We start from the raw sequence: 57,671 nt of genomic DNA on the forward strand, positions 1-57,671 counted from the left end.
ATCTGGAAAATAGCAGGAGTAATGCCACAACAAGCCACGCAATCTGAATATCACACGTTACACGATATACATCGTGATATATTATAATTGAGAGTATATAGCGTAACGTTAAACAACAAAACTGGTATGATAGCCTTCACATTAAGGTAATAGCGCAACATCCAACAACCATGCCCCAACGAAAACGCAACAATTGAAATGGAAATATCCTTTCCGTTCCAGATTATCAAGTGTGATTGCCATTCATTTTTACCCCCTGCTCAATTAGTATTATGCTGACCACAAACCACTTTTAATGACCGTTAGCGAATCCATATTGAATGAATAAAAATGACCGACAACGCCTGATCAAAACGCGCCTGATAATTGATAAAGAAGTCAGTGTAAAATCGTTGGCCGGTACTTTTTCTGTAACCGAAAGAACGATCCGCAATGATTTACAAGCGCTAGCTGACAAGCATCTTTGCGAAATGTTCTATGGCGGTGCCAGATTGATCAAACATGATGAAGACATCTATTTTGAATCAACATCCATCAACAATATATCGACTCTGCTTGAGGCTCCCTCCACCACCAAGGCCTGGAGTTACCCTGCGGTAAGCAGGGCCAATGAAACCTCTCCAGAGATTTATATATTGGGATCATTCAATATTGACATTGTATTAGAAGTAAATGAATTTCCAAAAGTTGGGGAAAGTGTGCTGGCACACTCTACTAAATATTATGGTGGTGGCAAGGGAGCAAACCAGGCAATTGCGGCTGCAAAAATAAATGATCAGGTTCACCTGACAATCAAGGTAGGTCAGGACCTGTTTGCCGATAGAGCCAAAAACTACCTGGCGAATGCCAATATTGCCTCATTGAATATTCTTGAGGATGCAGAGCACCCAACGGGTAATGCCATCATTCTGGTATCACAACCCTCTGGCGAAAATAAAATTGCAATTAACTTGGGTGCCAACAGCCACATCACAGTGGATGATATCATTCATGATCTCGATTATATTCGTGACTGTCGCGTTTTTTTGACCCAACTGGAAAACAACTTCGACATCATGTCACTTGCGATAACTTATGCAAAGAAAAGTGGTGCGACTACCATTCTCAACCCGACTCCATATAATGATAGCGTGAAGAAAATATTGCCTTTTGTCGATATCATCACCCCCAATGAGATTGAGGCGTCCGATTTGTCTGGCATTGTTATCAATGATCATGAATCAGCCAGACTGGCGGCAGAGAAAATATATAAGCTGGGGGTTAAACATGTCATCATCACGCTGGGTGATAAAGGGTGCCACTATTTTAACGGGAACCGTCACTTTCATTTGGCTGGCCACAAAGCAGCCGTAATTGATAGCAGCGGGGCTGGCGACTCATTTAATGGTTCGCTTGCTGCCTCTATTGCCAATGGTAAATCGATTGAAGATGCACTGATTTTTGCCAATGCGTTCGCTTCATTGAAAGTCGAACGTCGTGGAGCATCAAATATGCCAGACACATCTCTGGTTGAAGCAAGGTTATCCACAAATAATTTGTAACAACACACTGCAAACAAATTAACTGCCAATCTATTTACACTATTACTGACAGAGGTATTTATGTTAGTCATCCACTCGTACTCCATTGCGATTATCATGTGTATTATTACCATGATATGTTGGGGCTCTTGGGCCAACACCACCAAGCTGGTTGATGAAAAAAAATGGCCTTTCCAGTTATATTATTGGGACTATTCAATCGGCATCCTGTTGTTTACCTTGCTGCTGGCGTTCACGTTAGGCTAGTCCGGTGATGAAGGCCGCCACTTTATAGCCGATTTACAGCAAGCTGATTGGCAAAACTTTGGCCTGGCTATCCTCGGTGGCATCATTTTCAACCTGGGTAATATCTTGCTGGTAGCCGCTATTGCGCTGGCGGGGATGGCTGTTGCATTCCCGGTTGGCGTCGGGATTGCACTGGTACTTGGCGTTATCGTCAATTATCTGGCCGTACCGGTTGGCGAACCTTATGTGCTCTTTATCGGCGTTGCCTGTGTCACCGTTGCGATTATCTTGACTGCTATTGCTTACGGCCGTCTCAAGCAGCAACAGAGTGCAAAAATGCGTGGTTTGATCACTGCCATCATTGCCGGTGTGGTCATGGGCTGGTTCTATCGCTTTGTCGCAGCCTCTATGGCCGCTGATTTTTCTGCACCGGCAGCCGGCTTGCTCACTCCTTATTCCGCGCTGGTCTTCTTTGCCATTGGTGTACTCCTCTCCAGCTTTGTCTGGAATACCATCATGATGAAGAAGCCCATCTCTGGCCCGGTCATTAATGGTAGCGCTTACTTCAAAGGGACCGTCAAAGAGCATGCGGTCGGTATTCTCGGTGGCATTATCTGGAGTATTGGCATGAGCTTCAGCATTTTGGCCTCAGGCCCGGCTGGCTACGCTATTTCCTATGGCCTCGGTCAGGGTGCCACCATGATTGCCGTTATTTGGGGTGTCTTTGTCTGGCGTGAATTTGCCAGCGCACCTGCCGGAACCAACAAGCTCATCAACGCTATGTTTGCTTTCTATATTCTTGGCATTGCTCTGATCATCGCCGCGAATAGCATTTAATACAGGATATCTATCATGTTGAATAATAAAATTGTCGTTCTGGGTAGTACCAATCAGGATCTGGTTAACAAATCCAGCCATCTGCCAAAAAAAGGCGAGACCATCATCGGCTATGAGTTTTTCAGCGCTCGCGGTGGCAAAGGTGCCAACCAGGCAGTAGCTGTCAGCAACATGGGCGGTAAACTCAGTTTTATCTCCTGCCTGGGTAAAGATGATTTTGCCAACCAGTTGATCGCGGATTATCAGCAATCCGGTATGGATACCAGCAAAATGGTCCAACTGGACGGTATTGCAACAGGCTTGGCCCTTATCATGGTCGATGAGCAGGGCTGCAACTGCATCAGTGTTGCCCCCAACGCCAATGCCATGCTGACCAAAGAATTTGTAACCGAGCAACTCGATAGCCTGCGCCAGGCAGACTACCTGCTGATGCAGCTGGAAACGCCGATTGATGGGGTGGAGCTGGCAGCCAAAGAGGCCCACCAGGCCAATACCTATGTGATTATCAACCCGGCACCCGCCAAACCCTTGAGTGATGATGTCTATCCCTATATCGACCTTATCACCCCCAACGAGACAGAAACCGAGATCCTGACCGGCATCAAGGTGACTGATCACGCCAGCGCAGAAGCGGCCGCCACCCTGTTGCAGCAAAAAGGGGTCAAGAATGTGATCATCACGCTGGGTGAGAAGGGGGCGTATCTGCAAAGTGCCGATGGCATCAAGGAGATCATTGCGGGCTTCCGGGTCGATGCCAAAGATACCACCGCTGCTGGCGATACCTTCAATGGCGCATTAACCGTTGCGCTGAGTGAAGGGAAATCCTTGCGTGATGCCGTGCTCTTTGCCCACCGTGCCAGTGCCATCTCGGTCAGCCGCATGGGGGCGCAAAGCTCCATTCCGAGCAGGGAAGAGGTCGAACAGTTCAACCATTAATGCCACAAACAAAAGCCCCGGAGTCATGCTCCGGGGCTTTTTATTTCTTCCTGACCCGCTCTGATTTAACAGAACTGCGGTTTGGAAATCACCTCTTCAAACTCCCCATCACCTGCATTTCGCAGCGGTTGCAGTCAAAACGCAGGCGGAAGGTGTCTTTACCCATCTTGAGCTCCAGCGGCTCGGCCTTGAGACCGGGCACCTCTTTCGGGCAGAGGTTCTGGCTGTAGCGGATGCAGTGCTTGGTGATCATCAACACCACTTCACCCTCCTCCTTGTTCGCCTCGTAGGCGGGAGCAATGCGCTCCACGCCGTGTTCGCGGAAGAACTGCTCGGCGGCGCTGTTCAGCACGTTGCCAAGGTAGGAGAGACGGTGCTGGGGATAGCTGATATCCCGCAGGGCGATGCGTCGCTCGGGGCGCTGATAACTGGCCACCCGCGCGGCCTCCAGCGTGGCGATGCCATCCCGGCGCAAGCCGTTGAGCTGTGATGCGGCGATGAATAGCGGGTGAGTGAATGCCAACTCAATCTTGCGCGCCACAAACAGGGTATTGCCGAGTTTACCAAGCTGATCCCGCGCCTGTTGCAGCGCCCGCTCCGGATTGTCGGCGGGCTGCTTGTCACAAGGCAGCATCACCGCAGCGCTGATGCCCTGCTCGTCGGTGAGCGTGAGGCGCAATCCCTCATCGCACTCTGCAAGCACCATATCGACCCAGATGCGGCGATCCGCGCTCGCCTTTTCCAGCATCTTGCTGAACGCCTGATCGTGGTTACGGTAGATTTCGGTCCCCACCTTCAGCCCCGGCATGCGTTCAGACAGGAGTAACTGCTTACCTTCGATCTTGTTGAGGCGCATCCCCACCAGCTCGTTGTTCGGCTTGAAGAAGCCCAGACCATCGCCGTTGTTGAGGCTGACCTGCTTGCCGTCGATCTCGATACCGTCACGAGTCACCTTGGTGACGCGCCCCAGCGGCTCGCCCACATATTTCGGGCTCTTGGTGGAGTCGATTCCCTGCTGGCGGCCATTCAGGAAGTAGTCGGTGCTACCGCGGTTGAAGCTCTTCTTGGGGTCAGGCGTGAAGCTGTAGCTGCAACGACCCGCCGAAGCGGCAACCAGATCGGAGCGGCTGTCGAGAATGGCGTCGAGCTTCTGGCGATACCAGGCAGTGACGTTCTTGACGTAATCGAGCCCCTTGAGGCGCCCTTCGATCTTGAAGGAGCGGATGCCCGCTTCGATCAGCGCCTCCAGGTTGTCGGTCTGATCCATATCCTTGAGCGACAGCAGGTGGCTGTCGGCCACCAGCACTTCGCCATCCGGCTTTTGCAGCGAGCAGGGCAGACGGCAGAGCTGGGCACATTCACCGCGGTTGGCGCTGCGCCCGGTACGGGCATGGCTGATATTGCACTGGCCGCTGTAGGAGACGCAGAGCGCACCGTGGATAAAGAACTCCAGCTGCACATTGGTCGCAGCACTGATCTCGCGGATCTGCGCCAGCGACAGTTCGCGCGCCAGCACCACCTGAGAGAAGCCCACATCCTGCAGAAACTTCACCTTCTCCGGTGTGCGGTTGTCGGTTTGGGTACTGGCATGGAGCGCGATGGGAGGGAGGTCCAGCGCCAGCAGCCCCATGTCCTGCACGATCAGCGCATCGGCCCCGGCTTCATAAATCTGGTGGGTCAGGCGACGCGCCTGCTCCAGCTCGTGATCGTGCAGCAGGGTGTTGAAAGCGACAAAGACCTGGGCACCGAAACGGTGGGCGTGACGCGCCAGCGCTTCGATATCTTCGAGGGAGTTGCCCGCCGCACTGCGGGCGCCAAAGGCGGGGCCACCCATGTAGACGGCATCCGCACCATGATTGATGGCTTCGATGCCGTAGGCGAGGTTCTTGGCCGGAGCCAGCAGCTCCAACCGGTTGTTGTGGCTTAACGGGTGCTTGTTCTGGTGCATGGTCTCGGGATCAGGGCGGACAGCAAATGGCCGCTACTCTAGCCCATTCACCGCCTGCGTGCCTTGATCCCGCTTAAGGTATCCGCGAAATGCAGGATTAGATAACCACCTTGAGTGCCAGCAACAGATCGCCCACGAGAGGACTAAAGCACCACCTTCAAGGCCAATCCCAGCAGCACCAGGCCGCTCACCTTGTCGATCACGAAGGATTTGGCTTTGAGCCACGCCAGTACAGGCCCGCGCGAGAGCACCAGCGCCACCAGCACGTACCAGACCGCATCGATCCCGCCAGCGGTGAGCATCATGATGCCCCCCTCGCGCCAGCCGGTATCGGCCCGCACAAACTGGCTGAACAGGGCGATAAAGAACACCGCCAGCTGGGGATTAAGGAAGGCCACCATAAAGCCTTCAAATGCCCCCTGCCGACCACGCAACTGATGCACCTCATCACTCGCTTCGCCACTGGCAGGTTTGGCAAGCAGGGCTTTCACCCCGAGCCAGGCAAGAAATGCGGCGCCGCCGTAGCGGATCAGATCAAACAGGATCGGGGTCTGGGTGATCAGAATGGAGAGGCCAAGCGCGGTCACCAGCGCATAGATACCAACCCCGAAGCCGTGACCGAGCGCAGTGGCGACGCCGTGACCCTGCCCGCCCTGCACTGTGTTGCGGATGATCAGCGCCAGACTCGGGCCGGGGCTGATGGCGCCCATCACGCAGATTGCGGCCAGTGCCAGCCAACTCGTCAGTTCCATGCTTTTCCTCTTTTGTGCTCGATATGATGACCTGCACTCAGAGTACGGGCTGAGCCATTATGCCAGTAGTGAAAGTTATGAATAGAACCCATAACTGATGGCTATAGCGCCACACAACTGACTGGGGCTAATCACCGAGTTCGAGCAGCTTGCGACTCTCGCCGACGGTGCGTTGCAGGTGATCCCGCAGGAAGGGGTAAGCCAGCTCGCGAAACCAGCGGTGGGCCGGATCCTGATGGTGACGCTGGTGCCACAGCAGATGATACTGCTGGTCACGGGTAGCAAACGGCAAATCGACAAAGGTGAGCTCATGGCCGCAGGAGAGCTGCCAGGCGATATGAGCCGGGGTGGTCATCAGGCAATCGGTGCGCAGCAACACCTCCACCGCCGCCTGAAAGAAGGGAACTCTGGCAAACCAGCGCCGACTCAGTCCCTGCGGCGCCAACACCTGCTCCACCGGACTGTCCTTGTCGCCACCGCCGCTCACCTGCAGGTGAGGCCAGGCTAGATAGTCATCGAGACTCAGCGCCTTGCCTGCCAGCGGATGGTGACGTCCCATCAGCACCGCCAGCCGATCTTCCCCCTGATGCAGACCACGGATCTGATCCGGTACCTGCTCGGTGATGGTGGAGACCAGATCGAGCTCGGACTGCCACAGCTGCGGCAGCTGCCGCTTGTCCCACAGGCTGTACTCCAGCGCCGCCAACGGCGCCTCGTTGGCGAGCGCGGCGCAGATATCGGGCAGGATATGCTGGGCTACATAATCAGAAGAGGCGAGCCGAAATACCCGCTCGCAGCGGCTCGGGTCAAACCCGGGAGCCTCGTAGAGCCGCTCCAACGCACCGAGAGAATCCGCCAGCTGAGCGGCCAGCGCTTCGGCCCGAGGCGTCAGCAGCCAGCGCTGCCCCTCCCGCACCAGCAACTCGTCGTCAAACTCGCTGCGTAACTGGGCAAGCTGCTTGCTGATGGAGGGCTGACTCAGGTGCAGCTGCTCGGCGGCGCGGCTGATATTACGGGTATCCAGCAGCACCTTGAGGGTGGGCAGCAAGTTGAGATTGGCTCTGAGCAAGGGATACCCTCATCGGTGGCGAAACGCCTATCTTAGGGCAGACGAGCCCCGCGTTTTAAGCAAAATTTCCTGCCATGTTCAGCACTTTGTCGCCCTTTGTGGTCAGATGGCGCAGCCGCTCGCCCAGCACATAACCATGACCACAAGATGACAGTGGTTGTCTCGTACGGCATAATTGCACGATTTTCCGCCCGCGGGCGATCCACTTTGAGAAGCGGTAACAAGATGAAATACGCCAATATCACCGGCTGGGGCAAATGCCTGCCTCCCTCCGTGCTGACCAACGATGACCTCAGCACCATCATGGATACGTCAGACGAGTGGATCTATCCGCGCACCGGCATCAAGGCCCGCCGGATCTCCCACGTCAGCACCTCGGATCTCGCCACCCTGGCCGGTCGCCGCGCGCTGGCCTGCGCCGGTCTGGAAGCGAGCGATCTCGATGGCATCATCCTGGCGACCGCCACCCCGGACAACCTGCTGCCAAGCGCCGCCTCTGCGGTGCAGAAGAAGCTCGGGGCCGTCAACGCCGCCGTGTTTGACCTCAACGCGGCCTGTACCGGTTTTGTCTACTCCCTCTCCGTCGCCACCTCGCTGGTGCAGACCGGCATGATGAAGAAGGTGCTGGTGATTGGCGCCGAACGCCTCACCTACCTGCTGGACTGGGCACGCCGCGATACCGCCGTACTGTTTGGCGATGGCGCCGGTGCCGTGGTGATCGAGGCAAGCGAGCAGGAGTGTGGCCTGATCGCCAACAAGCTGGGCTGTGACAGCGAAGCGCGGGAGATCCTGCACGTACCGAACTTCGGTACCGATCGGGTGCGTTTTGCCGATGTCGACGGCCTGTTCACCTTCAACTTCGAAGGGCCGGAGATCTTCAAACGCGCCGTGCGCGGCATGGGTGAAGCCACCAGCACTGTATTGGCGCAGGCCGGTATTGCGCCGGAGCAGGTCGACCTGATCGTCCCCCATCAGGCCAACATCCGCATCATCGAGACCCTCGCCAAGCGGATGAGCGCGCCGATGGAGAAGGTAATGGTCAACATCGAAAACTACGGCAACACCTCCGCCGCCACCGTGCCCATCGCCCTGTGCGAAGCGCTGGAGCAGGGCCGCGTCAAGCCGAACTCCTATCTGCTGACCGCCGCCTTCGGTGCCGGTCTGACCTGGGGTGCCGCCATCATCAAGTGGGGCGAGCGCGTCACCCCCATCAAGGCGTGCGATGCCGAACTGCCCCCGTGCGACAAGAGCGCGCTGGAGCTGATTGCCCACGCCGTCGAAGGGTGCCAGAAGGCCCACGCCAACGAGGCCTGATCCTCATCAGGAGCCTGAATCGTCAGGCTCCTGTTCTTCTTTTTTCCCCCCACCTCTCTCTGCTCCCCCTTCGCAATTCTCTCGATACAGCAATCGCTGATACAAACAAATCCGATTTGCAGCCAATTTATTTTTTTCCGCTAACCTTATTGTGCCAACTATAAATAAAGAAAAGAGCTTCAAGGGGCACCATGACTATTGCAGTCCCGCTCCTTTACCTCTTACCAAATAATTGCACAGGGATAAGCTACGTATGGCACAACACAAAAGTGGCGTGAACACACCGCTTTGGGAACCGGTTTGCTGGATTTGCTGCATCGGGCTCGGTCTGCTGAGCTGCCTGTTGCTGCAACTCGCCGATGCGCTGTCACCTCTCTACCTGCTGCTCAATGTGCTGGTTGCCATTGCCGCCGCCCTCTGGACATCGAGTCACTTCCATCAGCACATACACCGCAATCGTACCGAACAGATAGAACCCGCCGCCACGAATGCCATCGCCCACTCCATCGTCGGGCTGGAACAGGTGTGCGAGAAGGCGCTGCCCATCTGGTCCCAACAGATTGAAAACTCTCGTCAACAAACCGAAGCGGCGATGATTGACCTGACCCAGCGCTTCAGCGGGCTTGCCAACAAGCTGGAAGAGGCGGTCAATGCCTCCCATCTGGCAGCCGGTGAACTGGATGATGCCAATTCCCGTGGCATGGCCGGAGTCTTGAGCGAGAGCCAGCAGCAGCTCAATGAGGTAGTGGCCATTCTGCACTCCGCCCAGGCCAATCGGGACGCCATGCTGGGTGAGATAAAAAGCCTGACCACCTACACCATAGAGCTCAACACCATGGCCATGGATGTGGCCAAGATCGCCTCCCAGACCAACCTGCTGGCCCTCAACGCTGCCATTGAAGCGGCTCGCGCTGGGGAAGCAGGTCGTGGCTTTGCTGTGGTTGCTGATGAAGTGCGCAACCTCTCCCGCCTCTCCAGCGAAACCGCCCAGAAGATGACCGACAAGGTCGACACCATCAATACCGCTATCGGTCGCGCCTTCCAGATTGCCGAAAATGCTGCCGCACGGGATCACGCCTCGGCACTCAATTCGGAGCAGACTATCGAACAGGTGCTGGCCCGTTTCCGCCATGCCACCGACAGCCTGGCTGAATCCGCCTCCCTGCTGCAAAACGAGAGCACCGATATCCATCGCGAAATCTCCAGCGTCATTGTCTCGCTGCAATTTCAAGACAGGGTCAGCCAGATCCTCAGCCACGTCAGGCAAAACATGGAGAGCCTCTCCAGCCATCTGGTTGCTTCGGAGCAGAGCAGCAATGCAACAGGGCCAATCCAGATCGATGCCCATCGCTGGCTGGCAGAGATGGAGCTCTCATACGCCACCGACGAGCAGCGCAATATTCACCATGGTCGCACCACCCGTTCTACCAAAGCGCAACCAAGCAGCGCCGACATCACATTTTTCTAGGAGAGAGATATGGGCAAAACGATCCTGATCGTGGATGACTCGGCAACTATTCGCCAAGTCGTGGGCATGACCCTCAAGGGAGCCGGTTATGAGGTCATGGAAGCCTCTGACGGCAAAGACGCGCTCAAGAAGCTTGATGGCAAGAAGATCAACCTGATCATCAGTGACGTCAACATGCCGAACATGGATGGCATTACCTTCGTCAAAGAGGCCAAAAAGCTGGCCAGCTATAAATTCACCCCCATCATCATGCTGACCACCGAATCGCAAGACAGCAAGAAGCAGGAAGGACAAGCCGCAGGAGCCAAAGCCTGGGTGGTCAAGCCCTTCCAGCCCGAGCAGATGCTGGCCGCTGTCGCCAAGCTCATCATGCCGTGATCCGGAGCGCATCATGCAACTACAGAGCGAGCGGCTCGACAACAAGGTGGTGGTGACCCTGCCGGACGAAATCACCATCTATACAGTCAGCGAGCTGAAAGAGGCCCTTTCACCCTTATTGCATCAGGGGCGCGAACTGGAACTGAATCTGGCGGCGGTATCCGAGATAGACAGCGCCGGGCTGCAACTGCTGCTGGCGACAAAGAAAACCGCGCTGCAGCAAGGTTCCTCCCTGGCGCTGGTCTGGCATAGCCATGTTGTGCTTGAACTGCTGGAGCTGTGCCAGCTCTCGGCCTTTTTTGGCGACCCCACCCTCATCACCCATGGCGAACGGCCCTGAGCCAGCATGACAAGGAGTCACCGTGAGCATCGATCTTGATCAGGCTTTACAAACCTATATCGCCGAGGCACGCGAGTTGCTCGAAGAGATGGAGTCAGCGCTGCTCTCACTGGAGGCTGACCCTGACAATAGCGAGCTGATTGCCGCTATCTTCCGTGCAGCTCACACCATCAAAGGATCGGCTGGCCTGTTTGGTCTGCAGCCCATCGTCGGGTTTACCCATATCGTCGAGGATCTGCTCGACCAGATCCGCAATCAGCAGCTCACCGTCACCTCTTCTCTGATCAAGGATCTGCTGGAGAGCTGTGACCACATCCAGACGCTCATCAGTGTCGTTGCGGAACAGGGCAGCACGTTGAGTGATGACGATGCCAAACAGGATGAACGGCTGAGGCTCGCCCTCACCCGTCATCAGTGCGCCCCCCATGCCACGCTGCCAGATACGGTGCATACACCTGAACCAAAAATCGAAAAAGAGGGAGGGATTACCAGCGCAGCCTCCTTGTGGCATATCTCCCTGCGTTTTGGTCCCGATGTACTGCGCAACGGCATGGATCCCGCCGCATTTCTGCGCTATCTCGGCACACTCGGAACCCTCTGCTCGGTGGAGACCATCCATCAAGGACTACCAGATTGGGAGCAGTTCGATCCTGAGAATTGCTACCTCGGCTACGAGATCGATTTCGACACCCAAGCAGACAAGGCAGCCATCAGCGATGTCTTTGAATTTGTTAGAGATGACTGCCAGATCACCATCTTGCCGCCCCACAGCAAGATCGCCGAGTTCATCAACCTGATCGAGTCGCTGCCGGAAGACAACGCCATGCTGGGTCAGTTGCTGGTCAACACCGGCGCGTTGACCGCAGAGGAGTTGGCAAACGGTCTGCAGGCACAGCAAGCGACCCCGGCAGATCAAGCGCCCAAACTCGGGGAGATCCTGATTGCACAGGGAGCCGTCAACGAAGCCGTGGTCGATGCCGCCCTGAAAAAACAGAACCAGACCAAGGAGAGCAAGGCTAAAGAGGGTCGTTACGTCAGGGTGCATGCCGACAAGCTGGACGACCTGATCAATCTAGTCGGGGAGCTGGTAGTCGCCAGTTCAGGAGCCAATCTGCTGGCCCAGCGCACCCGCGAAAGCCAGCTACAGGAAGCCACCTCGGTCATTGCCATGCTGGTGGAAGAGATCCGTGACAGTGCGCTGCGCCTGCGCATGGTGCCTATCGGCGATACCTTCAATCGCTTCCAGCGGGTGGTGCGCGATGTCAGCCAAGAGCTGAACAAGGATATCACTCTGGTGATCTCCGGAGCCGAGACCGAACTGGACAAGTCGGTGGTAGAGAAGATCGGCGATCCGCTGATGCATCTGGTCAGAAACTCGATGGATCACGGCATCGAATCGGCAGAACAACGGCTGCTGGCAGGCAAATCCCCCCGCGGCACCCTGAATCTCAACGCCTATCACGACTCCAATAGTATCGTCATCGAAATTCGGGATGACGGCGCCGGTCTCAACAAAGCCAGGATCCAGCAAAAAGCCATCGAGCGCGGTCTGATCAGCGCAACTACTACGCTGACGGATCAGGAGATATACAACCTGATCTTCGAGCCGGGGTTCTCCACCGCCGAGGCGATCACCAACCTCTCCGGTCGAGGGGTGGGCATGGATGTCGTCAAACGCAACATAACTGCCCTGCGCGGCACGGTCGATCTCGACAGCATCCAGGGAAAAGGCACCCGTGTGCAGATACGCCTGCCGCTGACCCTCGCCATCATCGACGGCTTCCTGGTGCGAGTCTGCGACACCCACTACGTCATTCCGCTCGATATGGTGATCGAGTGCGTTGAATTGACCCAGAGTTCACTGGCCGACACCCAGGGGCGCAATTACATCAATTTGCGTGGCGAGGTGCTGCCCTTTATCCGCCTGCAACACTACTTCGATACCAATGGCAGCAAGGGGCGGCGCGAGAACATTGTCGTGGTCAGCCACGCAGGCAAAAAATCCGGACTGGTAGTGGATGAACTGCTGGGAGAATTCCAGACCGTCATCAAACCGTTGGGGAAATTGTTCCAGCGCCTGCAGGGCATCAGTGGCTCAACCATTCTGGGGGGAGGAGAGGTCGCCCTGATCCTCGACATTCCCTCGCTCATCCAGCACGCGATCACCCTGGAATCCTGTCAGCTCAACAACTTGACGGTGTCGCGCAACCAACCTCAATCCAGCCTCAACTGAGGGGGCCATCATGTTTAAAAACTCCACCATCAAATTGCGCCTCATCGTGCTGCTCTGCCTGCTCTGCCTGCTGCTGCTGGCCGTTGGCGGCCTCGGGTTATACAACATGCAGAGCAGCAATACCGGGCTACAGCGCGTGTACAACGACAGGGTGGTTCCCCTCAAGCAGCTGAAGACCATCTCCGACAGCTATGCCGTCTCGATCATCGACAACCTCAACAAGGCTAATGCGGGGCTGATCCCGGCAGAAGAGGCGTTGAATCAGATAAAACAGGCCCAGCAGACCATCAAGAGCGAGTGGCAGCACTACCAATCCACTACTCTCACCCCGGAGGAGCAACGCTTGTCAGCCGAGGCGAGCACCCTGTTCAACGCGGCCGATTCCGATATTGGCAAGCTGGAAAAATTCCTCGCCACCCAGCACGGCATGATTGCCGGCATGCTGAACGATTTTGACGGCACCCTCTATGGCTCCATCGACCCGATAGGCAACAAGATCACCGAGCTGGTCAACCTGCAGCTCAATGTGGCCAAGTCGGAATATACCGCGGCGCAATCCTGGTATGACGTGATGCTGATAACCATGGCGGTGGTTATCGCGGTCGGCATCGTGTTCGCAGCCTGGTTTGGCACCCTGCTGATCAAAAGCATCATTACTCCCATTGAGCAGGCCCTGCGTGTGGCCAATAGTCTGGCCGATGGCAATCTGGATGTATCGATCAAGATAGAGTCCAACGATGAAGCGGGTCAGCTCTTGATGGCGATGGACAACATGGTCAAGAAGCTGGGGGCCTTGATCACGGATATCGAGACCCTGGTCACCGCCGCCGTCGAGCAGGGAGACTTCAGCCACAAGATTGCACTGGAGGATCGCCAGGGCTATATCAAACGGGTATCCGAGCTGCTGAATCGCCTCTCCCATGTCACGGATACCAGCCTGGAAGATGTAATGCGCATCGCCACCGCGCTCTCCAAAGGGGATCTGACTCAACGGATCGATGAACCCTACCCCGGTATTTTTGGCCAGACCAAAGACGGCCTAAACCAGACCATCACTGCGCTGACCAATATCATCGAAGAGGTTCGCAACGCCGCCGACAACCTGACCAATGCATCCAATCAGGTGAGCAATACCGCACAGGCATTGAGTCAGGCCACCAGCGAGCAGGCGGCCAGTGTGGAGGAGACCAGCGCCTCTATCGAACAGATGAGCGCCAGCATCAACCAGAACACCGAGAACGCCAGGATCACCGACAGCATGGCCAGTAACTCGGTGCTGGAGGCCACCGAAGGGGGTAAATCCGTGCAACAGACGGTGACGGCCATGCAGCAAATCGCCAGGAAAGTCAGCATCATCGATGACATCGCCTATCAAACCAACCTGCTGGCCCTCAATGCGGCCATCGAGGCGGCTCGCGCCGGAGAACATGGCAAAGGCTTCGCGGTAGTTGCCGCCGAGGTGAGGAAACTGGCGGAACGCAGCCAGATTGCGGCGCAAGAGATTGGCGAACTCTCCTCCGACAGCGTCAGCAAGGCAGAGCGGGCCGGCAATCTGCTGGAGAAGATCGTCCCCTCCATTCGCAAGACCTCTGATCTGGTACAAGAGATCAATGCGGCTTCCGGGGAACAGGCCAGCGCGGCCAACCAGATCAGCCTGGCCATGAGCCAGCTCAATCAGGTCACGCAGCAAAACGCCGCCAGTAGCGAGGAGCTCGCTGCCACGGCGGAAGAGATGAGCTCGCAAGCCAGCGAACTGCAGCAAACCATGGCCTTTTTTGCGCTGGAAAAGCGCCCCCAGGTTAATGCCAGAGTTCATGAGGCCAACCACAAGGGCGTGCCTCCCAGAGGCAGTTTCATCGCACCGCCACAACGGGCCAGCCAGCCCAATCAACCATCATCCCATGCCATTGATGAAGCGGATTTTGTCCGTTTCTAACCGGAGGCGACCATGCATACATCCACCGACATCACGGTGCCATCAGCGGCCGCTGACGAGAGCAGTGGCGATGCTCAGTACCTGACATTTCTGATCAACAACGAGATGTTCGCCATCAATATTCTGGGGGTCAAAGAGATCATCGAATACGGCAATATCACTCCGATCCCGATGATGCCCGGGTTTATTCGCGGCGTAATCAATCTCAGAGGAGCGGTCGTGTCGGTCGTCGACTTGAACGCCCGCTTTGGCAATGCCCCGTCGCTCATCACTCGCCGAAGTTGCATCGTCATCATTGAGGGGATGGCCCCACAGGGCGATGAACCTGTGGGTCAGGATATAGGCGTTGTGGTGGATTCCGTATCGGAAGTGCTGGGTATCCCACAAGCAGATATCGAGCCCCCGCCCAGTTTTGGTGCCCGCATCCGGGCCGACTTTATCAGCGGCATGGGTAAGGTCAACGGCAAATTCGTCATCCTCATCGATACCGAAAAAGTGTTGTCACTCGATGAGATGGCTCAACTCAGTGAACTGGCCCAGCCACAGGCAAGGTTGCCACAAAGCAATCTGCAACCCTCCTGAACAGGCCCATATACACCACGACATGCAGCATAAGGAAACGCTCATGACCCACTCACTCTTTGGCAAACTCTTCGGAAACAGCGCGGCCGAAGCAAGACAGCAGGCCCAACTACTCAATGCTATCGGGCAAGTACAGCGCACCATTGAAGACGATCAGGCTCCGGCTGCAATCGAACTTTCCGGACTGGATAGCCCGCTGCGTGAAGTGGCCGTCGCGGTCAACGACGTGATTGCCCTGTTGAGCGGCAAGCTGGAGCAAAGCCGGCACGAGATCAGGAATAGCCAGGTGCTGCTTCATGAAAACCGGCTGGTTCGCAAGGCACTCGACTGCGCCAGCACCAACGTGATGATCGCCGATACCGACCTCGACATTATCTACATGAACGAGGCGGTGACCGGCATGCTCAATCAGGCTGAAAGCGACATCAAAAAAGAGCTCTACAGCTTCAATGCCAATCAGCTGATGGGCGCCAATATCGACAGCTTTCATAAAAATCCCGGCCATCAGCGCGCCATGCTGGCCAAACTCAACAGCACCTACCGCACCCAGATCCAGCTGGGGGGACGCACCTTCTCCCTGATTGCCAATCCGGTCTTCAACGATAGCGGCGAGCGACTAGGCTCCGTGGTCGAGTGGGCAGACCGTACCAAGGAGGTGATGATAGAGAAAGAGATGTCCGACATCGTGCAGGCCGTGATCAATGGCGAGCTGCACCGCCGGATGGAGCTGACGGGTAAAAGCGGCTTCTTTCAGGCAATGGGGGAAGGGATAAACCAGATTGCCGAAGTGATCGACAGTACCCTCAACGATGTTATCCGGGTCGTACAGTGTCTGGCGAAAGGGGATCTGACCCAACAGATAGAGGCTGATTATCCCGGTATTTTTGGCACCACCAAAGATTCGCTAAACACCACTATCGCCTCGCTGACCAAGATTGTCACCGAAGTGCGTGGCGCCTCTGACAATCTCTCCAGTGCCGCCGAGCAAGTCAGCGCGACTGCCCAGTCGATCAGCCAATCCAGCAGTGAACAGGCCTCCAGCATGGAAGAGACCAGCGCCTCCATCGAGCAGATGAGCGCCAGCATCAACCAGAATACCGACAACGCCCAGGTCACCGATGGCATGGCCAGCAAGGCAGCCAAAGAAGCCGTCGAGGGAGGGGAAGCGGTCAAACTGACCGTCGATGCCATGAAACAGATCGCCAGACGGATTGGCATCATCGACGATATTGCCTACCAGACCAATCTGCTGGCGCTCAACGCCGCCATCGAAGCGGCGCGCGCCGGCGATCACGGCAAGGGCTTTGCCGTAGTGGCGGCGGAGGTGCGCAAACTGGCCGAACGCAGCCAGGTTGCAGCACAGGAGATTGGCGAACTGGCGTCAAGCAGCGTCGAGATGGCGGAAAAAGCCGGTCGTCTGCTCGATCAGATGGTGCCCTCCATCAACAAGACCTCGGACCTGGTGCAGGAGATCAGCGCCGCCTCCAATGAACAGTCCACCGGCGTCAGCCAGATCAACCTGGCCATGAATCAGTTGAGTCAGGTTACCCAGCAAAATGCCTCTTGCAGCGAAGAGCTGGCTGCCACAGCGGAAGAGATGAGCAGCCAGGCCGAGCAACTGCAGCTGGCCATGGAATTCTTTACCCTGGAGGCCCACACCAAAGAAGGCAAAGCCACCTCGCACCTTCACCCCACTACCCGAGGGCGCTTTATGAACGAGAACAATGCCAACAGTCGGGAGCGGGCCTCCACCACACAACGCCCCATCAACGACGGCGATTTTGTCCGGTTCTAGTCACGGGAGAGGCATTGCCTCTCCCGCATCCGACAACACAGGTAGAGGGACAGGGTTTTGTATCAAACCCAGCTGCATGATGACGAGTTCTCCCGCTTCCAACGCTGGCTTCATCAAACGGCGGGGATAGAGCTGTCTCCAGCCAAGAAGGCGCTGGTTGCCAGCCGCTTGGCAAAACGGCTCTGCCACTATGAGCTGGACAGCTATGACGACTACTTCCAGCTCATCATGAACGATCGCAGCAGCGAACTGCAGCTGGCGCTCGATCTGCTCACCACCAACGAAACCTACTTTTTCAGAGAGCCAAAACACTTCGAGTTTCTGACCCGGGAGGTGCTTGCACACTTCCCGAGTGAACGCACCTTGCGGATCTGGAGCGCAGCCAGTTCATCCGGAGAGGAGCCCTACAGTCTGGCCATGACCCTCGCGGAGAAACGTGGCCCCCTCAACTGGGAGATCCTGGCCTCCGATATCTCGTCCCGGGTGCTGGAACAGGCGACGAGCGGCCGTTACCCCATCGAGCGGGCGCACAACATTCCCCTGCCCTTTTTAATGAAATACTGCCTCAAGGGTGTTGGCCTGCAGGAGGGGATCTTCATCATCGATCGCAAGTTACGGGACAAGGTGCAGTTTATGCAGATCAACCTCAATCAGGATCTGCCGGACATCGGCTTGTTTGACGTCATCTTTATCAGAAACGTGATGATCTACTTCAACAAGGAGACCAAGGGGCAAGTGTTGCAGCGGCTGGTGCCCAAACTCAAACCCGGTGGCTATCTGCTGGTCAGCCATGCAGAGAGTTTGCATGGCTTGCATCATGGACTGCAGCTGGTATCTCCCTCCATTTACCAGAAGAGATAAATCATGGCTCGGGAGGTGATTCTGCAACCCGGTGAACTCTTCTTTGGCAAGGAGGATGTTGTCCTCAAAACCGTGCTGGGCTCCTGCATTGCCATCACCCTGTGGCATCCGGAACAAAAGATGGGCGGTATGTGCCACTACATGCTGCCAACTCGAGGGCGGCCAACCACCCTGTTGGATGGCCGCTATGCCGATGAAGCCATCACCTTGCTATTACAAGCTATTGCGCAATATCCACCCCCTCTCGACGAATACGAGATCAAATTGTTCGGAGGCGGCAATATGTTCGACCAGCCACACTACGCCAAACGCGATAACAATGTGGCCACCAGAAATATTGAGGCAGCCTGGCAGCTGACCCGACACCTTGGGCTCGATATCAAAGCCCACCATCTTGGCCATAGCGGCCACCGAAGCCTGATTTTTGAACTCAGTAACGGTAGTGTCTGGCTCCGCCATCATCGTCTGCCACATCAACGGGAGTCGCGAGAATGAAGCAGATCCGGGTCATGCTGGTGGATGATTCCGCCGTGGTCAGACAGGTATTGCAAGCGGTGCTGGATCAGGAGCCCGATATCCGGGTGATCGCCACAGCATCGGATCCCCTGTTTGCGCAGGAAAAACTGAAGAAAGAGTGGCCTGACGTCATCGTGCTCGATGTGGAGATGCCCCGTATGGATGGCATCACCTTTCTCACCAAGATCATGGCGGAGCACCCGACGCCAGTGGTGATCTGCTCCTCCCTCACCGAAAAGGGGGCCGAGACCACCTTGCAGGCGATGGCTGCCGGCGCGGTGGACATCATCACCAAGCCGACCATGGGGATAAAAAGCTTTCTGCAAGAATCTGCCCACGACTTGGCTATGGCGGTACGTGCTGCGGCCCAGGCTAACCTCAAGCGCGTGGGCAAGCCCCCCTCTGTGCCAGTCAGCGCCAAGCTGAACGCCGATGCCATGCTGGCACCCAATCAGCACGCCATGGCACAAACCACCGAGCGGCTCATCGCCATCGGTACCTCGACCGGTGGCACCCAGGCCCTTGAGGCAGTACTGACGGCCCTGCCCCGGGTCAGCCCCGGCATTGTCATCGTGCAGCACATGCCGGAGAAATTTACCGCCATGTTTGCCGAACGGCTGAACGGGGTCTGCCAGATAGAAGTGCGTGAGGCGAGAAACAATGACCGGGTGATCCCCGGGCTGGCGCTGATTGCCCCTGGCGGCAAACATATGCTGCTCAAGCGCAGCGGTGCCTACTATCACGTCGAGGTGGTCGACGGGCCGCTCATCAACCGCCATCGTCCCTCGGTGGATGTGCTGTTTCGCTCTGTCGCCAAATATGCCGGCAAGAACGCCACCGGTATCATCATGACCGGCATGGGGGATGATGGCGCACGGGGATTGCGCGAGATGCTGGAGGCTGGTGCCAACACCTATGCCCAGGATGAGGCATCCTGCGTGGTGTTCGGCATGCCCAAGGAGGCGATCAAGCTGGGGGCTGCTCGCCATGTGCTTCCCTTGCAAGAGATGCAGTACGCCATCCTCGGCAGGTAATCATATATCCCCTTATTACACATAAAAAAAGTCCGGCTCCCCAAGGGGAGCCGGACTTTTTTATGGTCAACCGGAACAGGTCCGGTATCAGGCGAGCAGATTACTCTGCAGCAGGCGCTTCTTCAGCGGCCGGAGCAGCCTCAGCAGGTGCTACCGCTTCGGTCGGGGCGTTCGCTTCCTTGATGGAGAGACGTACGCGGCCCTGACGGTCCACTTCCAGTACCTTGACCTTGACCACGTCACCGATGGTCAGGTGGTCAGCCACGTTTTGTACGCGAGCGTCGGTGATCTGGGAGATGTGTACCAGACCATCTTTGCCCGGCAGGATGTTGACGAATGCACCGAAATCGGCCAGACGGACAACCTTACCTTCATAGATGCGGTTCACTTCGATCTCGGCGGTGATAGCTTCGATGCGACGGATCGCTTCCATGGCGGCTTCGTTAGCCACGGCGGAGATACGTACAGTACCGTCATCATCCAGCTCGATGTTGGTGCCGGTCTCTTCGGTCAGCGCACGGATCACGGAACCACCCTTACCAATCACATCCTTGATCTTCTCGGGATTGATTTTAATGGTGTGGATACGCGGTGCGAAATCGGAGATCTGGGCACGCGGAGCCTGGATAGCTTCATCCATCACTTTCAGGATGTGCAGACGAGCGCCACGAGCTTGCTTCAGCGCAATCTCCATGATCTCTTTGGTGATGCCTTCGATCTTGATGTCCATCTGCAGCGCGGTGATACCTTCGGTAGTACCGGCCACTTTGAAGTCCATGTCACCCAGGTGATCTTCGTCACCCAGGATGTCGGACAGCACCACGAAACCTTCTTCTTCCTTCACCAGACCCATGGCGATACCGGCAACGGAGGCCTTGATCGGCACACCGGCATCCATCAGCGCCAGGGAGGAACCACAGACAGAGGCCATGGAGGAGGAACCGTTGGATTCGGTGATTTCAGACACCACGCGCACCACGTACGGGAACTCGGCGGCGCTCGGCATCACCGCAGCAACACCACGCTTGGCCAGACGACCGTGACCGATTTCGCGACGCTTCGGGCTACCCATCATGCCGGTCTCACCGACGCAGTATGGCGGGAAGTTGTAGTGCAGCATGAAGCGATCGGCACGGTTGCCGGTCAGCTCGTCGATGTTCTGCGCGTCACGCTCGGTACCCAGAGTGGCAACCACGATGGCCTGAGTTTCACCACGGGTGAACAGGGCAGAACCGTGAGCACGGGGCAGAATGCCGGTACCTACGCTCAGGGCGCGGATCATTTCCGGATCGCGACCATCGATACGCGGCTCGCCACGTACGACGCGACCACGAACGATGCGGCTTTCCAGGCTGTGGAACTCTTCGCCAATCTTCTTGGCATCTTCTTCCACGCCGGAAGCGATAACTTGCTCAACCACACGGCCCTTGATGGCAGCGATGGTTTCGTAACGAACAGCCTTCTCGGTGATGCGGTAGGCTTCACCCAGCTCGGCAGTCGCCAGCTCGGCAACCTTGGCTTTCAGCGCTTCGTTGACGGCAGGCGGAGTCCAGTCCCACGGCTTGGTGCCAACGGCAGCGGCAAACTCGTTGATCGCGTTGATCACGGTCTGCATCTGGTCGTGACCAAATACCACGGCGCCCAGCATCACCTCTTCGGAGAGAATGGCCGCTTCGGACTCAACCATCAGTACCGCGTTGGCAGTACCGGCAACCACCAGATCCAGATCGCTCTGCGGCAGTTCGGTGGTGGTCGGGTTCAGCACATACTGACCGTTCATGTAACCCACGCGGGCCGCCGCAATCGGGCCGCCAAACGGGATACCGGAGATGGCCAGTGCAGCAGAGGCACCGATCATGGCAACGATGTCAGGGGATACGGCCGGATTCACGGACATAACGGTCGCAACGACCTGAACCTCATTGAGGAAGCCTTCCGGGAACAGCGGGCGAATAGGACGGTCGATCAGACGGGAGATAAGGGTCTCGCCTTCGCTCGGACGGCCTTCACGACGGAAGAAACCACCCGGGATACGACCAGCAGCATAGGTACGCTCCTGATAGTTGACGGTCAGCGGGAAGAAATCACGGCCATGATCGGCCTCTTTCTTGCCAACTACGGTCACAAATACGCAGGTATCGTCCATGCTGACCATTACGGCCGCAGTGGCTTGACGGGCCATCACACCGGTTTCCAGAGTGACGGTGTGTTGACCGTACTGGAATGACTTTACAATAGGATTCACGTGAATTTCCTTTTTACAATTTGGCTCTTTAAATTCGCGCACAAGTATACTTGATTCGATGCAAAAGGTAAGCGGCGACGCGAATTCTGTGAGGCAGGCAACGGCTTGAAGAGCAATAAAAAAAGGGGAACCTGATGGTTCCCCTTTTTCGCGAAATCTGATGGTCGATTAACGACGCAGACCCAGCTTGGCGATCAGAGCAGCATAACGCTGAACGTCTTTACGCTTCAGGTAGTCCAGCAGCTTACGACGCTGGGAAACCATGCGCAGCAGACCGCGACGACCGTGGTGGTCCTTGGAGTGCTCTTTGAAGTGACCTTGCAGATGGTTGATCTGGGCAGTCAGCAGGGCAACTTGCACTTCGGGGGAGCCAGTGTCGTTGGCGCAACGAGCGTTGTCAGCAACGATGGAAGCTTTGATCTCAGCATTTAGAGACATGGTATTACTCCGGTAGAGTGTTTAAAGGTTCACAGCCAATCTCTAATTCAGCCGTGAAATGAGGGCGGTATCATAATCGTCCCCGCCCCTTTTCGCAACGATAAAGACGCGCGCAGGCAAAGTGATGCCGATACCGCCCGAGGAGGATCACTCCTCGTTGTTATCGTCGTGATAACGCACCAGTCGCTTGGGCGCGACGCGGCCATCATCATCAATCTCGCCAACCCCGATGAACTCGCGCTCCGGGCCGACCGTCATGCGAACCTGACCGCTTTGCGGCGCACCGGCCACCTGCACGGCCTGGCCCTGATTCACATAGGCAGCCACAACGGCCAGCATGTTCACCTCGGGCAGGGAAGCCACGGCGGTGTCCATAGGCAGCAACAGCGGATCCAGCTGCTCACGCGGCGGGATGCTCTCGGCCTTGGCCTGCTCGAAGATGCACTCAAGCTGCTCAAGCGTCAGCATCCGATCATACGGATAGCTGGCAACCTGGGTACGACGCAGTTGGGAGACGTGGGCACCACAACCCAGCACTTCGCCCAGATCATCCACCAGAGAGCGGATGTAGGTGCCCTTGCTGCAGTGCACTTCGAGGCGCACTTCATCACCTTCAAAGCTCAGCAGTTTGAGCTCGAATACGGTGATGGGACGGGCTTCGCGCTCGATCTCGATACCTTCGCGGGCATATTCGTAGAGCGGACGACCGTTGTGCTTGAGCGCCGAGTACATGGACGGCACCTGCATGATCGGGCCGCGGAACTGGTCCAGCGCCTCGATCAGGGTACCGACTGCCACGTTCACCGGACGGGTGGAAACCACCTCGCCATCGGAGTCGCTGGTGTTGGTGCGCTCGCCCAGCTTGGCGGTCACCTCATAGCGCTTGTCCGCTTCCAGCAGATACTGGGAGAACTTGGTGGCCTCACCGAGGCAGATCGGCAGCATGCCGGTCGCCAGCGGGTCCAGTGCGCCGGTGTGACCGGCCTTGGCGGCGTTGTAGATGCGCTTGACCTTCTGCAACACATCGTTGGAGGTCAGGCCGGTAGGCTTGTCCAGCAGCAGAATGCCGTGCACATCACGGCCCTTGAAACGACGTCTTCGGGTCATCTCAGGCTTTATCCTCAGTCGTGTCATCCGGTGCGGATTCAGCTTCTTCGTCACGGCCGGATTCGGCCATGCGACGCTTGTCTTCACGCACAGTGTTGGTCACCAGGTTGGAGAGACGCATCCCCTCGACCAGGGTCTGGTCGTAGTAGAAGCGCAGCTCTGGCACCACGCGCAGACGCATGGCGCTGCCCAGCAGGCTACGGATATATCCGGCTGCTTCGGTCAGACCCAGCAAGCCTTCCTTGATGCGCTCGGCATCATTTTCCAGCTGCAAGAAGGTGACGTAAATCTTGGCATAGTTGAGGTCACGGGACACTTCCACATCGGAAACGGTCACCATGCCGATACGCGGGTCTTTCACCTCGCGCTGCAGGATCAGCGCGATTTCACGCTGGATCTGCTGTCCGACCCGACGGGTCCGGCTGAATTCTCTGGCCATATTCTATCCTGCGATAAAAGGGGGCCGCGGCCCCCTATTTTGTCTGACTCTCGGCTTACAGAGTCCGTTGAATTTCAACAGTCTCGTAAACTTCGATCTGGTCGCCTTCGCGCACGTCGTTGTAGTTCTTGACCGCGATACCACACTCGTAGCCGTTGCGAACTTCGTTGACGTCATCCTTGAAGCGGCGCAGGGATTCCAGCTCGCCTTCATAGATAACCACGTTGTCACGCAGAACGCGGATACGGTTGGAACGCTTGACCACACCTTCGGTGACCATACAGCCGGCAACGGCGCCGAACTTCGGAGACTTGAAGACGCTACGCACTTCAGCCAGACCGATGATCTCCTGACGATACTCAGGGGCCAGCTTGCCGCTCATGGCCTGCTTCACTTCGTCGATCAGGTCATAGATGACGGAGTAGTAACGCAGATCCAGGCTCTCGGCTTCGATGACCTTGCGCGCAGAGGCGTCGGCACGGACGTTGAAACCCACCAGGATGGCGCTGGAAGCTGCTGCCAGGGTCGCGTCGGTTTCGGTGATACCACCGACACCGGAGCCGACGATCTTGACTTTGACTTCGTCAGTGGAGAGCTGAACCAGCGCATCGCAAATTGCTTGGACAGAACCCTGTACGTCGGCCTTGATCACCACGTTCACTTCGGACACTTCGCCTTCGGTCATGTTGGCGAACATGTTTTCCAGCTTGGCCTTCTGCTGACGAGCCAGCTTGACGTCGCGGAACTTGCCCTGACGGTAGAGCGCCACTTCACGGGCTTTCTTCTCGTCACGGACAACAGTGGCTTCGTCACCGGCAGACGGTACCCCGGACAGACCCAGGATTTCCACCGGCAGGGACGGACCCGCTTCCTTGATCTCGCGACCCAGCTCGTCACGCATGGCACGAATACGACCGTATTCCAGACCACACAGCACGATATCGCCTTGGCGCAGAGTACCTTCTTGTACCAGTACGGTAGCAACCGGACCACGACCTTTATCCAAGAAGGATTCGATCACGACGCCGCTGGCCATGCCATCAACAACCGCTTTCAGTTCCAGCACTTCAGACTGGATCAGGATGGCTTCCAGCAGATCATCGATGCCTTCACCAGACTTGGCAGAAACATGGACGAACTGGCTATCGCCACCCCAATCTTCGGACATGACGTTGTAACGGGCCAGCTCGGTCTTGACGCGATCCGGATCCGCTTCAGGCTTGTCGATCTTGTTGACCGCAACCACGATGGGCACTTCTGCCGCCTTGGCGTGCTGGATCGCTTCGATGGTCTGTGGCATCACGCCATCATCGGCAGCAACAACCAGAACCACGATATCGGTCGACTTGGCACCACGAGCACGCATGGAGGTAAACGCCGCGTGACCCGGTGTATCCAGGAAGGTGATCATGCCACTGTCGGTTTCGACGTGGTAAGCACCGATATGCTGGGTAATACCACCGGCTTCGCCAGCAGCAACCTTGGCTTTACGAATGTAGTCGAGCAGCGAGGTCTTACCGTGGTCAACGTGACCCATGATGGTCACGACCGGTGCGCGCGGCTTGGCTTCGGAGGTCTCGTCACGATCGGACAGTACCGCCTCTTCCAGCTCGTTCTCACGACGCAGCACAACCTTGTGACCCATCTCCTCGGCGACCAGCTGAGCGGTCTCCTGGTCGATCACCTGGTTGATGGTGGCCATGGCACCCATCTTCATCATCGCCTTGATGACTTCAACACCCTTGACGGCCATTTTGTTGGCCAGCTCGGCCACAGTGATGGTCTCGCCGATGACGACGTCGCGGTTCACCACGGCAGCCGGCTTGTTGAAGCCGTGCTTCATGGCGTTCGGCATGGCGACCTTGCCACGCTTGCCTTTACGGGCACGCGGGTTGCGAGAGTCGCGGTCATCTTCACGGCGACCGGCCTTTTTCGGCGCCTTAACGGCGGCGGCGGCGGTGCGACGGCTGGTCTCTTCCTTCCGATCCAACTCATCTTCTGCGGCTTGCGCATGCTTGTTGGTGGTCAGATGATAGTCACTGCTCTCTTTGGCGCGAGCAGCTTCTTCTTCAGCCCAGCGAGGGCCGTTCTGTTCCGCCATGAGACGAGCCTCTTCGGCTTTCTTCGCGGCGAGTTCTTCTGCTTTTTGCAAAGCTGTTTGTTCCTGTTGGCGCTTCAGTTCTTCTGCTTCGCGCTTGGCCATCTTTTCTGCCTCTTGCTGAGCTGTGCTACTGGCTGCTTTGGCGGGCTGTGGAGCCTGTCGAGCCTTTGATTGTGCCTCGATCCGCGCCTTTTCCTCAGCTTCACGACGAGCTTGCTCTGCCTCACGGCGAGCCTTCTCTTCAGCGTCGAGGCGAGCCTTGTCTTCGGCCTCGCGACGAGCTTTTTCTTCTGCTTCCAAACGCGCTGTTTCCTCGGCTTCCGCCTGACGCTGTTCATCTTCCAGCGCCGAGCGTCTTACATAGGTGCGAGACTTGCGCACTTCTACCTGCACTTCCTTGTTCTTGCCGCCAGTCCCCTGAACACTGATGGTGCTCTTGGTCTTGCGCTGCAAGGTCATGCGGGCAGGAGCGGCGACCTCGTCACCTCCATGCTGTTTCTTCAGGTGTGCCAGCAGAGCCTGTTTCTCAGACTCGCTAACCATGTCGTCGGCCTTGCTCTTGCTGATACCGGCATCGACAAACTGCTGGAGAAGACGATCAACCGGTGTGTCGATGTCAGTGGCAAGTTGTTTGACTGATACTTCTGCCATTCATTTTCCTCCGTTTGATCTTACTCGGACTGCTCTTCTCCGAACCAACAGATATTGCGAGCAGCCATAATGAGCTCACCTGCCTTCTCGGCAGTCAGCCCTTCAATATCAGCAAGGTCATCGATACCTTGCTCAGCCAAATCTTCCAGGGTGCCCACGCCACGGCCCGCCAGAGCGTAAGCCAGTTCGCGGCTCAGACCGTTCAGATTGAGCAGCTCTTCGGACGGCTCGACGCCATCGAAAGACTCTTCTTTGGCCAGCGCCTTGGTAGTCAGGGCATCTTTGGCGCGCTTGCGCAGCTCTTCGACCATGTCTTCATCCAGACCGTCGATAGCCAGCAGCTCGTTGACCGGAACAAAGGCGATCTCTTCCAGAGTAGAGAAGCCCTCTTCCATCAGCAGACCGGCGAAATCGTCGTCGATGTCCAGGGTGCTGGTGAACAGGTTCATGATGCGGTCGTTTTCGGCCTGGTGCTTGGCACGCATGTCCTCAACGGTCATCACGTTCAGCTCCCAACCGGTCAGCTGGGAGGCCAGACGCACGTTCTGACCATTGCGACCGATGGCTTGCGCCAGGTTGGCAGCTTCCACGGCGATATCCATGGTGTGGTTGTCTTCATCAACGATGATGGAGGCCACATCGGCAGGCGCCATGGCATTGATCACGTACTGGGCCGGGTTGTCATCGTACAGCACGATGTCGGCACGCTCACCGCTCAGCTCGGCGGAGACAGCTTGCACACGGGCACCACGCATACCGATACAGGCACCGATCGGGTCGATACGACGATCATTGGTCTTCACCGCGATCTTGGCGCGGGAACCCGGATCACGGGCTGCGCCCATGATTTCGATCATCTCTTCACCGATTTCCGGTACTTCGATACGGAACAGCTCTTTCAGGAAGTCCGGGCTGGAACGGCTGACAAACAGCTGGGAACCACGGGCTTCCGGACGAACTGCGTAGAGCAGGCCACGGACACGGTCGCCCGGACGGAAGGTTTCACGCGGCAGCATGTCATCACGGAAGATCACGGCTTCAGCATTGCTGCCCAGATCCAGGATGACGTTGTCGCGGTTGCTCTTCTTGACCACACCACTGATGATGGTGCCTTCTTTATCTTTAAACTGATCAACTACTTGTGAACGCTCGGCTTCGCGCACTTTCTGCACGATAACCTGCTTGGCGGTCTGGGTAGTGATACGGTCGAAGGTCACAGAGTCGATCTGGTCTTCAACATACTCACCGATCTGGATTTCCGGCTGATCAATCTGCGCCGCTTCCAGGGTGATTTCAGCGTAAGGATTCTCCATCGCGGCTTGATCCGCAATGACGACCCAGCGGCGATAAGTGTCGTAGTCACCGGTCTTGCGATCGATCTCGACCCGAACTTCAATCTCGCCTTCATATTTCTTCTTGGTCGCAGTCGCCAGCGCGGTTTCCAGAGCCTGGAAAATCTTCTCGCGGGGTACCGCCTTCTCGTTGGATACTGCGTCAACGACCAGCAAAATCTCTTTATTCATATCCGATAGCCTCGTTAACCAAAGTTCGGCACTATGTTCGCTTTTTGGATATTGGTGAAAGCCAACACGTCGTCCTTACCATCTACTGTCAGGGTGATCATGTCGCCTTGCACAGCTTTGATTACGCCTTTGAACTTGCGGCGGTTATTTGTTGCCATCCGAAGCGTTACCGCCGCCTCTTGGCCAACGTATTTTTCGAAATGGGCAACCTTGAACAGCGGACGATCCATGCCGGGGGAGGATACCTCGAGGTAATACTCCTCGGTGATGGGATCTTCGACGTCCATGATGGCGCCAACCTGATGGCTGACCTCAGCACAGTTCTCGACAGTCACACCCTGCTCGCCGTCGATATAGACACGCAAGGTGGAGTGTTTACCCGCACGGATAAACTCAATACCCCAAAGTTCAAAACCCAAGGCAACGACCGGAGCCTCGAGCAGATCGGTCAAACGTTGTTCCAACGTAGCCAAAGTCACCCTCCGAAAAACAAAAAAAGGGCATAAAGCCCAGATAGAGATCGATACAGAGTAAATTGCACATAACAAAAAGCCCCGATGTCAAATCGGGGCTTGGCGCTTTACCCTGATTGTCGCCTCGCAGCGACCGCCTTCCTGAGCGTAGGAAATGCGTGAAATTTGGTTGCGGGGGCCGGATTTGAACCGACGACCTTCGGGTTATGAGCCCGACGAGCTACCATGCTGCTCCACCCCGCGTCCGAAATCGTGCGAGATTATAGCCAGTTCAATCTATTCATACAAGAGTGACTGACTATAATACACTCGGTTACCCGAGCTCACTACTTAATTGGTGCCGTGGGCGGGACTCGAACCCGCACACCCTAGAGCACTACCCCCTCAAGATAGCGTGTCTACCAATTCCACCACCACGGCAAAACTCACTTACTGGGGAACGTCAGTATCTTTGTTTACTGGCGCTTTTGTCTGCTCAACCTGTTGGGTTTGTTGCAGATTTTCCCACTCACTACCCTGCTTTACCTTGTTGCTGGACATAGAGCCGAGCACCAGGCTGATAACGAAAAACAGAGTAGCCAAAATTGCTGTTGTTCGGGTCAGGAAACTGCCTGAACCACCGGAGCCGAATACTGTATTCGATGCCCCTGCGCCGAAGGAGGCGCCCATATCAGCCCCTTTACCTTGCTGAATCATCACCAGACCAATCAGAGCCAGTGACACCAACAGATAAACGACTAAAAGAATCTCGTACATTTAACTTGCACCCTTTGCCGCTTCAACAATTCCTAAAAACGCATCGCTATCGAGGCTTGCTCCGCCAATCAGTCCGCCATCAATGTCGGGCTGGGCAAACAAATCTCTCGCATTGGTCGGCGTTACGCTCCCACCATAGATGATTCTAACTTTCTCACCTATTACCGGAGTATCCTCCGCCAAGCGACCACGTATAAAGGAATGAACCTCTTGTGCCTGCTCGGGTGTGGCGCATTTACCTGTACCTACAGCCCAAATCGGCTCGTAGGCGATGATAGCATTATCGAAAGCCATCGCGCCATTTTTCTCTATGACGATATCCAGTTCTTCGGCGATCACCTCGAAGGCTCTTCTCGCCTGCCTCGCTGCACCTGACTCACCTAAACAGAGGATGGGAATCAAGCCTGCCGCTCTGGCTGCCGCAAACTTCTCTGCGACGATAAAACTGGTCTCACCAAAGAGACGCCTGCGCTCGGAGTGCCCTACCAATACGTAACGACACCCTGCCTCAACCAGCATCTGACACGAGATTTCTCCTGTGTAAGCGCCAGTGTCGTGCTGACTCACATTCTGAGCCCCCAACTTTATTACTTTCTGCTCATTGAGCAGTGAAGCGGTAAAGTCGAGATGCACATGGGAAGGACAGAGAACCACATCTACTTTTCCGTCAACGCCGTTCAGGCACTGACTCGTAAACTGCTCTAACTGCGACCTACTACCGTGCAACTTCCAGTTGGCTGCTACAAACGGCTTGCGATGTCCCATCGGCAACTCCCTTGCGAAAGCGGGGCTGATAATATCCAGAGGATGCTCAGCTGACAAGTGCTATTTTTAAATTTTCGAATCGTTTGAACAAGATACAACCAGGGCGGCTAAAAAGCCGCCCTGGTTGTTCATTAAAACGCCGATTCGACCTGTTTGGCGATGCGTTGAGCCATGTCACGCACCTGCTGTTCATGCTCACCTTCGACCATGACACGGATCAGCGGTTCGGTACCGGATTTACGCAACAGCACGCGACCACGACCAGCCAGCTCCTGTTCCACTTTGGCAACCTCATCCATGACAGCATCAGCAGCCAGCGGATCCTTGCCTTCGGCAAAGCGAACATTGACCAGCACCTGCGGGAACTTGCTCATGCCGGAGCGCAGCTTGGCCAGCGGCATCTCGGCACTGCGCATGGCGGTAAGCACCTGCAAGGCGGCCACGATGCCATCACCTGTGGTGGTCTGATCCAGACAGATAATGTGGCCGGAGTTCTCGCCACCGATGCGCCACCCCTTCTCTTCCATCATCTCCAGCACGTAGCGGTCACCCACCTTGGCACGGGCAAACGGAATGCCCAGGGTCTGCAGTGCCAGCTCCAGGCCCATGTTGGCCATCAGGGTGCCGACGACACCGCCTTTGAGGCGCCCATTGCGCAGGGCATCACGCGCGATGATATAAAGCACTTCGTCACCGTCGATAAGATAGCCGGTATGGTCGACCATGATCAGACGGTCACCATCACCATCAAAGGCAACCCCCAGATCAGCCTTGCACTCCAGCACCTTGGCAACCAGCGCCTCGGGCGCGGTCGAACCGACCCCATCGTTGATGTTGAGGCCATCCGGGGCACAGCCCATGGTGATCACATCGGCACCCAGCTCGCGGAAAACCGACGGCGCAATGTGATACGTGGCACCGTGGCCACAGTCGACCACCATCTTCACCCCGTCCAGATTCATATGGGAGGGGAAGGTGCTCTTGCAGAATTCGATATAGCGACCGGCGGCATCATCAATACGCACCGCTTTGCCAAGCTCGGCAGACTCGACGCACTTGAGCTCGTGATCCAGCTCGGCTTCGATAGCCAGCTCGACATCATCGGGCAGCTTGGTGCCATCGGCGGAGAAGAACTTAATGCCGTTGTCATAGAAGGGGTTGTGGGAAGCGCTGATAACGATGCCGGCTTCGGCACGGAAAGTGCGAGTCAGATAAGCAACCGCCGGTGTGGGCATGGGCCCCATCAGAATGGCTTTAAGGCCTGCCGCGGAGAGCCCCGCTTCCAGCGCAGACTCCAGCATATAGCCAGAGATGCGGGTATCTTTACCAATCAGCACCTTTTTGGTGCCCTTCTTGGAGAGCACCTTGCCGGCAGCCCAACCTAATTTCATCACGAAATCAGGAGTGATCGGGAATTCGCCAACCTTGCCGCGCACACCATCGGTACCGAAATACTTTCTTGCCATTGTCTGTTCTCTTTATTATCTGGAAATAAAATCTTGTCCCGTCATTGCCAGCCAACCGACGCGCAATGCGTCCATGGTCTCCCGTACATCATGTACCCTGATGATGCGAGCCCCATGCTGCATGCCGATAAGGGCGCATGCCAGACTGCCCGCCAGACGCTCATCCACCGGACGGCCCAGCAGGTTGCCTATCATAGACTTTCGCGACATACCCACCAATAGCGGCAAGCCATAATCAAGCAGTTCCTGTTGAGCCGCCAACAGCTGATAGTTGTGCGCAAGGGTCTTGCCAAAGCCATATCCCGGATCCAGCAACAGATCTTCGCGCCGGATCCCGGCGGCCAGACAAGCCGCAATGCGCTCATCAAAAAAGGCGCGCACCTCCCCGATCAGATCGTCATAGTGGGGCTCGACCTGCATGGTTCGCGGCTGCCCCTGCATATGCATCAGACAGACAGGAACAGCAGCCTCGGCCGCTGCCTGCAGTGCTCCCGGCTCTTGCAGCGCCCGCACATCGTTGATCAGATGGGCACCCGCCTGGCAACCCTCCCGCATCACCGCCGCTTTGGATGTATCGAGAGAGATCATCACGTCCAGCTCACGGACCATCTGCTCCACGACAGGAATGACCCTGTCCAGCTCCTCCTGCTCGCTCACATCGGGCGCACCAGGGCGGGTAGACTCGCCACCGATGTCGATGAGGGTTGCACCGTCAGAGACCATCTGCCGCGCATGGGCCATTGCCCGTTCAAACTGGTTGAAATTGCCGCCATCGGAGAAGGAGTCGGGCGTTACATTGAGTATCCCCATCACATGGGGACGATCGAGAGAGAGGCTGAGCCCCTTGCTGGTTAACTGCATTTTCACATCCATCTGATAAAGAAAAACCCCGGGCAAGCCCGGGGTTTGGAGAGTCACGATTATTTGGCCGGAGCGTCGTTGGCTTTGTCGATAGTGACATCCGCCACCGGTGCAACCTCATCGGCCGGCTTGGTCTCGGCAGCCACAGTGGAACCGCCTTGCGGGGTATCACCGTGCTCGTCATGCCAGTTGCTCGGAGCACGAACCTCGCGACGCGCCATCAGATCATCGATCTGTTTGGCGTCGATGGTCTCGTACTTCATCAGCGCATCTTTCATGCTGTGCAACACGTCCATGTTATCCAGCAGGATCTGCTTGGAACGGGCGTAGTTGCGGTCGATGACCTGCTTGACCTCGGCATCAATGACGCGAGCGGTATCGTCGGACATATGCTTGGCCTTGGCCATGCTGCGACCGAGGAACACTTCACCATCTTCTTCCGCGTAGAGCATTGGGCCGAGACGCTCGGACATACCCCACTGAGTGACCATCTTGCGTGCAATCTCGGTCGCCCGCTCGATGTCGTTGGAAGCGCCAGTGGAAACCTTCTCGGCCCCGTAGATCAGCTCTTCAGCCAGACGACCGCCATACAGGCTGGAGATCATTGACTCCAGATGCTGCTTGGAGTGGCTCCAGCGGTCCTGCTCCGGCAAATACATGGTCACACCCAGCGCACGACCGCGCGGAATGATGGAGACCTTGTACACCGGGTCATGATCCGGAACCAGACGACCAATGATGGCGTGACCGGCTTCATGATACGCAGTCATCTCTTTTTCGGACTCTTTCATCACCATGGAGCGACGTTCCGCACCCATCATGATCTTGTCCTTGGCCTTCTCGAACTCGGCCATGGAGACCACTCGGCGGCTCTCACGGGCAGAGAAGAGGGCAGCTTCGTTGACCAGGTTGGCCAAATCCGCACCGGAGAAACCGGGGGTACCACGGGCAATCAGCGCCGGATTGACGTCATCCGCCAACGGAACTTTGCGCATGTGCACTTTCAGGATCTGCTCACGACCACGGACATCCGGCAGACCGACCACAACCTGACGGTCGAAACGTCCCGGACGCAGCAATGCCGGATCCAGTACGTCAGGACGGTTGGTGGCAGCAATGACGATGATGCCTTCATTGCCTTCAAAGCCGTCCATCTCGACCAGCATCTGGTTGAGGGTCTGCTCACGTTCATCGTGACCACCGCCCAGACCGGCGCCACGCTGGCGACCGACCGCATCAATTTCATCGATGAAGATGATGCAGGGGGAGGATTTCTTGGCCTGTTCGAACATGTCACGCACCCGGGAGGCACCGACACCAACGAACATCTCCACGAAATCGGAACCTGAGATGGTGAAGAACGGCACCTTGGCCTCGCCCGCTATGGCCTTGGCCAGCAGGGTTTTACCGGTACCGGGAGGACCAACCAGCAGCACACCGGTCGGGATCTTGCCACCCAGTTTCTGGAATTTGCTCGGGTCGCGCAGATAGTCGACCAGCTCCTTCACCTCTTCCTTGGCTTCATCGCAACCTGCAACGTCAGCAAAGGTGGTCTTGATCTGATCTTCGCTCATCAGGCGAGCCTTGCTCTTGCCGAACGACATGGCACCTTTGCCACCGCCGCCCTGCATCTGACGCATGAAGAAGACCCAGACACCGATCAACAGCAGCATCGGGAACCAGGAGATGAAGATAGAGGTCAACAGAGACGGCTCTTCCGGCTTCTCGCCCATCACTTTAACATTGTGATTGAGCATGTCGTTGAGCAGCTGGGGATCCGGCGCCGGGATGATGGTGGTGAATCGTTCACCAGTACGCTTGACGCCATTAATGACCTTACCGTCCATCCGCACTTCACGGATCTGCTCTTGGGTCACCTCTTTAACGAAGCTGGAATAGTCCAGCTGGCGACTGGTGGTATCGCTGGGGCTGAAGCTATTGAACACCGACATCAAAACGACGGCGATGACCAGCCACAGGATTAAGTTTTTCGCCATGTCACTCAAATCAGTAACCTCGCAGACTGACAGTTAACGATGAAGGTTAGGGTACTACAGTTTAAAACCGGTAGCCACAATGTAGACTTCCCGTGATCTGGCGCGGGATGAGTCTGGTTTACGAATTTTGACGGCGGAGAAAAGTTTACGAATTTCATTGAGATAGGCATCAAAGCCCTCTCCCTGAAACACCTTCACCACGAAACTGCCGTCACTGCGCAATACCTGATTGCACATGTCCAGCGCCAGCTCGACCAGATACATGGCGCGAGCCTGATCCACCTGCTGGGTACCGCTCATGTTGGGCGCCATATCAGACATCACGACATCGACCTTGTCAGGACCCACTCGCTCCAGCAAGGCGCCAAGCACAGTTTCCTCCCGAAAGTCCCCTTGCAGGAAATCGACACCGGCAATGGGATCCATCGGCAAAATGTCACATGCGATGACGCGACCCGAATCACCAACCTGTTCAACCGCGAACTGGGACCAACCACCGGGGGCTGCCCCCAAATCCACTACGGTCATGCCATTTTTCAGCAAGCGATCCTTGCCCTGGATCTCGTCAATCTTGAAAACAGCACGAGAACGCAGGCCCATTTTCTGGGCTTTTTTGACGTATTGATCGTCGAAATGTTCTTTTAACCAGCGAGTTGAACTGGGGGAACGTTTTTTCTGGGTCATGATAATCGACTTTAAAAAACCACAAGGGTTATTAGTATTAAGGGCTAAGTGGGGGTAGAATACGCCCCTTTCAACCCTGACTTATGAAGAAATTGCGATGATTCTCAACAATAAACAGAAACAGTACCTCAAGGGCCTTGCCCATAGCCTCAAGCCTGTCGTCCTGCTGGGTCAGCATGGTCTGACCGAAGGCGTACTGGCCGAGATCGATCTGGCACTGAACCATCACGAGCTGATCAAGGTTAAGGTTGCCTCTGAAGATCGCGAAATGAAACAACTGGTTATGGATGCTATCGTCCGTGAAACCGGTTCAATCAAGGTGCAAAGCATGGGTCATGTGCTGACCATTTATCGTCAAGCCAACGAACCCAAAATCCAGCTGCCCCGCAAGTAAAAGGAAAGAGCATCGCTCTTTCCTTATTCCACTTCTTCCCGAGTCGCTTGCCAAAGTAGTCGCAAAGCCCTTAACCTGCGATGAATACTTCCGGACACGCATTATGGCTCACCATCCCATTCTGACCGACGATGAGCTGGCCATGCTGCGGGACTTGGGGAGCAATCAGGACACCCATGTTCTGAGTGGTCACCTCGATGCTCCCATGCTTGGCTTGCTGCAAAAAGCCGAACACCTTGTACTCGAAGCTCGCTTCGCAGGCCATCAGCTGCGTTTTCCTCTGACATTTACCCAAGGGGAAGACGGCTTTGTCGAGCCTCGGCTATCTGCACCGGTCATCAGGGAGCTGGGGTTTGCGCAACCGCGCGCCTGGCGTCTCACGCAAAAAGCCAAGCTTTGCAGCGAACTGGGCCTGTTTCAGGTACTCAGCCTCTCCCTCAACGGCCTTATCGTGGAAAATTTGCCCATCGACATGGTGGCCGATACGCCCATCAACGGCGAGCTCTGCATCGAGCAAGAGGCCCCTTTTCCACTGCAGGGACGACTGGTAAGGCGCATCAAGGTAAATGCCAACCATGCCACCTGGGCGCTGAGCTTTCAGATGAGCGAGAGCGACATAGCGCGGCTGCGCCACTGGTTGTTCCAGCGTCATCAGGACGCCTTTACCGAGGCTTATCTGTCCTGATCAGTTGTGATACCGATAAAGACAAACAGGGGAGCGCCAGCCCCCCTGTTTCATCTTCTGTGGCATTCGCTTAGATATAAGCGACTTCCAGCACTTCGTACTCCACATCACCACCCGGCGTCTTGACGATAGCGACATCGTCCACTTCCTTGCCAATCAGGGCGCGGGCAATGGGTGAGTTGACAGAGATAAGGTTCTGTTTGATATCAGCCTCATCGTCACCCACGATACGGTAGACCACCTCTTCCTCTGTCTCGCTCTTGAGCAGAGTAACGGTCGCGCCAAAAATCACGCGGCCGTTGTTGGTCATCTTGGTGACGTCGATCACCTGGGCATTGGAGAGCTTGGCTTCAATCTCCTGGATGCGGCCTTCACAGAACCCCTGCTGCTCGCGAGCGGCATGGTATTCGGCGTTTTCCTTCAGATCGCCGTGCTCACGGGCATCGGCAATCGCTTCGATAATCTGGGGACGAAGCTCGGTCTTGAGATAATCGAGCTCTTCGCGCAGCTTCTCAGCGCCGCGAACAGTCATCGGAGTATGATTCATAGTCGAAACCTGGGTTGCTTGAAAATAGAAGCTGCGGCTATCTGCAAGGAGGCCGCAGCAATCGGTTCGGATGAGGCATCTTAATATGAAGCCAACACAAAATCCACGTCAGCCCCCTGATGCAGATCCCACTTGCGTCATCGACATTCCCCTCGCTTACTTCCCTTCCGGTACTGAAATGGGAGCCGAAACGGTCGGTTTACCCTGCATGATGGCGATCTCCACCCGCCGGTTCATCCGACGATTTTCCGGAGTGGTGTTGGGCACCAGTGGCTGGGAATCCGCCATTCCCTGCACCACCAGCCGCCCCTGATCAAAACCGGGGACCTTGATCATCTGGTGCGCCACCGCCACCGCCCGTTGCGAAGAGAGCTCCCAGTTAGACTGGAACAGCTCATCTTCGGTCGCCACATTATCGGTATGGCCGGAGATGGTGATTTCCCCCGGCACATCCTTGAGCAGGGTCGCCACCTTGCGAATGACTGGCCAGAACTGGGGCTGCAGAAACGCCGAACCGGCCGGGAACGACGCTTTTTCCCTGATCCGGATAATGATCTGCTGGCCCAGCGCCTCAATCTCGATGGCGCCATCCTGGATCTGATCTTTCATCTGCTCGGCAAGGGCTTTGGCCAGGGTATTGGACTGCTGCTGCGCCTTCTGTGCATCCTGAGCAGTATCGCCCCCCGTCTGCTTGCCATCACTCTTGTCCTGACCACCGGCCTGATCCGACTCGCCAGGCAGAAATTCCAGCTCGGTCTGGGTCATATCGATGGTCTGCTGCATCACGGTATCAATGGGCGTGGGTTCCGGGCGACCGGGCCTGAACTCCTGGGCGATCACCGAGGTTCCCTTGGGAATATCTTTCACTTCGAGGATGTTCTGTACACCGAATGCCTTGTCCATGGAGCCGGCTATCTGCTTGAACTTCTGCACATCCATCTCGGCAAAAGAGAGCAGCAACACGAAGAAGCACATGAGCAGCGACATCAGGTCGGCAAAGGTGCCCATATAACCGGGCAGCCCAGGTGGCGGGCACTTGCAATCAGACATAGCGCCCCCTACTCGGTGCCGGTATTACGTTTGGACTGGTTCAGATAGTTCTGCAGCATGGACTGGATCACCCGCGGATTCTGGCCATCCTGAATCCCCATAATCGCATCGAGGATCAGGGTACGGCTGAGTTTCTCCTCCCCGCTGCGCAGCTCCAGCTTGTCGGCGATGGGAATCGCTATCATGTTGGCCTCAATCGCACCGTAGAGGGTGGTGAGCAATGCCACCGCCATCGCCGGACCGATCGACTTGGGGTCACTCATGTTGGCCAACATGGCCACCAAGCCCACCAGCGTACCTATCATCCCCATGGCCGGGCCCAGATCCCCAAGGGTACGGAAGACCTTGATGGCAATGACATGGCGCTCTGCTGTCAGGTCAATATCCTTTTCCATCACGGCACGCACCACATCGGCATCGTGACCATCCACCAGCATGTCGATCCCTTTTTTCATAAATGGATTGGGGATCTCTGCGGCCTCCAGTGCCAGAAAACCCCCTTTGCGAGCCGCGTCAGCCAGTTCAACTGCTTTGGTGATCAGGTCTTCAAGCTTGTCGCCCTTGTACATAAAGGCTTTACCCGCCACCTTGAATGCCATCAGGAACTGACCAATGTTGAACTTCATCATGGCGATGAAGATGGAACCCAATATGGTGATGTAGACCGATGGCATATCCACGTACATACTCATGGGCCCACCCAGCAGCATGCCGTACACCACCACCCCGAAACCCAGCACTATCCCTATAAGACTGCCTAGATCCACGTCCCTACTCCTGTCACCGGTTCTTATGTCTATTTATAGTTTGTTGAATTTTCTGCTATTGCGACCCATGCGGCAAGCATGCATCTACTGAGAATGATGGCTCATTATCGGCCAGTTTAGCGAGAGTTTGAGGAGCCAGTGCTTTTCTGCCTCCCCCCTGTGGACGGTCGATGTTAATATAAGCCGTTTTTTTCAATCCCCGAGGATGGACATGGCCAGTAAAAAAATCGACCGCCTGAGTTTTGATGCCACTCTGGAAGAGCTGGAAACCATCGTTCATCAGCTGGAACAAGGTTCCCTACCCCTGGAAGAGGCGCTCAAGCAGTTCGAGCAAGGCGTTCATCTGGTACGGGCCGGTCAGCAGAAGCTGGAACTGGCCGAACAGAAGATCCAGATCCTGCTCAGTCAAGCCGATGGCAGTGACCAGCTCGCCCCCTTCCAGCCAGAACAAGGAGAGGAGTGAGTGGCGCTGGACCATTTTTCCCGTCTGCATCGTCAGCGTATTGACGACTGTCTGTCAGCACAACTTGAATCCTTGCCCGCCATGGCGCCGCGTCTGCGCGATGCCATGAGTTACGGCCTGCTGCTGGGCGGCAAGCGGGTGCGCCCGTTTCTGGTCTACGCGGTCGGCGAGATGCTAGGGGTAAAGAGCGAACTGCTGGATGGCCCCGCGGCTGCCGTGGAGTGCATCCACGCCTACTCCCTGCTGCATGATGACCTGCCCGCCATGGATAACGACGACCTGCGTCGCGGCCAGCCAACCGTTCACAAGGCGTTTGACGAAGGGACCGCCATTCTGGCCGGTGATGCGCTGCAGACCCTGGCGTTCTCCATTCTGGCCGACCACCCCATGCCCGATACCTTGATGGCCAACCGGGTGCGGATGCTGAGTACCCTCGCCCGCGCCTCCGGCTATCTCGGTATGTGTGGCGGTCAGGCGCTGGATCTGCAGGCCGAAGGTCGCCAGATCTCACTGGCCGAGCTGGAACAGGTACACCGCCACAAGACTGGCGCGCTGATTGAGTGCGCAGTGAAGCTCGGCGCCCTGTGCAAAGCCGATGTCGATGACGCCACACTGGCTGCGCTGCAAACCTACGCCGCAGCCATCGGGCTGGCCTTCCAGGTGCAGGATGACATCCTCGACATCACCGGTGATACCGCCACCCTGGGCAAGCCACAAGGTTCTGACCTGGCGCTGGAGAAAAGCACCTATCCGGCCCTGCTCGGACTCGAAAATGCCCGTGAGCTGGCTCGCGAACTGCATGGGAAAGCCTTAACAGCCCTGCAATCCTTGCCCTACAATACCGACATTCTGGAAGCGTTTGCCGATTACATCATCGAGCGAACCCACTAAACGCTGGATAACAGTAACAATATGAGCGTTGATATTAGCAATTTCCCCAACCTGGCCCTCGCGGACACTCCGGTCGAGCTGCGTTCCTTGCCCAAAGATCGGCTGCCGGTGCTGTGCAACGAGCTGCGCGAATATCTGCTGCGCTCTGTCAGCCGCTCCAGCGGACACTTTGCCTCCGGTCTCGGCACGGTCGAATTGACCGTGGCCCTGCACTACGTCTACAACACCCCGTTCGATCGGTTGATCTGGGACGTGGGCCATCAGGCCTATCCCCACAAGATCCTGACCGGGCGCCGTGATCAGATCCACACCATCCGTCAGAAAGATGGTCTGCACCCCTTCCCCTGGCGTGGCGAGAGCGAGTACGACGTGCTCTCCGTCGGCCACTCCAGCACCTCCATCGGTGCGGCGCTCGGCATGGCGGTCGCCGCCGAGAGCGAAGGGCTGGGCCGCAAGGTGGTGGCGGTGATTGGTGATGGTGCCATTACCGCAGGGATGGCCTTTGAAGCGCTCAACCACGCCGGCGATGTTCACAAGGACATGCTGGTGATCCTCAACGACAACGAGATGTCCATCTCCGAGAATGTCGGCGCGCTCAACAACCATCTGGCCCGGGTCATGTCCGGCAAGCTCTACACCACCATCCGCGAAGGCGGCAAGAAGGTGCTGGCGGGTCTGCCGCCGGTCAAGGAGCTGGCCAAGCGGGCCGAAGAGCACCTCAAGGGGATGGTGGTGCCCGGTACTCTGTTCGAGGAGTTTGGCTTCAACTATATCGGCCCCATCGACGGGCACGATATCGAGGCGCTGGTCGAGACCCTGCGCAATATGCGCAACCTCAAGGGCCCGCAACTGCTGCACGTCAAGACCAAGAAGGGCAAGGGTTACGAGCCGGCGGAGAAAGATCCCATCGGTTATCACGCCGTGCCCAAGTTCAATCCTGACGATTGCTCCCTGCCCAAGGCGAGCAGCGCCAAACCAACCTTCTCCGCCATCTTTGGCCAATGGCTGTGCGACATGGCTGCCAAAGACGAGAAGCTCGTCGGCATCACCCCCGCCATGCGCGAAGGTTCCGGGCTGGTGAAATTCAGCCAGCAGTATCCGGATCGCTACTTTGATGTGGCGATTGCCGAGCAACATGCGGTCACGTTCGCCGCCGGTCTCGCCATCGCCGACAAGAAGCCGGTGGTCGCCATCTATTCGAGCTTCCTGCAGCGTGCCTACGATCAGGTGATCCACGACGTAGCGCTGCAAGATCTACCGGTGCTGTTCGCCATCGACCGGGCCGGTTTGGTGGGTGCCGACGGCCCGACCCATCAGGGGGCGTTCGACATCAGCTTCCTGCGCACCGTGCCCAACATGGTAGTGATGACGCCATCTGACGAGAGCGAATGCCGCCAGATGCTCTATACCGGCTATCTCCATCAGGGCCCTGCCGCTGTGCGTTACCCGCGCGGCAGCAGCCTGAGCGACACCCCCATCTCGTCAGAGATGCAGGCGCTGGAGCTTGGCAAGGGACGAATCCTGCGAGAAGGCAAGGGCACCGCAATTCTGGCCTTTGGTACCCTGCTGCACCACGCGAAAGCGGCCGCAGAGGCACTGGATGCCACTCTGGTGGACATGCGCTTCGTCAAACCGATGGATGAGGCACTGGTGCTGTCGCTAGCGGCCAGCCACGATCACTTCGTCACTATCGAAGACAACGCCATCATGGGCGGCGCCGGTTCGGCAGTGAACGAGCTGCTGATGCGCAGCAAACAGTGCAAGCCGGTGCTCAACCTCGGCCTGCCGGATCGCTTCGTCGAACAGGGCACCCAGCAGGAGATCTATGCCCTGCTCGGTCTGGACGATGCTGGCATCCAGCGCAGCATCGAAACCTGGCTGCAAGCCTGATAAATACCTTTATTGCTAATGTGTAATGCCCGTCAAGTCACTATGACGGGCATTTCTACAAAAGCATACCCATCCTCAGAGCTCCGCTTTTATGGAGACGGTATTCACCTGTAGTGGAAACCACATCCTCAGCGACCATAGTGGGTTTTACAGTGCCACTGTTCAATAGTATGTAGTCCTTATGGTCAACGAACCGTGTTGCTGCAAGGCTTGGTTGTGTTGTTGCCAGTTGCTGATCTCATGCATAGACTTGCCCATCTGATGCACTCGAAGACTGTTCTACAGGATCAGCTCACCGAGGTCGAAGATAGTCCCCCAATTTGAGTAACAAGGTCCTAAAGTAGCGTAAACGAGACACCAGTTTGAGGCCGGTGTCAGGTGATAATCAGGCATTCGAGCTCATATGGACACCGCCAGCAAACTCATCATATCGTCCATGACCTTGTCTGCATTTCGAATCGCTTCTGACACGCTGATGCGAACCACAATCATATCCAAAAAGCGATCTTCATTCTGGATTTTTACATTGTTGGTCAGGATCACAACATCGGCTTGAGAAATATCTTGCTCAGAAATTACATTATCAATACCTAGAGCCCCCTGAGTTTCCACTTTTATCTCCCAGCCGCGTTCTTTAGCTGCCATTTCGAGAGACTCTGCAGCCATAAAGGTATTCGCAACACCAGATGGACAAGATGTAACTGCCAATATATTCATTTTATACCTCGTAACATTAATTTTATTTCTATAAATTTCTCAGCTGAGCAAGAATGTCTTTATCTGCTTGGCCTTGAATTTTCCAAGTTCAAACCGGTGTGATACGCACTCCATTGAAGAAATAGGTTCTTCCAGTAAATTAGTTTCCGTCACTGACCTGATATCACTGGGTAGATTTATCCACCCACCGACGTCAATCTCTTCAGCCGCAGGGTTATAGAGCCTTATGACAGTTCCACCACTATTCACTGCTGGCTTGATGGCACTGAGGACCAAGGCTGTCGTATCAACTTCGATACCCTGACGCCACATCGGGGTTGGATGAGTCAATGGATGCGTCACAAAATAGCGCATGGTATTGGTAAAAAGATTCAGTGACTGCTCCTGATAATATAGGGGGGTAATCGCATAACATTGCCATGCTGACAGGATCTTGGCTGGCACAAATGTCCCTTCAATTAACAAAGCCAATTCACAGGTCAATTTCCCTAACAGTTGACTATCTGGCGTCTCGATATATTTGAATTGTTGACCAGAAGCAATACCTGGACGGCGCAATAGATCGGGTTTGCCTAACCAACCAATACTGCGATAGAGCGTCAACGCTAGGCTGTTATCTGCAATAATCTCATACTCTTTGATTCCCTTGCTCAACACCGAGAGGCTATTCTCCGAATTATGAAGATTGGCAAAATGCAGCATCGGATAAATTGCTGATGGCTCTTCCTTCCAACCCAAAGATCGCCAGTCATGCAAATGCTCAGGATGATTAGCCCGTTCCACCACACCAAACTGACTATCTGCCCAGCAACTATTAGTAGCAAAAGGTGTATTAATAACGAGCTGCATTCGGTGATCTTTCACCTGATTGTCCAGTTCAATGGTCAATTCAACAGGCAAAATACCAAGCTCTTTCGAGGAGGCTTTCAGGGCAATTTCAATCTGATAATCCACATAACCATCACGCTGCCGAGCAACTCTGGAATCCAATGATACCGGCAAATGCCAACGTCCAACGAGGATCATTCGCTCGGAAAAACCACCTTTGACGATGGTGCAAACTGCTTCATGCCAGTCGAGTTTGAGCCGCCAGTCCTGGCTTGGAGGCGAGTAATCATAGGTGTCCCCATCGTCCCCCATATCCACAATATGGATACAGTCACGCCACCAACATTGGCGAACCTTATCATAGAGGTCAAACTGGCCATCTGCGAGCGTCAACAAAAATGACTCATTCTCAAGGCTAGAGTCCACGAATGAAAGCGCTTCGAGATAATCGTTATCGGAATGGGCAATCTCCTTAACCTGTAATGTGCAACAGCCAGAGGCAGGCAAACGATAGCGGAGCTCAATTATGCTTTGGTAGTAATAGAGATCATCGTCATGCTCTTTTTCGCTGCGTTTGATACTGCCTCGATAAACTCTTTTTAACTCGACCACATCAAAGCTAACAACCTGGCCATTCATGTCATAGAGTGAAAAACGCTCGTTCAGAGTGGATATATCAAGTTTGAAAATCACCTCCCTAGCATATGGCAATGTATTAAATATCGTCACATTCCCATCCATGTTTTCACTGTTTTTAGCATGAGATATAGACATTTTTCGGACCAGATACTCTAGCGATGAGTCCAGCATCTGCTTGGCTTGTTCATAACGTGACAAAATAATCTTGTTGGTTTTGTCGGTATTGCAACCACCCGCGCTGTCGTGCGCATGGTTACGCATCAGGCACTTCCAGATACTGGAAACCAAACCTGGTTTTGTGGCGACCCCCATCTCCTTAGCTATTAACATCAATGGTTCAAGTTGCAGCGTCAAAGTACGCTCGACGTAATCATTAAGATACTTGTGGTCATATCGGGATGAGTATATTGAACGGTGAATTTTAGAGACCTGCCCATCAATCAACTCTCCGTGAACCACCGGCAAATCAAGATGTTCATTTTGCAACGCTGCAAAAAAATCTTCGTAACTGCTCTCAATGAATTTCTGCGCAGGTGAAAAACTATTAGCGAGCTTAATACGCTCTTTTAACCCTATATCCACATAGCGCTGGTCCCCCCCCAAGGGAACCACTACGTTATTTGCATTTGCACCTTCACTAACTAGATTTACCAACGCGGAAGGGTCATCAACATCCATAATATGACTACCGACAAAATAACCATTCTTGATGTTATAGGCCGTCACCTGGCTACCATCTTCACTACACCAGATAAATTCTCTAGATGCACATTTATCAGAAGATAGACCACGCCAAAATACAGTCTTGTTAATACCGACGCCATTGTATATTTTTGGCATATCAACGGATTGTCCGAAAGAGTCCGGCACATAGCCAATCTTCATCGTCTGCCCAACAGAGTCCGCCATCTGCATACCTGCCATCAGGTTTCTGATGATGGATTCACCACCAATAGTCAGTAAATCTGATTGGGTATACCAAGGACCAATTTTTAAACGACCGGATTTCACCAAGCTCTTTAATCTTTCGGTCTGTTCAGGACAAATCGCCAAATAATCTTCAACAATGCTTAATTGACCATCTAAAAGATAATTGTCAAGTTCACGACACTCCAGTGCCATCATTAACTCATCCATATGATAGACAAGCTGGATCAGCGATTCATTCTGGGTGAAATACCACTCATAATCCCAGTGTGTATGTGAAATCACATGATAGGTTTTTGACATTAGCTACTACTCTATTTAATTCACTGAATGGCAGATAAGATGACGGAGTCTACCTCGGTACTATCGCCCTCGATGAGAACATCTCGAAAGGCTTTCCGCACCATGCAGCGAGAGAGCTTGGTCAACATCCGAACATATTCCTCATTACCATTTTCTGGGATAGATAGCACCACTGCAGTATGAACAGATTGCTCATCCATAGTCTCCCACTCAATATGGTTGCTAAAGCGGACAACAAATACTCCGGCATACTTAACGGTTGCACTTTTGCAATGAGGAATCGCGACGCCTCCTGTCAGACCAGTACTGGACTCCTGCTCACGATGAAAAAGCCCTGCTTCATATGCTTTAGCATCAGCCACATATCCCATTTCAAAAATATGGCGTGCAATAAATTCGAATGCCTGTTGCTGGGTCTTAGATGCAGTATCAACAATAATATGGTCTGAATAAAATACCGGTTTCATACCTTTCCTCACTTCACATTTTGGGCTGTGGTTACACTTGCAGATTCGATTGTTGCCGCTGATTTTTCTTCTGCTGCCACAGGTTTTCGCCACATCCCGATCATAATTGCGGTCAGGGTAATACCCGACATGGTACATAATATCCAAGTGACGAAAGGAATTGGCTGCTCAATATATCCAACGAAAGTCCCCAATGGTGAACCAATACCACCGTAAAACTTCACATCAAACCAACCGACCAAACCTCCTGCAAGTGCAGAGCCAGCCACACTAGAGGTTATCACCTGCAGTGGATGTGCCGCAGCAAAAGGAATAGCCCCCTCAGTGACACCGACAATACCCATACCAAACGCTGAGTTGGCAGCTATTTTTTCAGTTTGATTGAAACGACGACTGAACAATTTAGAAGCAAGAAAGATACCTAGCGGAGCCACGGAAATTGCAGCCTGAGCTGCCGTTCCTGGTACAAAATTAGCCCCTTCAATACCATATTTGGCAACAGTATCGGTGAACACCGCAGTACCGAAAATCAGTGCAGTTTTGTTGACCGGGCCACCAAAGTCAAAACCAATCATGGCACCGATAATGGCACCGATCACAAAAGTTGAAGCACTGTAATTCAGAGTCAGCCAAGTCAACCAGTCATACATAGCGCCCATGCCACTGGCGATTGGCGATCCAATCAAATACTTAACCACAATAGTAATAAAGAAAGTCGCAATCAGTGGCAGGATCATTATGGGTACAAGCGGCTGCAGGATTTTCGGCCATTTGATCAACTTGAGGTAGCGAACAAAATAGCCAACCGTAAAAGCCACCAGAATGGCTGACAAGAAGCCACCACCTGTCTCAGTGCCAAGGAAAGCAGCATCGTTAGCTATATAGGCACCAATCATGGCAGGTGCAATAGCTGGACGAGAGGCGATGGAATTTGCCACAAAACCAGCAAATAGTGGGATCATCAACTTGAAACCAACTTGGCCTACCTGGAAAAGGCTATACATCAGCTCACCCATTGGGGTGCTACGATCAAATCCCCACGCAACCATACGACCCAAGTCATCGCGCTGGAAAGCAAAAATATTGGCGATTGCGAGTAAAAGACCCGCAGCAATCACCATAGGCACCATGTAAGAGATACCGCTCATGATGTGCTGGATAAAACCATTCTCGTTGGTTTTCCCCAAAGTAATGTTGCCAACTTCAGTGCCTTTACTACCAAAGATAATCCCTTCCCTGAGCGCTTTCTCTACCAGCCCATGAGCATCCTTGATAGCCTCCTTTGGTCGAGTTTTGTATACTTTTTTCCCGACAAAACGACTTAATTCGATTTCAATATCAGAGGCAACAATGACCACATCCGCCTGGGCTATCTCTTCCTCCGTCAGTACATTTTCCGCCCCAATGGAACCTTGAGTCTCCACCTTAACCTTAAAGCCATACTCCTCTGCTGCCACCTCGAAGGCTTCGGCCGCCATATAGGTATGCGCTATCCCTGCTGCACATGCAGTGATAGCGACAACGCTGTTGCCCATATTCATTCCTCTCTGAGTTTGTAATCATTAAGATGAATGCATCATGAAATTATTTTCACTAAAAATATGAGATCGGCGTCACGGACAGGTCAAAACAAGAAAAAAATAACCAACAAGGTGATATTAATCACAATTTTTGATTTCATTAGTAGATAGTATTAATTATCGCGATATCTGTGGGGTATTGATCATCAGCGACATTATGTCTCGCATATATGGTACCGCAAGCACAGAATATAATTTGCAATTTAAAGATTACTGTTTTGTTCGCACATTTCATTGTCCCCCAAACTTAATCTTATTATATGTAGTGGCATAACACTTCATTTTCAGACAAAGGATTTATGTATGAAGTATGAGTTGATGTTTCAATGTAATCTTCCGAACGGTATACACGCCAGACCCGCCAGCCATTTAGAAAAAAAATGCCGTCTATTTTCCTGTCAGGTTATGCTTACCAATCACAGAACGAACAAATCTGGGGATGCTAAAAGTGCACTTGAACTAATAGGAACAGATACCATACATAAAGATAACTGTACCATATCATGCGAAGGTAGTGATGCTAAATATGCTTTTGAAATCCTTAAGATATATATTAACAATGAGTTCCCTCTCTGTGACGAGCCTTTGAAAGCCATTACTGAAGAAAAACAGATCTACCTTCCGAAATCACTCATAAACTATTGCCCTACATTAATCCATGGCAAATCATTGGTCAGTGGCATTGTAAAAGGCAGGTTGGTTAAATTTGGTTCCGTCACGCTTCATAGCTATGCTACTGACTTTCGTGAACAAGAAGAAGAACGCTTTACCAACGCGCACAACACTGTAGTAAAAAATATTAAACATGAGTTATGCCTCGCAACAGGTCCTGAGGCTGACATCCTGACTAGCCATCTTTCGATGGTCACAGATCATAACCTTATTGCGGGCATTACTCATCGCCTCACTCATAATTCGACAGCTAACGCTATCATCGCCACCATCGATGAATATATATCTAAATTCAATGGTGCTAGCAGTGAATATTTACGTGCACGAACCCTCGATCTGCAAGACTTGGGTTTGCAATTACTCTCTGCGGCTTATCCCCAACATCATCAGGAAGACTCGACACTGACGGAAGACAGCATTGTAATTGCGCATGAAATGACTCCTAGTCAGTTTTTAAAAATTGATAAAACACATTTTAAAGGGCTGGTCCTCGCCAAAGCCAGCCACACCTCACATACAATTATTCTAGCAAAATCATTTAATATTCCGACATTAGTATGCGGAGAACTGCAAGATAAGCATGATTATGGTCACCAACTTGCTTATATGGATAGCCAACTAGGGATCATCGCTATTAACCCAAATGAAGGAACCACTCGCTACTTCGAGCGGGCCATTAAAATTTCCAAGCAGCGTGTATATAGCGAACAAATCTATATTGGCAAACAGATTGCCACATTAGACGGCCATACCATTGAGGTGGGGGCCAACATAACTCATCCAATTGAAGTACAAGCAACACTGAATGCTGGTGCCGATGGCGTAGGCCTGTTCAGAACCGAAATGGCTTATATGGATCGCGATCAAGCTCCGACCGAAGATGAGCTTTATGAATGTTATCGTGATGCATTGATAAACGGAGGGGGAAATAGCATCATCTTCCGCACAATTGATATCGGTGGTGACAAGCCGCTCGCCTATTTAAACTTACCAACAGAAAACAACCCCTTTCTGGGGTATCGCGCAGTTCGCATTTATCCTAAATTTCTGACGCTGTTCCACTGTCAGTTGCGGGCCCTATTGCGAGCCTCAGTGCATGGCAAATCCCGAATCATGTTCCCCATGATAAACAGTATTGAAGAGATCCGTTGGGTTAAATCACAACTGGAAGAGGTAAAATATCAGCTGACTCATGAGGGGATTCCATTCTCGGAGCATATCGAGATTGGCATCATGGTAGAAATCCCGTCCACAGTTTTCATTCTCGATCACATTTGCCAAGAGGTCGATTTTCTCAGTATTGGCTCCAACGATATGACCCAATACCTGCTAGCGATAGATCGTGATAACCAAAGTATCTCCTATCTCTACAGCAGCCTGGTGCCGTCATTTTTGCGTATGCTGAAACAGGTGGTGTCGACAGCACATCAATATAACTGCTGGGTAGGTCTATGCGGAGAGTTAGGCAGCGATCATCGCGCCCTGCCTCTCTTGCTCGGATCAGGGCTGGACGAACTGAGCATGAGCACACCTGCAATTTTGGCCACCAAGGCCAGGTTGGCCAACATGAACTACCAACAGTGTCGGGCACTTTTCTTGCGGGCATGTCAATGTGCCACCAGAAGAGAAATTGAAACCATGCTGGACAAGACGCAACTCGATACTAATGACAAGCCGATTATCGCCTCTGAGTGCATCTTCCTTGATGCAGAGTACGCCTCCAAAGAAGAGGCCATACAAGCCTTGGTTGGTAATCTTGGCATTACGGGCAGAACTAATAACAGCCACGCGCTGGAAAATGATCTCTGGGCCAGAGAAGCTGTCTTTTCTACTGATCTCGGATTTGGCTTTGCCATCCCCCACACCAAGTCTGAGCATCTTCAACACTCAACCATCTCGATGGCTAGATTGGCTAAACCTATTCATTGGCAAGGCGATACAGGGGAGATCGACTTCATCATCATGCTGACTTTAAACAACAATGACAGCGCCCAACACATGAAGATTTTCTCATCACTGGCCAGAAAGTTGATGCACAAAGATTTTCGCGAAAAACTCCATGCCACTCAGAATAACCAAGAGATTGCCGAACAGCTGGCTGCAGCTCTGGCATAAAAGATATTCTGCCTCCTGCGGGTGGTGCACTTCAGACACGGGATGTAAAACAGGTTTTTTATGAACACGATCTCTTTGGATGGAAGTTGGACATTACGCTCACCACAGCACCCTGAACTTGAATTGGAGTGCAAGCTGCCTGGCGACATTCACTCAGCACTTATTAAGCAGGGAGTTATTGTTGATCCCTACTTTGGTTGCAATGAGGATGATGTGCAATGGGTGGGGGAAAGTGACTGGACACTAACTAAAAATATTCATATCGCTCAACAGTGGCTCTGCGCCTCAGCCATCGAGCTACAATTGAGCTCGGTCGATACTACCGCCGACTTTTATGTTAATGAGAAACATGTCTTGCACTGCGAGAACATGTTCCAGCACTACCGTATTGATATATTACCCTTTGTCTTGGCTGGTGTTAACGAGGTTAAAATTGTTCTATCCAGAAATGATCTGGTTGCTAAAAATCGCTCAAAAAAGCAACCGCTCCCTATTCCATGGGCCGTTGGAAATAACAAAATCCCCCACATGAACCTGTTACGCAAGACACAATGTCATGCAGGCTGGGATTGGGGAATTTGCCTGATGGTCAGCGGAATTTATGACTCTATCAAGTTGCAACCACTCTATCAGACCAAAATCCATCAAGTAGTAACTAGCCAGCAGTGGCCAGATGACCATCGCTGCATCTTAAAAATTGATGTGGAATATGAGTGCCTAACGGCAGGCCAGCAAGAACATATGTTGAATATCACATTCGATAGTCAACCCCATGTTATTGCCTTAAATGGTAACGAGATCGGCCGTTTTCATTACCAACATGAGATAGAAGTAATCCAACCAAGACGCTGGTGGCCAGTTGGATATGGTGATCAACCACTCTATCCACTATCGGTACAACTGCATGATTGCTGCATAACTAAAAAACTGGGACTGCGCCAACTCACCTTATATACCGCTACGGATCAATATGGTTCGGCCATGACCTTTATCGTTAATGGATTACCAATCATGGCAAAGGGGGCAAACTGGATTCCGGTTGATGCCCTTCCCTCAAGGCAGACACCAGCACGCTATCAGCAGTTGCTCGGTGATGCTGTGGCCGCCAACATGAATATGCTCCGAGTCTGGGGCGGTGGTATGTATGAACAAGATATTTTTTACGAGCTGTGTGATGAGCTAGGATTACTTGTTTGGCAAGACTTTATGTTCTCTTGCGCTCTTTACCCCTCTACTCCAGATTTCATTGAGGATGTCGTTAGCGAAATAGCACAGCAAATCGATCGACTATCCGATCACCCCTGCCTAGCACTATGGTGCGGTGACAATGAGGTGATTGGCGCTATAAACTGGTATCCAGAATCGAAAACAAATCGTGAGCGCTATATAGTCAACTATGATCGCCTGAATAGAAAGCTGGCCGAACTGGTGCATACCCGAGATCCCTCACGAACGTTCTGGCCCAGCTCCCCGTGCAATGGTGATCTCGATTACGGCGATGCCTGGCATCATGATGACAAAGGCGATATGCATTTTTGGGATGTATGGCACTCTGGAAAATCCTTTGATGCATACTGCAAGATTAAGCCTCGATTCTGCTCTGAGTTCGGATTCCAGTCATGGCCATCTTTTCCTACAGTTAAGACATTCAGCAGTGAAGAAGAGTGGAATATCACCTCGCCGACCTTCGAACAACATCAAAAAAATAGTCGTGGAAACAGTATCATCACCGAAATGTTCACCCGGTATTTCCGATTCCCGAATAATTTTCAGCATATGCTCTACCTCAGCCAGGTACAACAAGCATTAGCCATTAAAACTGCAAGCGAGTACTGGCGTACGAACAAACATATCTGCCGCGGCATTCTTTATTGGCAACTGAATGACTGCTGGCCGGTCAGTTCATGGTCAAGCATTGAGTACACTGGTCGCTGGAAGCAGCTACACTATCATGCTAAACGATTTTTCGACCCACAGTTGGTCACATTTATTCATGAAGATGATCAGTTGACTTTGCATCTCATCAATGACGAGTATCGAGATATATCATATTGCGCTAGGATAATGAAAATTTCATGGGCTGGTTCTCTTATAAGTGAAGATTTCATTGATGGAACTATAACTACCGATATAGCTATCCCACTCTGGAATGAAATTTTACAACTAGAGTCAGCTGATAATAAATGTTTTTTTTACCATGTCACGTGTCAATGTGATGATAAAATCATAGAGAACACCTATTGCCCTGTAGTATATAAACAAGCAAAGTTAATAACTTGCATGATTGAATGGCAGGTAATAGAGAAAGGGAACGAACTTTGTATTTTACTAGACTCAGATTACCCTGCACTATTCGTGCATTTAGAATATAATGGTGATGGTATATTCTCTGAGTCCAGCTTTACTCTGTTACCAAGCAAGATAATTGGAGCAAAAAAACAAGTTACATATCGTGGAGAGGCGACTCTTGAGCAGTTAAGAGATGGCTTGAAAATATATGACTTATCAAATAGCTTCTGAGCAAAAAGAATTTCACATGTATCAAACCCGCCTCATGACAAGGTGGGTTTTCATCATTGACATTGAAGGCTATAAATCTGGTATTATTATAGAAATGGTTTTTCTGTCAGCATCCAGTTATGAGCCTCTTCTTTATATTTAGAGACATAATTTACATAAATGTGATCGATTACCATCAGGATCGGAATCTGACCGGAAATCATTCCAGTCGACTCTTCACCGCTTAACGAGGCAGTCAACAGGCTTACGGTTGCATGCTCCACCAACTTTGACTTTTCATTGCCGGTGATGGCGAAGACTTTTATCCCTCTACTCGTCATCTCCTGCACATTTTCGATCATTTTTTTGTTTTTTCCTTTCAAAGAAAGAATCAACACTAGAGAGTCAGAATTTAATAATGAGGTAATCATCCTCATGGAGCTATCATCCTGCACGATCTCAACAAATTTTCCCAAACGGGTAAAGCGAAATTTGAAATCAGCGGCAGCAAGCGCACTATAGCCAAAACCGAAAACATGGATAATACGATGTTTATATATTTCACCAACAATATCAGAAACAGTATCAAGCGCTAGTCTACCCTCAACCCCTTTGACCATTTCCAGATAATCATAATACAAAGAACTATGAGTATTTTTCAATGGTTCTTGCAGGTCCAGCTTCTGCTGATAGAGATATAACAATTCTTTGAAGTTATTCACTCCAATCTTTTTGCAAAATCTCGTTACCGAGGCAGTCGACACCCCGATTCGTTCAGAAATATCGCCAATGTTAGCCACTGGCTGCCTATTATAAAAATAATCAGCTATTTTATTATCAATATCGGTAAATTTAATCCTAGCATATTCAAACAACAGATAAAGATCTTTGTTTACCATATAAGCATCACTACATCAAATCAATGGAAATATAAATGATAACACCTTTACAACCAACAATACACTGTCAAGAATAACATAATTTCATGTTCTGTAAAACAATCAACTACCAAGGTACACCGGCAATACTTGCATAGCATCCAAGCACAATACATTAAGAAAGCATCAATTAAAACTGGCTTTATTGACCAAGTTAAAATAGATGAATTTTTCTTAAATACAGATACAGATACAGATACAGATACAGATACAGATACAGATACAGATACAGATACAGATACAGATACAGATACAGATAATAATTACAATGCCAATGGTGCGTAGGAGTGACGCAAGGGCCTGACAATGCTAGATTCGCTGACAACCTTTTTGCTCACTATGCAGACCCGTTAACCACAAGGACGGCAACCGTGGCCCAGCATTTTGCTTCTCCCTCCGCATCAATCTCTGCGTCTATCAACTCTTTACCGCCCTTGCTGCAAGAACAGGCCGAACGTCAGTGGCAGCGACTGGTCGAACTGGCCCCCGACTATGGCAACCAGCCCGAACCGATGCGCCACACCCTGCTGACCCTACTCGGTCTCTCCGATTTTGTCGCCGATTCCCTCTTCAAACAACCGGAGTTGCTGACCGAGCTGCTCGCCTCCAAGGATCTGGAGCGGGCCGAGCGCTGGCCCGCCTACCAGAGCGACCTGACCGCCCTACTGGCCGAGGTGAGTGATGAAGAGGCGCTCAAGCGCATCCTGCGCCAGTTCCGCCGTAGCCGCATGCTGGTGATCGCCTGGCGCGAGCTGCTGGGCCACGCTGAAGTGGAAGAGAGCTTTATCCATCTCACCAAACTGGCGGATGCCCTCATCTGCTCCGCCCGCGACTGGCTCTACACCAAACAGTGCTGCGAGCTGGGCACCCCGATGGACGGCAACGGCACCCCGCAGCCGCTGCTGATCCTCGGCATGGGCAAGCTCGGCGGTGGCGAGCTGAATTTTTCCTCCGACATCGACCTAATCTTCACCTTCCCCGAGAACGGCTACACGGTCGGCGGACGGCGCGAGCTCGCCAACCAGCAATTCTTCATCAAGCTGGGCCAGCGCATCATCAACGCCCTCCACCAGCCCACCCAGGATGGTCAGGTGTTCCGGGTCGATATGCGCTTACGCCCCTTTGGCGATGCGGGGCCGCTCGCCATCTCGTTTGCCGCCATGGAGGATTACTACCAGCACCACGGCCGCAACTGGGAGCGCTACGCCATGGTCAAGGCGCGGGTACTGGGCCCCCAGTGCGAGCACGCGGTCGAGCTGGCCGAGATGCTGCGCCCCTTCGTGTTTCGCCGCTATATCGACTTTGGCGTTATCGACGGCCTGCGCCAGATGAAGGCGATGATCGCCGCCGAGGTGCGCCGCAAGGGGCTGGAGGGCAACATCAAGCTGGGGGCTGGCGGCATCCGTGAAGTGGAGTTTATCGCCCAGGCGCTGCAGCTTATTCGCGGCGGGCGCGAACCGGCGCTGCGGGTGCGTCATCTGCCGGAGGCGCTGACCGCCATCGCCCGGTGCGGCGCCCTCGAATCCGCCCATTGCGACCGTCTGCTGGATGCCTATCGCTTCCTGCGCCGGGTCGAGAACATATTGCAGGAGATCGGCGATCAGCAGACCCAGACCCTGCCCACCGAAGAGCGGAATCGCCAGCGGCTGATCGCCGCCCTCGGTTTTGCTGACTGGGGCGCCTTTATGGCTCATCTGGATGAGGAGATGGCCGCCGTCCATCAGGAGTTCGCCGCCGTGGTGGGGGAAGAGAAAGAGGCACCCGCCCATCTGGAGCAGCTCTGGCTCGACCTCTGGCGTACCGAGCTCGATGCCGCCGAGCTGGAAAAATTGCTGACCACACAAGGGGTGGCCGAGCCCGCCCCGCTCTGCGCTGCCCTGCTGCGTTTCAAGGAGGAGTACAAGCGCCGTCAGGTGGGGCCGCAGGGGCGTATCGCGCTGGATTGGCTGATGCCGGAGTTGCTGCGACTGGTGGTGGCCAGCGAGCAGCCCGCCCGCCTGTTCGAGCGGGTGTGCGAGTTGCTGACCCGCATCTTCACCCGCAGCGCCTATCTGCAGCTGCTGGCGGAGAACCCGGGCGCCCTGCGCCAGCTGGTGCGGCTGTGTGATGCCAGCCATCTGGTGAGCGAGCAGCTGGCCCGCTACCCCATCCTGCTGGATGAGCTGCTCGATCCCCAGCACCTCTATCACCCCACCCCGCTCGATCAATACAAACCCCAGCTGCGCCAGTTCCTGCTGCGCATCCCCGAAGAGGACGTGGAGCAGCAGATGGAGGCGCTGCGCCAGTTCAAGCAGGTGCAGTTGCTGCGCATCGTGGCGGCCGACATCGCCGGCGCCCTGCCTCTGATGAAGGTGAGCGACCACCTCACCTGGCTGGCGGAGGCGATCACCGAAGAGGTGGTCAATCAAGCCTGGGCCCAGATGAGTGAACGCTACGGGGTACCGCCCGAGGTAGCGGTGAGCGGCCAGCGCGGCTTTGCGGTGGTGGCCTACGGCAAGCTGGGCGGCATCGAGCTCGGCTACGGCTCGGATCTCGATCTGGTGTTCCTGCACGGCGGCGACCCCAACAGCTACACAGATGGCCGCAAGCCCATCGACAGCCGCCAGTTCTACCTGCGTCTCGCCCAGCGGATCCTGCACCTGTTCAGCACCCGCACCCCGTCCGGCATTCTCTACGAGATCGATATGCGGCTGCGCCCCTCCGGCGACTCCGGCCTGCTGGTCTCGTCGCTGTCGGCCTACGAGCAGTATCAGCAAAACGAGGCGTGGACCTGGGAGCATCAGGCGCTGGTGCGGGCTCGCCCTATCTATGGCGATGACGCCATCGTTGCCGAGTTTGCCCGCATCCGCCGCGATGTGCTGGCCAGGGAACGGGAGCTACCAACTCTGGCCCGCGAGGTGCGCGAGATGCGCCACAAGATGCGGGACCACCTGCTCAAGGCGGGGGCTGGCGAGTTCGATCTCAAGCAGTCCCCTGGCGGCATGGTGGATATCGAGTTTATCGCCCAGTATCTGGTGCTGGCCCACGCCTGCGGCGAGCCCGATGCCCTCACCCGCTGGTCCGATAACGTGCGCATCTTCGACGAGTGCGTGATGGCGGGGGTGCTGACGCTGGAGCAGGCGGAGGGGCTGAAGCAGGCCTATCTGGAGATCCGTAACCTCGGCCATCGCCTCAACCTCTCGGAGATCTCCCGCAAGGTAAGCGATGATCAGCTGCAGAGTGAGCGCAACCATGTGCTCGCAGTCTGGCAAACCCTGCTGGGAGAGTGAGATAAACCACAGCTGGTTCAACGAGAAAGGGGCGCTTGGGCGCCCCTGCTTCATCCTGATATCTACGGTAGCATCACGCGCTATCGTCCACCGGCAAGGTCGATGAAGGTGCCGGTAGCGTAGGAGGCTTCGTCCGACAACAACCAAGCGATAGCGGCGGCCACCTCGGCTGGTTGTCCTCTCCGTTGCAGCGGGATCTGGCTCTTCACTCTATCCACCCGATCGGGCTCCCCCCCCCGTCGGCATGCATCTCTGTATAGATAAAGCCGGGACGCACACCGTTGACGCGTATTCCCTTTGCCGCGACCTCCAACGATAACCCCTTGGTCAGCACATCGATCGCCCCCTTGGAGGCTGCATAATCTACATACTCACCTGCCGAGCCCAAACGGGCAGCTGCCGAGGAGACGTTGACGATGGCGCTGCCCACCGCCATACGCCGTACAGCCTCACGACAGCAAAGAAAATAGCCGGTCACATTGGTGGTCAAAGTCTTGTTGATGCGCTCAGCGCTCAGCGCTCATCTCCATCACTTTCATCTGTGGTTGCAAGATCCCTGCATTGTTCACCAGATGAGTGATCACTCCGAGCCGCTCGTCCATCTCTTCAAACAGATGCACCACCTCAGCCTCAATACTGATATCCGCCTGCACGGCTATGCAGGGGACAGCAAAGTTAGCCTTGATCTCAGCCACCAGCGCATCGGCGGCCTGCCGGTCACACCGATAGTTAATGCAGAGGTTATATCCCTGCCCCGCC

At 54.4% G+C, this 57,671-nt stretch carries 51 protein-coding genes and 2 tRNA genes (2 of these 53 cut by a window edge); 24 read left to right on the plus strand and 29 right to left on the minus strand.

The annotated features are described in order from the left end of the window. The 4 genes from I6G90_RS11645 to rbsK all read left to right on the plus strand — a co-directional run. Positions 1 to 47: the 3' end of a methylated-DNA--[protein]-cysteine S-methyltransferase gene (locus I6G90_RS11645; RefSeq protein ID WP_197927609.1), read on the plus strand. The gene continues 454 nt to the left of window position 1, outside the view; 47 of the gene's 501 nt are visible here — the last part of the coding sequence; its start codon lies off the left edge, out of view; it ends in the stop codon at positions 45 to 47. A 273-nt stretch (positions 48 to 320) separates the two neighbouring features. Further along, positions 321 to 1,541, plus strand: a complete 1,221-nt coding sequence (locus I6G90_RS11650) for a PfkB family carbohydrate kinase (RefSeq protein ID WP_197927611.1) — start codon at positions 321 to 323, stop codon at positions 1,539 to 1,541. 315 nt (positions 1,542 to 1,856) lie between these two features. Beyond that, positions 1,857 to 2,603, plus strand: a complete 747-nt coding sequence (locus I6G90_RS11655) for a GRP family sugar transporter (RefSeq protein WP_232254458.1) — start codon at positions 1,857 to 1,859, stop codon at positions 2,601 to 2,603. 15 nt (positions 2,604 to 2,618) lie between these two features. Next, positions 2,619 to 3,539 carry a ribokinase gene (rbsK, locus tag I6G90_RS11660; RefSeq protein WP_197927613.1) on the plus strand — a complete coding sequence of 307 codons (921 nt, stop codon included), beginning with the start codon at positions 2,619 to 2,621 and terminating at the stop codon, positions 3,537 to 3,539. An 88-nt stretch (positions 3,540 to 3,627) separates the two neighbouring features. Here the strand turns inward: rbsK and I6G90_RS11665 are convergent, their stop codons facing one another. The 3 genes from I6G90_RS11665 to I6G90_RS11675 form a co-directional block, all read right to left on the minus strand. Then, the gene (locus I6G90_RS11665) at positions 3,628 to 5,487 is read right to left on the minus strand and encodes a peptidase U32 family protein (RefSeq protein ID WP_197927615.1); all 1,860 of its coding nucleotides are present in this window, start codon (positions 5,485 to 5,487) and stop codon (positions 3,628 to 3,630) included. A 143-nt stretch (positions 5,488 to 5,630) separates the two neighbouring features. After that, positions 5,631 to 6,239: a LysE family translocator gene (locus I6G90_RS11670; protein WP_163128791.1), complete on the minus strand. Its 609-nt coding sequence runs from the start codon at positions 6,237 to 6,239 to the stop codon at positions 5,631 to 5,633. Positions 6,240 to 6,366: 127 nt separating this feature from the next. Continuing rightward, positions 6,367 to 7,308 (minus strand): LysR family transcriptional regulator, encoded by a 942-nt coding sequence (locus tag I6G90_RS11675; RefSeq protein WP_197927616.1) that lies wholly within the window; start codon positions 7,306 to 7,308, stop codon positions 6,367 to 6,369. Positions 7,309 to 7,533: 225 nt separating this feature from the next. On the opposite strand from I6G90_RS11675, the gene I6G90_RS11680 reads away from it, so the two are divergent. From I6G90_RS11680 to I6G90_RS11730, 11 genes are all read left to right on the plus strand, one after another. Further along, positions 7,534 to 8,622, plus strand: coding sequence for a ketoacyl-ACP synthase III (locus I6G90_RS11680; RefSeq protein ID WP_163128789.1), 1,089 nt, complete (start codon positions 7,534 to 7,536; stop codon positions 8,620 to 8,622). Positions 8,623 to 8,875: 253 nt separating this feature from the next. After that, positions 8,876 to 10,090, plus strand: coding sequence for a methyl-accepting chemotaxis protein (locus I6G90_RS11685; protein WP_197927617.1), 1,215 nt, complete (start codon positions 8,876 to 8,878; stop codon positions 10,088 to 10,090). 9 nt (positions 10,091 to 10,099) lie between these two features. Continuing rightward, positions 10,100 to 10,468, plus strand: coding sequence for a response regulator (locus tag I6G90_RS11690; protein WP_042060288.1), 369 nt, complete (start codon positions 10,100 to 10,102; stop codon positions 10,466 to 10,468). Positions 10,469 to 10,481: 13 nt separating this feature from the next. Then, complete coding sequence (locus I6G90_RS11695) at positions 10,482 to 10,808, plus strand: STAS domain-containing protein (protein ID WP_197927618.1); 327 nt, start codon at positions 10,482 to 10,484, stop codon at positions 10,806 to 10,808. Between the two features lie 22 nt (positions 10,809 to 10,830). Further along, positions 10,831 to 13,041 (plus strand): chemotaxis protein CheA, encoded by a 2,211-nt coding sequence (locus tag I6G90_RS11700; protein ID WP_197927619.1) that lies wholly within the window; start codon positions 10,831 to 10,833, stop codon positions 13,039 to 13,041. A 10-nt stretch (positions 13,042 to 13,051) separates the two neighbouring features. Then, the gene (locus tag I6G90_RS11705; protein ID WP_197927620.1) at positions 13,052 to 14,977 is read left to right on the plus strand and encodes a HAMP domain-containing methyl-accepting chemotaxis protein; all 1,926 of its coding nucleotides are present in this window, start codon (positions 13,052 to 13,054) and stop codon (positions 14,975 to 14,977) included. Positions 14,978 to 14,989: 12 nt separating this feature from the next. Beyond that, a complete protein-coding gene (locus tag I6G90_RS11710; protein ID WP_139409806.1) occupies positions 14,990 to 15,559 on the plus strand; it encodes a chemotaxis protein CheW in 570 nt (189 codons plus the stop codon). Between the two features lie 43 nt (positions 15,560 to 15,602). Further along, positions 15,603 to 17,354 carry a methyl-accepting chemotaxis protein gene (locus tag I6G90_RS11715; RefSeq protein WP_197927621.1) on the plus strand — a complete coding sequence of 584 codons (1,752 nt, stop codon included), beginning with the start codon at positions 15,603 to 15,605 and terminating at the stop codon, positions 17,352 to 17,354. A gap of 57 nt (positions 17,355 to 17,411) precedes the next feature. Next, positions 17,412 to 18,215 carry a CheR family methyltransferase gene (locus tag I6G90_RS11720; RefSeq protein WP_075114054.1) on the plus strand — a complete coding sequence of 268 codons (804 nt, stop codon included), beginning with the start codon at positions 17,412 to 17,414 and terminating at the stop codon, positions 18,213 to 18,215. 3 nt (positions 18,216 to 18,218) lie between these two features. After that, positions 18,219 to 18,710: a chemoreceptor glutamine deamidase CheD gene (gene cheD / locus I6G90_RS11725; protein ID WP_075114053.1), complete on the plus strand. Its 492-nt coding sequence runs from the start codon at positions 18,219 to 18,221 to the stop codon at positions 18,708 to 18,710. Further along, entirely contained in the window at positions 18,707 to 19,765 is a 1,059-nt protein-coding gene (locus tag I6G90_RS11730) for a protein-glutamate methylesterase/protein-glutamine glutaminase (RefSeq protein ID WP_075114052.1), read from the plus strand. Before cheD ends, I6G90_RS11730 begins: the two co-directional genes overlap by 4 nt. A 100-nt stretch (positions 19,766 to 19,865) precedes the next feature. Here I6G90_RS11730 and pnp read toward each other — a convergent pair whose 3' ends face one another. The 15 genes from pnp to rlmE form a co-directional block, all read right to left on the minus strand. Then, positions 19,866 to 22,010, minus strand: a complete 2,145-nt coding sequence (gene pnp / locus I6G90_RS11735) for a polyribonucleotide nucleotidyltransferase (RefSeq protein WP_197927622.1) — start codon at positions 22,008 to 22,010, stop codon at positions 19,866 to 19,868. A gap of 168 nt (positions 22,011 to 22,178) precedes the next feature. Continuing rightward, positions 22,179 to 22,448, minus strand: a complete 270-nt coding sequence (rpsO, locus tag I6G90_RS11740) for a 30S ribosomal protein S15 (RefSeq protein WP_005326646.1) — start codon at positions 22,446 to 22,448, stop codon at positions 22,179 to 22,181. 147 nt (positions 22,449 to 22,595) lie between these two features. After that, positions 22,596 to 23,555: a tRNA pseudouridine(55) synthase TruB gene (truB, locus tag I6G90_RS11745; protein WP_042060107.1), complete on the minus strand. Its 960-nt coding sequence runs from the start codon at positions 23,553 to 23,555 to the stop codon at positions 22,596 to 22,598. Between the two features lies 1 nt (position 23,556). Then, positions 23,557 to 23,994 carry a 30S ribosome-binding factor RbfA gene (gene rbfA / locus I6G90_RS11750; protein ID WP_042060105.1) on the minus strand — a complete coding sequence of 146 codons (438 nt, stop codon included), beginning with the start codon at positions 23,992 to 23,994 and terminating at the stop codon, positions 23,557 to 23,559. Between the two features lie 55 nt (positions 23,995 to 24,049). Continuing rightward, positions 24,050 to 26,746 (minus strand): translation initiation factor IF-2, encoded by a 2,697-nt coding sequence (gene infB, locus I6G90_RS11755; RefSeq protein WP_058052384.1) that lies wholly within the window; start codon positions 26,744 to 26,746, stop codon positions 24,050 to 24,052. 20 nt (positions 26,747 to 26,766) lie between these two features. Continuing rightward, positions 26,767 to 28,269 (minus strand): transcription termination factor NusA, encoded by a 1,503-nt coding sequence (nusA, locus tag I6G90_RS11760; RefSeq protein WP_005338808.1) that lies wholly within the window; start codon positions 28,267 to 28,269, stop codon positions 26,767 to 26,769. A gap of 14 nt (positions 28,270 to 28,283) precedes the next feature. Further along, entirely contained in the window at positions 28,284 to 28,742 is a 459-nt protein-coding gene (gene rimP, locus I6G90_RS11765; RefSeq protein ID WP_042060102.1) for a ribosome maturation factor RimP, read from the minus strand. 166 nt (positions 28,743 to 28,908) lie between these two features. Then, positions 28,909 to 28,985: transfer RNA gene (locus I6G90_RS11770), tRNA-Met, on the minus strand. 92 nt (positions 28,986 to 29,077) lie between these two features. After that, positions 29,078 to 29,162 (minus strand) — tRNA-Leu (locus I6G90_RS11775). Between the two features lie 9 nt (positions 29,163 to 29,171). Further along, positions 29,172 to 29,498, minus strand: coding sequence for a preprotein translocase subunit SecG (gene secG, locus I6G90_RS11780; protein ID WP_042060101.1), 327 nt, complete (start codon positions 29,496 to 29,498; stop codon positions 29,172 to 29,174). After that, a complete protein-coding gene (gene tpiA / locus I6G90_RS11785; protein WP_058052387.1) occupies positions 29,499 to 30,263 on the minus strand; it encodes a triose-phosphate isomerase in 765 nt (254 codons plus the stop codon). Positions 30,264 to 30,394: 131 nt separating this feature from the next. Next, positions 30,395 to 31,729 carry a phosphoglucosamine mutase gene (glmM, locus tag I6G90_RS11790; RefSeq protein ID WP_182938974.1) on the minus strand — a complete coding sequence of 445 codons (1,335 nt, stop codon included), beginning with the start codon at positions 31,727 to 31,729 and terminating at the stop codon, positions 30,395 to 30,397. A 15-nt stretch (positions 31,730 to 31,744) separates the two neighbouring features. Beyond that, on the minus strand, positions 31,745 to 32,590 hold the full coding sequence (gene folP, locus I6G90_RS11795) for a dihydropteroate synthase (protein ID WP_197927623.1): 846 nt from the start codon (positions 32,588 to 32,590) through the stop codon (positions 31,745 to 31,747). 59 nt (positions 32,591 to 32,649) lie between these two features. Further along, positions 32,650 to 34,596, minus strand: coding sequence for an ATP-dependent zinc metalloprotease FtsH (gene ftsH / locus I6G90_RS11800; protein ID WP_058052390.1), 1,947 nt, complete (start codon positions 34,594 to 34,596; stop codon positions 32,650 to 32,652). Positions 34,597 to 34,641: 45 nt separating this feature from the next. Continuing rightward, entirely contained in the window at positions 34,642 to 35,271 is a 630-nt protein-coding gene (gene rlmE / locus I6G90_RS11805) for a 23S rRNA (uridine(2552)-2'-O)-methyltransferase RlmE (RefSeq protein WP_033137773.1), read from the minus strand. A gap of 97 nt (positions 35,272 to 35,368) precedes the next feature. Between rlmE and yhbY the strand changes: the two genes are divergently transcribed. Further along, positions 35,369 to 35,665, plus strand: coding sequence for a ribosome assembly RNA-binding protein YhbY (yhbY, locus tag I6G90_RS11810; protein WP_005338829.1), 297 nt, complete (start codon positions 35,369 to 35,371; stop codon positions 35,663 to 35,665). A gap of 103 nt (positions 35,666 to 35,768) precedes the next feature. Further along, a complete protein-coding gene (locus I6G90_RS11815; protein ID WP_197927624.1) occupies positions 35,769 to 36,350 on the plus strand; it encodes a PilZ domain-containing protein in 582 nt (193 codons plus the stop codon). A gap of 70 nt (positions 36,351 to 36,420) precedes the next feature. Here I6G90_RS11815 and greA read toward each other — a convergent pair whose 3' ends face one another. The 3 genes from greA to pomA form a co-directional block, all read right to left on the minus strand. Then, a complete protein-coding gene (greA, locus tag I6G90_RS11820; RefSeq protein WP_005338833.1) occupies positions 36,421 to 36,897 on the minus strand; it encodes a transcription elongation factor GreA in 477 nt (158 codons plus the stop codon). 156 nt (positions 36,898 to 37,053) lie between these two features. Beyond that, on the minus strand, positions 37,054 to 37,947 hold the full coding sequence (locus I6G90_RS11825; protein ID WP_042060090.1) for a flagellar motor protein MotB: 894 nt from the start codon (positions 37,945 to 37,947) through the stop codon (positions 37,054 to 37,056). Positions 37,948 to 37,955: 8 nt separating this feature from the next. Next, positions 37,956 to 38,714 carry a flagellar motor protein PomA gene (gene pomA, locus I6G90_RS11830; RefSeq protein ID WP_042060088.1) on the minus strand — a complete coding sequence of 253 codons (759 nt, stop codon included), beginning with the start codon at positions 38,712 to 38,714 and terminating at the stop codon, positions 37,956 to 37,958. Between the two features lie 211 nt (positions 38,715 to 38,925). Here pomA and xseB point away from each other — a divergent pair, with 211 nt between their 5' ends. From xseB to dxs, 3 genes are read left to right on the plus strand one after another with little or no spacing between them, the layout of a single operon-like run. Further along, the gene (xseB, locus tag I6G90_RS11835) at positions 38,926 to 39,177 is read left to right on the plus strand and encodes an exodeoxyribonuclease VII small subunit (protein ID WP_005338838.1); all 252 of its coding nucleotides are present in this window, start codon (positions 38,926 to 38,928) and stop codon (positions 39,175 to 39,177) included. Further along, complete coding sequence (gene ispA / locus I6G90_RS11840) at positions 39,178 to 40,068, plus strand: (2E,6E)-farnesyl diphosphate synthase (RefSeq protein ID WP_197927625.1); 891 nt, start codon at positions 39,178 to 39,180, stop codon at positions 40,066 to 40,068. A gap of 21 nt (positions 40,069 to 40,089) precedes the next feature. Continuing rightward, positions 40,090 to 41,958, plus strand: a complete 1,869-nt coding sequence (gene dxs, locus I6G90_RS11845) for a 1-deoxy-D-xylulose-5-phosphate synthase (RefSeq protein WP_197927627.1) — start codon at positions 40,090 to 40,092, stop codon at positions 41,956 to 41,958. Between the two features lie 399 nt (positions 41,959 to 42,357). Here dxs and I6G90_RS11850 read toward each other — a convergent pair whose 3' ends face one another. From I6G90_RS11850 to I6G90_RS11865, 4 genes are read right to left on the minus strand one after another with little or no spacing between them, the layout of a single operon-like run. Beyond that, positions 42,358 to 42,675 carry a PTS fructose-like transporter subunit IIB gene (locus I6G90_RS11850; RefSeq protein WP_197927629.1) on the minus strand — a complete coding sequence of 106 codons (318 nt, stop codon included), beginning with the start codon at positions 42,673 to 42,675 and terminating at the stop codon, positions 42,358 to 42,360. A 39-nt stretch (positions 42,676 to 42,714) separates the two neighbouring features. Then, complete coding sequence (locus I6G90_RS11855; RefSeq protein WP_197927631.1) at positions 42,715 to 45,372, minus strand: glycoside hydrolase family 38 N-terminal domain-containing protein; 2,658 nt, start codon at positions 45,370 to 45,372, stop codon at positions 42,715 to 42,717. Positions 45,373 to 45,392: 20 nt separating this feature from the next. Continuing rightward, positions 45,393 to 45,839, minus strand: coding sequence for a PTS sugar transporter subunit IIA (locus tag I6G90_RS11860; protein WP_197927633.1), 447 nt, complete (start codon positions 45,837 to 45,839; stop codon positions 45,393 to 45,395). 8 nt (positions 45,840 to 45,847) lie between these two features. Further along, complete coding sequence (locus I6G90_RS11865) at positions 45,848 to 47,374, minus strand: PTS fructose transporter subunit IIC (RefSeq protein WP_197927635.1); 1,527 nt, start codon at positions 47,372 to 47,374, stop codon at positions 45,848 to 45,850. A 348-nt stretch (positions 47,375 to 47,722) separates the two neighbouring features. Between I6G90_RS11865 and ptsP the strand changes: the two genes are divergently transcribed. Both ptsP and I6G90_RS11875 read left to right on the plus strand, forming a co-directional pair. Further along, positions 47,723 to 50,206 (plus strand): phosphoenolpyruvate--protein phosphotransferase, encoded by a 2,484-nt coding sequence (gene ptsP / locus I6G90_RS11870; protein WP_197927637.1) that lies wholly within the window; start codon positions 47,723 to 47,725, stop codon positions 50,204 to 50,206. Between the two features lie 60 nt (positions 50,207 to 50,266). Continuing rightward, the gene (locus I6G90_RS11875; protein WP_197927639.1) at positions 50,267 to 52,726 is read left to right on the plus strand and encodes a beta-mannosidase; all 2,460 of its coding nucleotides are present in this window, start codon (positions 50,267 to 50,269) and stop codon (positions 52,724 to 52,726) included. 86 nt (positions 52,727 to 52,812) lie between these two features. Here I6G90_RS11875 and I6G90_RS11880 read toward each other — a convergent pair whose 3' ends face one another. Beyond that, the gene (locus tag I6G90_RS11880) at positions 52,813 to 53,604 is read right to left on the minus strand and encodes a MurR/RpiR family transcriptional regulator (protein ID WP_197927641.1); all 792 of its coding nucleotides are present in this window, start codon (positions 53,602 to 53,604) and stop codon (positions 52,813 to 52,815) included. Between the two features lie 129 nt (positions 53,605 to 53,733). On the opposite strand from I6G90_RS11880, the gene I6G90_RS11885 reads away from it, so the two are divergent. Continuing rightward, positions 53,734 to 53,928 (plus strand): hypothetical protein, encoded by a 195-nt coding sequence (locus tag I6G90_RS11885; RefSeq protein ID WP_197927643.1) that lies wholly within the window; start codon positions 53,734 to 53,736, stop codon positions 53,926 to 53,928. 86 nt (positions 53,929 to 54,014) lie between these two features. Further along, positions 54,015 to 56,912: a bifunctional [glutamate--ammonia ligase]-adenylyl-L-tyrosine phosphorylase/[glutamate--ammonia-ligase] adenylyltransferase gene (gene glnE, locus I6G90_RS11890; RefSeq protein ID WP_197927645.1), complete on the plus strand. Its 2,898-nt coding sequence runs from the start codon at positions 54,015 to 54,017 to the stop codon at positions 56,910 to 56,912. An 80-nt stretch (positions 56,913 to 56,992) separates the two neighbouring features. Here glnE and I6G90_RS21490 read toward each other — a convergent pair whose 3' ends face one another. The 3 genes in view from I6G90_RS21490 to I6G90_RS21500 are tightly spaced (at most 28 nt apart) and all read right to left on the minus strand, a layout consistent with a single transcriptional unit that may run on beyond the window. After that, a complete protein-coding gene (locus I6G90_RS21490) occupies positions 56,993 to 57,130 on the minus strand; it encodes an SDR family oxidoreductase (protein WP_269668375.1) in 138 nt (45 codons plus the stop codon). Next, a complete protein-coding gene (locus I6G90_RS21495) occupies positions 57,118 to 57,390 on the minus strand; it encodes an SDR family NAD(P)-dependent oxidoreductase (RefSeq protein ID WP_269668425.1) in 273 nt (90 codons plus the stop codon). Before I6G90_RS21495 ends, I6G90_RS21490 begins: the two co-directional genes overlap by 13 nt. Before the next feature lie 28 nt (positions 57,391 to 57,418). Continuing rightward, positions 57,419 to 57,671, minus strand: partial view of an SDR family NAD(P)-dependent oxidoreductase gene (locus tag I6G90_RS21500; RefSeq protein WP_269668376.1) — the 3' portion only. It continues 65 nt past the right edge of the window; 253 of the gene's 318 nt are visible here — the last part of the coding sequence; its start codon lies beyond the right edge, outside the window — the gene reads right to left on this strand; its stop codon occupies positions 57,419 to 57,421.

Source organism: Aeromonas allosaccharophila (assembly GCF_016026615.1).
In the GTDB taxonomy this organism is placed as follows: domain Bacteria; phylum Pseudomonadota; class Gammaproteobacteria; order Enterobacterales; family Aeromonadaceae; genus Aeromonas; species Aeromonas allosaccharophila.

What these genes read in the sequence shown, in the direction of transcription:
- I6G90_RS11670 (WP_163128791.1), bottom strand. Translation starts at nt 6,239, where the DNA reads ATGGAACTGACGAGTTGGCTGGCACTGGCCGCAATCTGCGTGATGGGC.
- I6G90_RS11730 (WP_075114052.1), top strand. Translation starts at nt 18,707, where the DNA reads ATGAAGCAGATCCGGGTCATGCTGGTGGATGATTCCGCCGTGGTCAGA.
- infB (WP_058052384.1), bottom strand. Translation starts at nt 26,746, where the DNA reads ATGGCAGAAGTATCAGTCAAACAACTTGCCACTGACATCGACACACCG.
- I6G90_RS11880 (WP_197927641.1), bottom strand. Translation starts at nt 53,604, where the DNA reads ATGGTAAACAAAGATCTTTATCTGTTGTTTGAATATGCTAGGATTAAA.
- dxs (WP_197927627.1), top strand. Translation starts at nt 40,090, where the DNA reads ATGAGCGTTGATATTAGCAATTTCCCCAACCTGGCCCTCGCGGACACT.
- rbsK (WP_197927613.1), top strand. Translation starts at nt 2,619, where the DNA reads ATGTTGAATAATAAAATTGTCGTTCTGGGTAGTACCAATCAGGATCTG.
- truB (WP_042060107.1), bottom strand. Translation starts at nt 23,555, where the DNA reads ATGACCCGAAGACGTCGTTTCAAGGGCCGTGATGTGCACGGCATTCTG.
- I6G90_RS11710 (WP_139409806.1), top strand. Translation starts at nt 14,990, where the DNA reads ATGCATACATCCACCGACATCACGGTGCCATCAGCGGCCGCTGACGAG.
- I6G90_RS11685 (WP_197927617.1), top strand. Translation starts at nt 8,876, where the DNA reads ATGGCACAACACAAAAGTGGCGTGAACACACCGCTTTGGGAACCGGTT.
- I6G90_RS11815 (WP_197927624.1), top strand. Translation starts at nt 35,769, where the DNA reads ATGGCTCACCATCCCATTCTGACCGACGATGAGCTGGCCATGCTGCGG.
- I6G90_RS11695 (WP_197927618.1), top strand. Translation starts at nt 10,482, where the DNA reads ATGCAACTACAGAGCGAGCGGCTCGACAACAAGGTGGTGGTGACCCTG.
- I6G90_RS11690 (WP_042060288.1), top strand. Translation starts at nt 10,100, where the DNA reads ATGGGCAAAACGATCCTGATCGTGGATGACTCGGCAACTATTCGCCAA.
- I6G90_RS11855 (WP_197927631.1), bottom strand. Translation starts at nt 45,372, where the DNA reads ATGTCAAAAACCTATCATGTGATTTCACATACACACTGGGATTATGAG.
- I6G90_RS11850 (WP_197927629.1), bottom strand. Translation starts at nt 42,675, where the DNA reads ATGAATATATTGGCAGTTACATCTTGTCCATCTGGTGTTGCGAATACC.
- rbfA (WP_042060105.1), bottom strand. Translation starts at nt 23,994, where the DNA reads ATGGCCAGAGAATTCAGCCGGACCCGTCGGGTCGGACAGCAGATCCAG.
- cheD (WP_075114053.1), top strand. Translation starts at nt 18,219, where the DNA reads ATGGCTCGGGAGGTGATTCTGCAACCCGGTGAACTCTTCTTTGGCAAG.
- tpiA (WP_058052387.1), bottom strand. Translation starts at nt 30,263, where the DNA reads ATGGGACATCGCAAGCCGTTTGTAGCAGCCAACTGGAAGTTGCACGGT.
- ptsP (WP_197927637.1), top strand. Translation starts at nt 47,723, where the DNA reads ATGAAGTATGAGTTGATGTTTCAATGTAATCTTCCGAACGGTATACAC.
- xseB (WP_005338838.1), top strand. Translation starts at nt 38,926, where the DNA reads ATGGCCAGTAAAAAAATCGACCGCCTGAGTTTTGATGCCACTCTGGAA.
- I6G90_RS11860 (WP_197927633.1), bottom strand. Translation starts at nt 45,839, where the DNA reads ATGAAACCGGTATTTTATTCAGACCATATTATTGTTGATACTGCATCT.
- rpsO (WP_005326646.1), bottom strand. Translation starts at nt 22,448, where the DNA reads ATGTCTCTAAATGCTGAGATCAAAGCTTCCATCGTTGCTGACAACGCT.
- I6G90_RS11665 (WP_197927615.1), bottom strand. Translation starts at nt 5,487, where the DNA reads ATGCACCAGAACAAGCACCCGTTAAGCCACAACAACCGGTTGGAGCTG.
- secG (WP_042060101.1), bottom strand. Translation starts at nt 29,498, where the DNA reads ATGTACGAGATTCTTTTAGTCGTTTATCTGTTGGTGTCACTGGCTCTG.
- I6G90_RS11650 (WP_197927611.1), top strand. Translation starts at nt 321, where the DNA reads ATGAATAAAAATGACCGACAACGCCTGATCAAAACGCGCCTGATAATT.
- I6G90_RS11715 (WP_197927621.1), top strand. Translation starts at nt 15,603, where the DNA reads ATGACCCACTCACTCTTTGGCAAACTCTTCGGAAACAGCGCGGCCGAA.
- greA (WP_005338833.1), bottom strand. Translation starts at nt 36,897, where the DNA reads ATGAATCATACTCCGATGACTGTTCGCGGCGCTGAGAAGCTGCGCGAA.
- I6G90_RS11680 (WP_163128789.1), top strand. Translation starts at nt 7,534, where the DNA reads ATGAAATACGCCAATATCACCGGCTGGGGCAAATGCCTGCCTCCCTCC.
- I6G90_RS11875 (WP_197927639.1), top strand. Translation starts at nt 50,267, where the DNA reads ATGAACACGATCTCTTTGGATGGAAGTTGGACATTACGCTCACCACAG.
- I6G90_RS11865 (WP_197927635.1), bottom strand. Translation starts at nt 47,374, where the DNA reads ATGGGCAACAGCGTTGTCGCTATCACTGCATGTGCAGCAGGGATAGCG.
- I6G90_RS11825 (WP_042060090.1), bottom strand. Translation starts at nt 37,947, where the DNA reads ATGTCTGATTGCAAGTGCCCGCCACCTGGGCTGCCCGGTTATATGGGC.
- yhbY (WP_005338829.1), top strand. Translation starts at nt 35,369, where the DNA reads ATGATTCTCAACAATAAACAGAAACAGTACCTCAAGGGCCTTGCCCAT.
- nusA (WP_005338808.1), bottom strand. Translation starts at nt 28,269, where the DNA reads ATGAATAAAGAGATTTTGCTGGTCGTTGACGCAGTATCCAACGAGAAG.
- I6G90_RS11705 (WP_197927620.1), top strand. Translation starts at nt 13,052, where the DNA reads ATGTTTAAAAACTCCACCATCAAATTGCGCCTCATCGTGCTGCTCTGC.
- folP (WP_197927623.1), bottom strand. Translation starts at nt 32,590, where the DNA reads ATGCAGTTAACCAGCAAGGGGCTCAGCCTCTCTCTCGATCGTCCCCAT.
- rlmE (WP_033137773.1), bottom strand. Translation starts at nt 35,271, where the DNA reads ATGACCCAGAAAAAACGTTCCCCCAGTTCAACTCGCTGGTTAAAAGAA.
- glmM (WP_182938974.1), bottom strand. Translation starts at nt 31,729, where the DNA reads ATGGCAAGAAAGTATTTCGGTACCGATGGTGTGCGCGGCAAGGTTGGC.